Raw genomic sequence first — 55,825 nt, forward strand, 5'->3', positions numbered from 1 at the left:
GGCGCCGTCCGGCAGTTCTTCCAGGGTCGACGGGTCGACGATCCGGATCTCGAGGCCGTCGGCCGCGCGGCCACAGCCGACCAGCGGGGCGTCGCCCGGCCGGTCGTAGTACACCGGAGCCGCGCCCATCGCCGCGGAGCTGGCCAGCAGCGTCACCTCGGCCATCCCGTAGGCGGGCAGGAACGCGGTGGGACGCAGCCCGGCGGGCGCGAAACGCTCCAGCACCGCCTCGATCGTGCGGGCCCGCACCGGCTCGGCGCCGCTGAGGGCGGCCTCGAGGCTGCTCAGGTCGAGTTCGGCGAGTTGCTCGTCGCTGACCCGGCGCAGGATCAGGTCGTAGGCGAAGTTCGGGGCGGCGGTGTAGGTCGCCCGGTACCGGTCGATGACCTGCAGCCAGCGCACCGGGCGCTTGATGAACGTCGTGGGCGCCATGAACACCAGGTTCGCGCCCACGTAGGCGGCGCCGAGCAGCATGCCGATCAGGCCCATGTCGTGGAACTGCGGAATCCAGCTGACGCCGGTCGACCCCTCGGTCATCCCGCCCGCGACGATCGCGGCCTCGTTGTGCAGCAGATTGCGGTGCGTGACGACGACGCCCTTGGGCGTGCCGGTCGATCCCGAGGTGTACTGCAGGAAGGCGATGGTGCCGAGGTCGATCTCGGGCAACTGCCAGGCGTCGGCGTCGCCGAGCGGCTGGTCCGTGGCGACGACGGTCGCGCCGGTGGTGGACTCGACGAGCGGTGCGAAGTCGGTGGTGGTGAGCACCAGCTGCGCGCCGGAGTCGGCGATGACGCCGCGCACCCGCTGCGCGGCCCGGTCCTCGTGCGGCAGCGGCGCCGGAACGGCGACGACACCGGCGTACAGGCAGCCGAGGAAGGCCCGCAGGAAAGCCATGCCGTCGAGGTAGAGCAGCACCACCGGCTGGGCGGCCTCCGGCTGCTGCGACAACCACTGGGCAAACGCGCGGGCGTCACGGTCGAGCTCGCGGTAGGTGACGACCTCCTCGACCAGGTCGCGCCCGGATTCCCGCAGGTAGATGTAGGAACGGGTGTCCGCGTACCGGGAGAACTGCTGCCTGACGTGGTGCACGTAGCTCGACTGCATGTCGTGGTTCCTTCGGAGGGTTCGGGGGCGTAGCTACTACTCTGCGCTCCTCGGCCGCGCACCGGAAGAGACCTCAGGGGCCACCCGCCGAACCCTCAGGGTGGGCACTCCCGCCCCCTGGGGTGGCGCGGGGAATCGCATTGACAGCCGCGCACCGCTGTGGCCTGCTTGGCGGGTGGGGAACATCGCGCCGATCCGTCTCGCCGCCACCGCCGACCTGCATCTGCGACCGGCCGTCGCCGGGAAGTTCCGGCCCGGCTTCCTCGACCTGGACCGCCACGCCGACCTGCTGCTCCTCGGCGGTGACCTCACCGAGGGCGGAACCAGGGCCAACACCGAGTTGCTCTGCGCCGAACTGGCCGATCTCCCGATTCCGGTGCTCGCCGTCCTGGGCAACCACGACCACGACGAGAACCGCGGCGAGTTCATCACCCGCCGGCTCACCGAGACCGGTGTCGTTGTGCTGGACGGTGATTCGACGACGCTGACGATCCGCGGGCAGCGGGTCGGGGTCGCCGGGGTGATGGGCGGATCGGGCGGCTTCCCCGGCCATCCCGGTGATCCCGAGACGGGATCGGCCGAGCATCGGGCCAGGATGCGCCGCGGCCCGGTCGACGCCGCACGCCTGCGCGCGGCGCTCGAGCGCCTGGACTGCCCCACCCGGATCGCCCTCACCCACTTCGCCCCCGTCGTCGACACCCTCGTCGGCGAGCCCACGTCCATCTATCCCGGCCTGGGATGTCACGCCACGGGCGAGGCGATCGACGCGGGACGCGCCACGCTCGCGCTACACGGGCACGCCCACGCGGGCAGCGAGTGCGGGCAGACCGCGGGCGGGGTGCCCGTGCGCAATGTGTCCTACCCGGTGTTGCGCCGGACCTACGCCGTCTACGACCTGCCCGGCTAGTTCTCGGTGACGTCGAAGGCCCACACGACCGCGGGCCTGCCGGTGGCCTTCACCCGCCGCCGCTCACCGGTGCGGTCCAGCCCCGGGATCGCGGCCAGGGTGCGATTGAGGTTGGCGGGGTCGGGGCGCGTGCCGTGCAGCGAGGTGCTCAGCTCGACCGCGCGGGTGGCGGGGAACTCAGCGCCCGCCAGCGCCCTGGTCAGCGTCCGGTCCTTCCACAGCAGACCGGCGAGCAGACTCCGGCTGGTCTCGACGATCCGGTTGTGGTCGAAGGCCAGCGGGGGCACCGCGTCGAACTCCACCCACTCGGCCGTTCCCTCGTGCTCGGCGACGACCGCCCACATGGCGATCGACAGCGTCGGCCCGCGCGGATCGCGATGCGGTTCGTCGAAGGTGACCAGCTGACCGACCGCGCCGATCGCCTCGACCGGCACGCCCAGCTTGGTGTGCACCGCCCGCCGCGCGGCCTCGGCCAGCCGCTCGCCCCGGCCGAGCAGCACACCGGGCAGCGCGAGTTCGCCGGTGAACGGTTCGAACTCGCGGGCGGCGATCCCGACGCGCACCGCGCTGTCGGTCTCCCAGCACCGCAACGTGACGACATCGATCGATACGACGGATTGCTCCACGTCGTCCCATCCTGCCGGAATCCCGCGCCGAATGGGAACCCACGCCGACGTCGGCGGGCGGCGCGTGTCCGCCGTGCGGAGACCGCCGCCGAGCTCATGCCACGGCCGGCCCGGCGCCCTGGATTCGCTCACGCGGACCGGGCGGCCGTCGCGACGCGGTCCCCGGCGGTCGCGCCGAGCACAGGTCGGCGCACCCTGCGGTCCCGCCGGTCCGGCCCGTGCCCGGTCAGCACGACCGGCACACCGAGGCGGCGGGCGAGCCAGTCCGCCGGATCGCCGACGACGGGTTCGAGCACCGGGGTCGCCGCGGACAGCCGGTCGGTGAGTCGTTGCTGGTGCTCGAGATCACGCCATGGGCCGGGCCTCAGCTCGGTGACCCGACCCGCCGCGGTGTCGTATGCCGCTGCGGCACCGAGGGTTCCGGGCGCGTCGAGATGGTTGACCACCAGCCCGTCGATCCCACCGCAGACCTCGACGGCGTAGCGCAGCAGGATCGGATCGAGGTGCCCCTGCCGGAACGCGCCCTGATAGGGACCGGTGCCGTTGTGCGGCTCCGGGTGTCCCAGCGGCGCTTCGGTCGGCAGCGGGCCCGCGCCGTGCCTGGTCATATAGGTGCGGGTGACGCCGAGCACCCTGGCCGTGCCCCCGACCCCGGCGATCAGAGCGCGGGCATGGCGCGGCTCCACCGTCGACCACGTGGTGTGCGGATGCAGTCCGCGCCACTCGTCGAGCAGCACCCCCTGCGCCCCTTCGAAGACGAGCCTGCCCCGCGCCGCGGCGCGGGTGAGCTCGCCGTCGTCGCTGACGCGGACCGCGCCGGCGAAATCGCGGTACATCGCCACCAGCGCGTCGACCGATTCGTAGCCGTGCGCGCTGGGCCCGATCAGCGCGTCGTAGTGCGCGGCCAGCCGGTCCAGCTTGGCGCGCAGAATCGTGGGCGTTCGGCAGTCGGCGACCGTCGGCGCGTCGTGCTCCAGTGCGTACCAGGCGGTTTCGCCGATGCCCCGACCGCAGGAACCGTGCCGCGAGGAACCCCTCGCGTCCTCGCGGGCACGGTTCGCCGCGATGTGGATCGGCGTGGTGAGCAGGGCCCGGCCGTCGACGGCGAGCAGCCCCAGCGGATCGCGCACCCCCAGTGCCGCGAGCCGCTCGGATTCGGCGGCGAGCGCGATCGGCTCCACGAGCATGTGCCGCGAGAGCACGGTCGGCACATCGTGGAAGGTGCCCGCGCCGAACTGGGCGAAGGTGTGGTGGCGGCCGTCGGCGACGACATTGTGCGCGGCCTGCGCACCACCGTTGAACCGCACGACCGCCGCCACCCCGAGGTCCGCCTCGGGTGCGCACAGCCAGTCCACCGTCGCGCCCTTACCCGCGTCGCCGAAGCCCAGATCGACGACGACGAGGTGTTCGGTGTCGAACACGGCTGTACCCCTTCCCTTTTCGTGTGTCACTTGCCGGGCGGCAGGGCGCGGACGCCCCTGGGCGGCTGCGCGCCGAGAGCCCGGCTCACCGCGTCGGCCTCGTCGACCGACCCGACATCGCGCAGGTCGGCCAGGCCGGTGTCGACATCGACCCGGTCCTCACCCAGCCCGATGGTCAACGCGATCAGTTCGCAGACCGCGCCGGGGTCGTCGAGCTTCAGGAAGTTCTGGCCGAGCAGGCCGCGCCAGTGCTCGGCGATCTCCGGATCCCGGTAGTACGACGACTGATTCGGCAGGATGTAGTACACGTGCCAGCGTTCGGCCAGCTCGCGATAGATCGACTCCACCGACACATCGCGCCGCACGTGATCGCCGATGACCGCCCTGATGTGGCGAGCCGCCAGCCGCGGCTTGTTCAGCTCGTCGCCGATGATGAACAGGTAGCCCCGCTTCCCACGCTTGTCCCACGCGTCGGTCGCGACGTGCTGTGCCATGAAATAGGCGGCCAGCTCGTAGCTTTCGGACTTCTGCCCGCCCCCGCCGCCCTCGAGCAGAACGGCCCGCAGCTGCTCGTCCATCCGGTTGTCGGATTCGAACTGCCCGATCTGCAACGGCACCCGATCGGTGTCGGCGTCGCCGATCGCCCCGAACAGGATCTGCGGATCCTCCGCGTAGCCCTTGTTCTTCAGCAGTCCGTGCAGTTTGCCGAGCTTGTCCTGCATGATCCGCGGCACCCGCCCCATCGACCCGGTGACATCGAACAGCACGGCCACCGGCAGCGAGTTCCCGTGCTCGGCCGAATCCCGGCACTCCCGCTTCCCCACCCCGAACGGATCCAGCAACGGATGCGCGCACCACGTGTCATACGGCCGCTCCCGCATCTGCGCGGTATACCCGAAATCGTCCTCCCCCGCCCGCGCCCGAAACGTCTTCCCCGCCAGGTACGCACTGTCATCCCAATGCCCATACCCCATCAGAACCACTCCCTTTCGTCAGCGTGCTTTTAGTCTATTCAACCAAAACAACGATCGTCAAGAGCCCCAGCCGATTCGCCCTGCACCGACACCACCGCGCCCGGCGACGCGACAGTCCCGGCACCGACCGAATATCACGCCGACGCGGTGGTCGCGTTCCATCGTGGCGGCGAGCGGATCCCGGCCGTGGTCGTCGAGGTCCAATTGCGACCGGACCCCGACAAACGGTGGTCCTGGCCGGTCTACGTCGCCTCGCTGCGCGCCCGCCTCCGCTGCCCGACGCTCTTGCTGGTCGTGTGCCCTGATACCAGGACCGCGCGCTGGGCCGCGAAACCGATCGATCTCGGGTACGGCAATCCGTCGGTGGGATTGTCCCCACTGGTGCTCGACCCGGCGGGAGTCCCGGTGGTCACCGACCTCGACGCGGCGGTCGACCTACCCGAGCTGGCGGTGCTGTCCGCCCTGGCACACGCGCGACATCCCGACCACCGCGAGATCTGGAAAGCCCTGCTCGCAGCCCTCGGCGCCCTGGGTGGCGACCGGGCTGCGCTGTACTATGACTTCATCCTGTCGACGCTGCCCGCCGCAGCGCGATCCGAGTGGGAGGCACTGATGGCCGCCGGGCTCCAAGGCTACGAATATCGCAGCGAGTTCGCCCGCAGGTACTTCGCGGAAGGCGAGGCTCAGGGCGAGGCCCGTGGCGAGGCCAAATCCGTGCTGACAGTGCTCGACGCCCGCGGGATCGCCGTACCCGCCGAGGTCCGCGAGCGGATTATGAGCTGCGACGATCTCGACCAGCTCCAGCGATGGCTCCGCAAGGCACTCGAAGTCAACCGAGCAGCCGACCTCCTGGCCTGACGCCACCCGATCACCCGCTGCCCGACGAGTCGGGCAGCGGGGTGAGGTGGTGGCCGATGAGGGTGGCGCCGGGGCCGGGGCGGCCGCCGGGGCCGGGGTGCCAGGTGACGTTGGTGGCGGTGAGGGGGGTGGCGCAGTGGTGGCAGACGACGACGCCCTCGGTGATGTGGCCGCAGTCGCGGTGGACGACGTGCAGGGGTGGGCCGTCGGGGGCGGACAGCCAGCGGTCGCCCCAGGCAAGGAGCATCGTCAGGACGGGGTAGAGATCGCGGCCGCGTTCGGTGAGGACGTATTCGGTGCGGACCGGATTGTCTTGATAGACACGGGCTTCCACGATCTCGTTGTCGCGCAGCGTGCGCAGGCGATCGGCGAGGACGTTGGAGGCGATGCCGAGGTCGCGGCGCAGATCCTCGAAGCGGGTGATGCCGAGGAACAGGTCGCGCAGGATCAGCGGGGTCCACCGCTCCCCCACGATGCCCACCGTGCGGGCGATCGAGCACACGATGTCGGCGAACTCCGTCTTGGCCATACCGCCATCGTAGTCCATTGCTTTTTGCAAGCTACCTGGTTACGGTCGGGTTGTCCGGGAATTCCGTCCGTGAGGAAGGAGTGCGATCGTGACCGACGCACTCGCAGACAGCCAGGTGGGCGATCCGGTCGCCCGGTTCCGCCACGCCACCACCGCCAACGACATCCCCGCCCTGCTCGACACCCTGACCGAGGACGCCGAACTCGTCTCGCCGGTCTCGGGCCGGCTGGTGTTCCGCGGCCGCGCCGACCTCGCCCCGCTGCTGACGCTGATCTACCGCGCGATCGCCGAGCTGCGCTGGACCGACACCATCGGCTCGGGCGACACCCGGATCCTGTTGGGCGAGGCCAGGTTCGGCCCGCTGCGGATGACCGAGGCGATGGTGCTCGACCTCGCCCCGGACGGGCGCATCCACCGGATGCGCCCGCACCTGCGGCCCTGGCTCGCGATCACCGCGGTCGCGCTGTGGCTGGGGCCGACCATGCTCCGGTACCCGGCGGTCATCCGCCGGGCCGCCGCGCGGTAGCCCCCGCTACTCGACCAGTCCCTCGGGCGTGAGCTCGAGGGTGCGGGTCACCCCGATGTCGTCGAGGAACCGCGCGTCGTGGCTGACCACGATGAGCGCGCCCTCGAAACTCGCCAGCGCCTGGGTCAGGTGCCCCAGGCTGGGCAGGTCGAGGTTGTTGGTCGGCTCGTCGAGCATCAGCAGTTTCGGCGCCGGTTCGGCGAGCAGCAGGGTCGCCAGCGCGGCCCGCAACCGCTCCCCGCCCGACAGCGCCGCGGCCGCGATATCGGCGTCGGCACCGCGAAACAGGAAGCGCGCCAGCTGACCTCGGATCTGCTCGGCACTCGCGTGCGGCGCGGCATCGGCGACATTGTCGAACACGCTGCGCGTCTCGTCGAACACGTCGAGCCGCTGGGGCAGCAACCGCCACGGCACCTTCGGCTGTTCCTCGACGATCCGGCGCAGCAGCGTGGACTTGCCCGCACCGTTGCGCCCGGTGAGCGCGATCCGCTCCGGTCCGCTCACCCGCAGGTCCACCACCGGACCGTTGGCCAGCCGCGCCTGCTCGAGCGTGACGACGTCCTGCCCCGGATACAGCCGGGTCCCCGGCAGGTCGATCCGGATCTCCCGGTCCGCGCGCACCAATTCCTCGGCGTGGTCGAGGGTTTCGCGCGCGGAATCGAGCTTCTCGATGTGCGAGGTGCGCAGCTTGCCCGCCGACACCTCGGCGGCGTTCTTGCGCAACCCCGCCACGATCTTCGGCACCCGCTTGTTGTCCTGCATCTTCTGCGCGAACCGCTGCCTGCGGTCCAGCTTGGTCCGCGCCTCGACCAGCTCGCGGGCCTGCTTGCGGACATCGCTGCGCGCGTCGCGCACCGCCGCGCGGGCCGCCTCCTGTTCCTGCTCGACGATCCGTTCGTACTCGGTGAAATTGCCGCCGAAGGAACGGATCTCGCCCGCTCGCAACTCGGCGATGCCGTCCATCCGGTCCAGCAGTTCCCGGTCGTGGCTCACCACCACGACCGTGCCGGGGAACTGCCGGATGACCTCGTAGAGGCGCGTGCGCGCGACCGCGTCGAGGTTGTTGGTCGGCTCGTCGAGCAGCAGTACGTCGGGCTCGCGCAGGAGTTCGGCGACCAGTCCGAGCAGCACGGTCTCGCCGCCGGAGAGCGTGTCGAGGGTGCGGTCCAGGTCGGCGACGGAACCGGCGACATAGTCCAGGCCCAGCTTGCCGAGCAGCGCGATCGCCTCGTCCTCGATCTGCCAGTGCACGCCGACGGTGTCGAAGTCCTCGGGTGTGCCCTCGCCGCGCTCGATGCGGTGCAGCGCGGCACGCACTTCGGCGATGCCGAGCACGGTCTCCACTCGCTGTCGCGCTTGCATGCCGAGGTCCTGGCGCAGGTAGCCGATCCGGCCGGGCGCCGTGATCGAGCCACGGTTCGGGCGCAACGCGCCGGTGATCAGCCGCATCAGGGTGGATTTGCCCGCGCCGTTGCTGCCGACCAGGCCGATCTGGCCCGGTCCGACGACGGCGTCGAGCCCGTCGAACACGACGGTGCCGTCCGGCCAGTGGAAGGACAGATCGGAAAAAGAAAGAGAGGTCATACGGATCCCCTTGAGGTGCGACGGATACACGGTGCGCAGAGTGCGGACCGTCCGGGAGCGCTACCTCAAGAAATCAACGCATGACTCCGATCGCCGGGAACAAGACCACTCATTGATAGCACCGCACCGCACCTTCGCGCCACCCCTTTTCCGGCATGGTGAGCCCGCTCACCCGACGGCGTTCGATCGGGCGCAGGACCGTTCGGCCCCGTCCGCTACCGCTCGTCGTCACGGCTAGCCTGGACGCCAGGGCGATTCTCAGCCGACGAAGGCTGGACCTGTGATCGGAGGACCGTGATGACGGAGCCGAAACGACTACGCGCCGCCACACCGGGAGACGTGCGGGCCGCCGCCGACGCCCTCGGTGCCGCGTTCCAGCACGACCCGGTGATGAGCTGGATCCTGCCCGACGAGCACCGGCGCGCCGTCGGCCTGCCCCGGTTCTTCGGCACCATGGCCCGCCACATCTTCTTCCCCGCCGACGCCTCCGACCTCGCCGTCCGCCCCGACGGTTCCGTCGCGGGCGCCGCGCTGTGGACGCCGCCGGAGCGCCAGCCCGCCGCGAGCGCCGAACTGCGCGTCGTGCCCGGCCTGATCCGCGCCTTCGGGCGTCGCGTCGGGGCGGGCAGAACGGTCGGCGACCTGCTCAAACAGCATCACCCGTCGACCCCGCACTGGTACCTGGCGATGATCGGCACCCGCCCCGAGGATCGCGGCGCGGGCTACGGCCACACCCTGCTGCGCTCCCGGCTCGACCGGATCGACGCCGAGGGCGCGGCCGCCTACCTCGAATCCAGCAACCCCGACAACGTGCCGTACTACGAGCGCTTCGGCTTCACCGTCACCGACGAGATCCGGATCCCCGGCGGCCCGCCGCTGTGGCTGATGTGGCGCGCGGCTAGAGCTTGACGATCGAGGTCACCGGGTAGTCGCCCTGGTGCTCGCGGCCCTTCAGGAACTCGAGCTCCAGGACGACGGCGGCGGCGACCACCTCGGCGCCGACCTCGGTGAACAGCGCGGCCGCGGCAGCGAGCGTGCCGCCGGTGGCGAGCACGTCGTCGAGCAGCAGGATGCGCTTGCCCGCGAGCTCGACCCCGTCGGCCGGGATTTCCAGTGCGGCGGAACCGTATTCGAGCTGGTACTCGCGCGACACCACCGGCGGCGGCAGCTTGCCGCCCTTGCGGATGGCGAGCACACCGGTGCCGAGGGTGGCCGCGACACCCGCGCCGAGCAGGAAGCCACGCGCGTCCACCCCGGCGACGATGTCGGCGTCGGGGGCGACGGCGGCGAAGCAGTCGATGACCGCGCGGAAGCCCTCGGCGTCGGCGAACACCGGGGTCAGATCGGCGAAACGCACACCCGGCGTGGGGAAGTCGTCGTGCCAGCGGGTCAACCGCGACACCGCGTCGGCGGCCTTGCCGGTCCGCGCGCTGACCTGGTCGTCGGACTCGACCACCGCGTGCTTGCTCATCGACACCTCTCCCTCACGGTCACGCCCCGCGTGACTGTCACCACTGCTCATCGCTGCAACACCCAGCGATCCATGTTCCACCCGGTTCCGGCCTGGGTCGGCCCGGCGATCCCGTTCTGCATGCCGTTGCCGAAGGCGATCAGGCGCGGCGTCGCGAACAACGGGATGCTCGGCAGCTGCGCCCACAGCAGGTTCTCGGCCTCGGTCAGCAGATTCAGCGTCACGGTCGAGTTCGTCTCGCCCGCAAGCTGATCGGTGATCGCATCGTAGCGACCGTTGGCGAACCCACCGACATCGAGGCCGTTACCGGCCCGCAACGCCGCGAACGCGGCCACCCCAGTGGTCGATCCGGCCGGGCCGGGGACGGCCGCGGTGCCACCAAGCACCGCGTCGACCGCGCCCTCGGCCAGCCTGGCCGGGGTGAAATCCGGTGCGCCCGCGTCGACCACGGTGATCCCCGCCCCGCGGCAGGACTCGGCGATCATGGCGACGGTCTTCGCCCGACGCGCGTCCGGGGCCTGGTAACCGATCCGGACGGTCGGCTGGGGGGCACGGGCCGAGGCCAGCGTCGCCGTCGCGGCCGGGATGTCGGCGCCCTTGTAGCGGTCGGCCCCGCCGATCACGGCCGGGTAGTACAGCGAGTCCTGCTGCACGACATGAGCGTTGAGCGGACCGGCGCCCAGGCCGCTCTTCGGCGGGTCCCCGGCCTTGCCGAGGGTGTCGAACAGTGCCTGGCGCGGCACACACTGGGCGAACGCGCGACGGACCTCGACGGGACCGAACACCCCGGCGGTGGCGAGCACGAGCTGCTCGGCGCTCCGGCTGGCGACGGTCTGTTCGTCGAAACCGTCGAGCGTCAGGTCGGCGACCGAACCGGCACCCAGATCGACGACGCCGAACGCGTTCTCCTTCGCCTTCGCCGCGTAGTCGGTGCCCTTGGGCCACACCACGATCCGGCTGGTCGCCGGCGGGCTGCCCCACCACTTCTCGTTCGCGACCAGGACCAGACCGTCCTTCGCGGTGAAGGATTCGATCCGGTACGGCCCCGAGGACGGGAACTTGGTCAGGTCGAGCGAGCCCGCCTTCATGGTCCAGCCCGCGTTCCAGAAGTCGGCGATGCGGCCCAGCACGGCACCGTCTCCGGTCTGCAGGGCGCTCACCACGCTGGGCACGCCGACGGCCTGTGCCACCACGTGCGCCGGCATCAGCTCGGCGGCGGTGAACAGCGTCCGCCACGGCAGGTAGTGCCTGCCGGGGCGGAACACCACGGTGGCGTCCTTGGAACCCGGCTGGCAGTCGACCCGCTCGATGTCGGCGTAACCGGCGGTGCTCGCCGCGTCGAACAGCGGGACCGGGCCGCGCTCGCCCGGCCGGGTGAACCGGCCCGAGCGCGCCGACCAGGCGAGCACCAGATCGTCGCAGGAGGTCTTCACGCCGTCGGAGTACACCCCGTCCGGGTTGAGCCGGTACTGCACGGTCTGCGTCTCGCCCGGCACTTCCTTCGCGGTGCCCGCGTCGGTGTCGGCGACCTGCTGACCGTCCGGTCCGGTGTAGAAGAACCCGGTGAGCACCCGGCCGAACACCGCGGCCGCGCCGCTGGTCGCGCCGAGCGTGCTGCCGCCGTTGTAGCTGGCGACCGCCGCGTCGACGGCGTACCCGATGGAGGGCACCTGGTTCTTGCTCGAGCAGCCGGCCACCAGGCCGGTGCCCAGGGCCGCCGTGGCCAGGACGGTGATCAGTCGTATCGTGCCGCGTCGCATGATGAGACCCCCTGCTGTCGCCGTCAGTTCCTTCTCTTGTGCCGCTTCCCGCTGGGCCGGGCACCCGGCCGCGGCGCCCCGGCATCGCTCGGACGCGGACCACGCGGCGCACCGGCGGCGGCACCCACCGGTACCCGGGCGGCCGGACCTGCGGCACGCTTGGCCAGCACCTTCTTGGTGTGCGCGGCCACCGGACCCCAACGCTCCTTGATCGACACCAGCACCGGAACGGCGAGGAAGATCGACGAGTAGGCGCCGACGATCATGCCGACCAGCTGCACCAGCGCGAGGTCCTTGAGCGTGCCGACGCCGAGCAGCCAGACCGCGATCACCAGCATGCCGATGATCGGCAGGATGCCGATGACGGTGGTGCTGATCGACCGCATGAGCGTCTGGTTGGCGGCGAGGTTGGCTTGCTCGGCATAGGTGCGCTTGTTCAGGTGCAGCACGCCACGGGTGTTCTCCTCGACCTTGTCGAAGACGACCACGTTGTCGTAGAGCACGTAACCCAGAATCGTGAGCAGACCGATCACCGCGGCGGGGGTCACCTCGAAGCCGACCAGCGAATAGATGCCCGCGGTGACGATGAGGTTGAAGAACAGCGACACGATGGCCGCGACCGACATGTCCCGCTCGAAGCGGATCGCGATGTAGATCATCGTGAGCGCGACGAACACCCCGAGCGCGATCAGCGCCTTGTTGGTGATCTGCCCGCCCCAGGTCTCACTGATCTCGGCGATGCTGATCGCGTTGCGGCTGACCTGGCCGTCGGAGTCCTTCGGCTGGAACGCCTCGAACAGCGCGGTCTGGACCTGCTCGGTCTGCGCCGCGTCCAGGGTCTCCGAGCGCACCTGGATGGTGGCCGAGGCACCGGAGCCGACCTTCTGCACCGACACCGGGCCGTGGCCGAGGGTCTGCGCGTAGACGTCCTCCACCTGCTGGGTGGAGATGTCGGCGGCGGGGATCTGGATGCGCGAACCGCCGGCGAAGTCGATGCCGAGGGTGAAGCCGCGCACCGCGATGCTCAGCACCGAGATCAGCAGCAGGGCCGCCGCGATGCCGTAGAACAGCTTGCGGCGGCTGACGATGGGGAAACCGCCGGTGCCGGTGTAGAGCCGCTCGAAGAACCCGTGCTTCGGGGCCTGCGACGCCTCGGCCTGGTCCAGGTACACCGACTCGTCGGTGGGATGGGCGTTGGTCATCGTGACATCTCCTTCGGCCTTGGCTGGCCCGCGGCGCGCTCCCTGGCGATCTGCTGCACCGAGCCGAGACCGTTCACCGACGGCTTCGCCCAGAACGGCGAGCGCGAGACGATCATCATCAGCGGCGCGGTGACCAGGTAGAGCACGATCACGTCGAGGACGGTGGTGATACCGAGGGTGAAGGCGAAGCCCTTCACCTGGCCGGCGGCGAGCAGGTACAGCACGACCGAGGCGATCAGGCTGACCGTCTTACCGGACAGGTTGGTGCGCTGCGCCCTGGCCCAGCCGCGCGGCACCGCCGAGCGGAAACTGCGGCCCTCGCGCATCTCGTCCTTGATGCGCTCGAAGAACACGACGAACGAGTCGGCGGTGAGGCCGATACCGATGATCAGACCGGCGATGCCCGCCAGGTCGAGGGTGAACCCGATCCAGCGCCCGAGCAGCACGATGATGCCGTAGACGGCGGCACCGGCCGCGATCAGCGAGAACCCGGCGATCAGGCCGAGCATCCGGTAGACGAGCAGGCAGTACAGCAGCACCGCGATCAGGCCGATGGCGCCCGCGAGCAGACCCGCCTTCAGCGAGGACAGGCCCAGCGTCGCCGAGACGGTCTCCGCCTCCGAGGTCTGGAACGACAGCGGCAGCGAGCCGTACTTGAGCGTGTTGGCCAGCTCGGACGCGCTGTCGGCGGTGAAGCTGCCCGAGATCGAGGTGCGACCACCCATCTGCGGACCCTGCTGCACCTGCGGCGCGCTGACGACCTTCGAGTCGAGCACGAACGCGACCCGCTTGTAGACGTACTCACCGGTCAGCGCCTGCCAGGCATCCGCGCCCGCGGACTTGAACTCGAGGTTCACCTCGTGCCGGGCCTGCTGGGAGTTCAGGCCGGAGGTCGCGTCGGCGATCTCCTGGCCGTCGATGCGGCTCGGGCCGAGCAGGAACACCTCGGTGCCGTCCTGCGAGCAGGTGACCAGCGGCAGCGCCGGGTCGTCGTTGCCTGCCAGCGGGTCGGGCTTGGTGCAGTCCATGCTCGCCATGGCGACCTGCTGCACGGCCTGGTCGGTGCTCTGCCGCAGCGCCTTGGCGTCGGCGATCTCCTTGGCCTGCTGCTGCTGGACGGAGGTGCCGCCAGGTGCCGGGGTCGGCGTCGGCGGTGCCTGCGCCGGGAACACCCGCGACTGCGGGGCCGGCGTGGTCGGCTCGCCTGCCGCGGGAGCGGTGGTCTCACCGGTCGCGGGGGCCGACGTCTCGCCGGGCGCGGGCGCGCTCGTGGTCGGCGTCCCGCCCTGGGCGGGCGGCACCTGCGGCGCGGCGCCACCGGCCTGCGGCTGCGTCGCGGCCAGCACCGGCCGAATGTAGAGCTTGGCGGTGGTGGCCAGCGCGCGGGCCTGCTGGCTGTCCTCACCGGGCACCGTGATGACGAGGTTGTCGCCGTCGATGACCACTTCGGAGCCGGAGACACCGAGGCCGTTGACACGGTTCTCGATGATCTCCTGGGCCTTCTTCAGGCTGTCCTGGCTGGGCCTGCTGCCGTCGGGGGTGCGCGCGGTCAGGGTGACGCGGGTACCGCCCTGCAGGTCGATGCCGAGCTTGGGCGTGGGGGAATGGTCACCGGTGAAGAACACCAGCGCGTAGATCACGGCCAGCAGCGCGGCGTAGACGCCGAGCAACCGGTACGGATGCGCCGATCCTTGGGAAGGTGGCACAGCAGGTCATCTCCTAGGCGGAAGTCGAGGTCGGAACGGGTGGGCACGACGATGCCCGCGCCGGTGCCTGCCGCAATGCGGGGCACCGGCGACGAGGGAGTGCGATCAGTCCTTGGTCAGCCGGGTCTCGGTCTGCTCCGCGGACTCCTCGACGGCGGCGTCGGTCGCGGGGGTGGTCTCCTCGACCGCCTGCTCGTCGGCCCGCACCTCGCGGATCGCCTGACGCAGCCAGGTGGTGACGACGTCCTCGGCGATCTCCAGGTCGACGGTGGTGTCGTCGAGGTCGACGACGGTGCCGTACAGGCCCGACGTGGTGACGACCTGGTCACCGACCTTCAGACCCTCCTGCATCGACGAGACCTTCTCGGCCTCCCGCTTCTGTTTGCGGATACCGAAGAACATCGGCACGAGCAGGGCGAGGATCAGCAGCGGAAACAGGAAGTCCATCGTCGAAGTCAGTCCCTAGTCAGTGGTGGACGTGCATGTACGCCTGACAGTCTGCCAGTTCCCCGCCGCGACGACACACCGGACACCGTCTCTCCCTCCGCGCGCCGCTCAGGCGGTGCGGCCGTAGGTGTAGTCGTCGAGCGGGAAGGTGACCGCCTCACGGTGCGCGTTCGCGGTGCTGGTCGGGCGCAGCAGCGCCGCCTCACCGTGCTGGTTGAAGTAGTAGCTGCGGGCGGTGGCGCAGTCGCCGCCGTAGAACACCGAGGAGCCCAGCTTGTCGGTGACCCGGTCCAGGAACTCGGCGTTGGCCCGCTCGGTGACCTCGAAGGTCTGTTCGCCGCGCCGGAACAACTCGGTGAACAGCCTGCCCATGTGCTTCATCTGCGCCTCGATGGTCGTGAAGTACGACAGCCCGCTGTAGGAGTAGGGGCTGTTGAGGCTGAGGAAGTTGGGGAACTTGGGCACGGTGATGCCCTCGTAGGCCTGGAAGCGGTTGTCGCGCCAGAACTTTCCGAGGTTCACCCCGTCCCGGCCGACGATCTCGATGGCCGGGAAGTTCACGTCCCACAGGTTGAAGCCGGTGGCCAGCAGCAGCGTGTCGATCTCGGTCTTGTGCCCGTCGGCGGTGACGATGCCGTCGGGTTCGACGTGGTCGATCGAGTTCGTCTCCAGCCGCACGTGCGGTTTGTTGAACGTCGTGAAGTACCGGTTGGAGAAGGTCGGGCGCTTGCAGCCGAAGTCGTAGTGCGGGGTGAGCTTGGCCCTGGTCTCCTTGTCCCGGACCTGGGCGAACAGGTGCGCCTTGGCCAGCATGGCGGCCGCCTTGTTCAGCGGCTTGGCCTGCGCGTAGTGCAGCACGCCGACGACCATCAGCGCCTCGAGCATGCTCGTGTTGACCAGCCGGGCCGCCTTCTGGGTGAGCGGCACCTTGGCGAACAGCTCCTGGACGGCGCCGGGGATCGGGGCGTCCACCTTGGGCACCACCCAGATGGGTGTGCGCTGGAAGACGGTCAGCGCGGCGACCCGCTCGGCCACCTCGGGCACCAACTGGACAGCGGTCGCGCCGGTGCCGATGATCGCGGCCTTGCGCCCGGTCAGGTCGTAGTCGGCGTCCCAGTCGGTGGTGTGGATGATCTTGCCCGCGAAGGACTCGATCCCGGGGAACGGCGGGGTGTAGGGCTGGGACAGGAAGCCGGTCGCCGCGAGCAGGTAGCGCGCCGTCACGGTCTCCCCGCCGGCGATCGAGACCACCCACTGCTGGTTGTCCTCGTCCCAGCGGGCGCCGTCGACGACGGTGCCGAACCGCATCCGCCTGCGCAGGTCGTACTTGTCGGCCACGTGCTCGGCGTACTTCTTGAGCTCGGCGCCGGGGGCGAACAGCCGGGACCAGTGCGGGTTCGGCTCGAAGGAATAGGAGTAGGTCACCGAGGCGATGTCGACGGCCAGGCCCGGATACCGGTTCACATGCCAGGTACCGCCCAGGTCGTCCTCGCGCTCGAGGATCACGAAATCGTGCAGTCCGAGCCGGTCGAGCTCGATCGCGGCGCCGATGCCGCCGAATCCCGCCCCGACCACGACCGCGTCCAACTGAGGTGCCACGCCGAACCTCCACATACATCAGGTGTCTGTAACAGAATGACACATCATTCCGTCGGCGGCGACAGTAACATCAGCCCGGTGACGAAGCCATCCGCCCGCGTCGAACAGCGCAAAGCCGAATTGCGCAGGGAGATCATCGACACCGCGTTCGACTGCTTCTCCGAGAAGGGCTATCACGCCACCGGCATCGCCGACATCGCCGTGCGCCTCGGCATCGGGCACGGCACCTTCTACCGCTACTTCGCCAACAAGCGCGACATCATCGACCACGTCATCGACGACGTGACCAGCCGCGTGTTCACCGCGCTGGCGACCGAGCTCAGCCCCGAGACCGCCACCACCCTCGACGAGTACACCGCGCTGCTCGACCGGATCGGCGAATCGCTCAACCGGGTGCTGCTCGACGATCCCCGGGTGCCGCAACTGCTGCTGCTCCACGCGACCGGCATCGACGACGAGCTCACCGCCCGGGTGTTCGGGCTGCTCGACTCCACCGAGATCGTCATCACCGGGTATCTGGACCACGGCGTCCGCTGGGGTTATCTACGGGCCGATCTGGATACTCCCACCACGGCGAAAGCCGCACTGGGGATGGTGGTCGCCGGCATCGTGCACGGCATGCGAACCCCTGATCCGGCGCTGCTCGCGGTGTACAGTCACGCGGTACGGCGGCTGTTCATCGAAGGCGTCCGAGTTGCTGCGCGATGACGAAAACCCGTGGGATAGAAGGGCAATCCTGACACAATGACCGCTGTGACGCCCGACGATGTGAGCCGCACCCACTTCGCCATGCCGACCCTGGGTCATCGCGGCTACCACGCAGACGAGGTCGACGCGTTCCTCGAACTGGTCTCGGCCACCCTGGACGGGCAGGGCGTCCTCACCGCCGACGACATCCGTCACGTGCATTTCGGCGCCCCGAGGTTCGGTGGCCGCGGCTATCAGGCCGACCAGGTCGACGACTTCCTGGACCGGGTCAGGACCGAGCTCGAGTACCGGCAGAAGGGCGGCGCCCCGGTCCCCGCGGCCCGGCCCGGCGACGACGTGGCCGAGATGCTCACGCCCGACGACGTGCACCGCATGCGGTTCAGCCAGTCGACGGTCGGCAGGCGGGGGTATCACGAGGAAGAGGTCGACGCCTTCCTCGATCTGGTCGCCGCGACGCTGGCGCACAACGGTCCGGGCAGCCTGACCGCCGCCGACGTGCGCGGCGTGCGCTTCACCGACACCCGCCTCGGCACCCGCGGCTACTCCCGCGAGGAGGTCGACGCCTTCATCGACCTGGTGACCACCGCGCTCGAACACGCCGAACGCAGGCAGTGAGCGCGGTCTGATCAGCCCTGGATGCTGTGCAGTTCGGCCTCGCGCAGGTCGTCGGGGAAGACGTAGCGGCGGAACGCCCAGAACCGGAACGCCATCGCCAGCAGCACGCCCAGGATCTGCCCGGAGACGAAGTTGGCCACCGCCTGCACCACCGGATCCACGTGCGGCACCCGCAGATTCAGCACGTACAGCGAGATCGCCTGCGGGATCATCGTGACGCCGATACCCAGGGCGCTGACGGTGAAGAACAGCGCCGCCTCGTGGCTGCGCTGCCTGCCGCCCCTGGTGCGGAAGGACCACTCGCGGTTGAGGATATAGGAGGCGATGGTCGCGATCAGCGCACCGAGCAGGCGCGCGGTCAGCGGCTTGTCACCGAGCACCGTCAGCTTCACCGCGTATACGACGCCGGTGTCGATGAACCAGGTGATCGCACCGACGACCGCGAACTTCAGGAGCTCCCGATGCTTCAGGAGCAGGGAACGCAACGGCTCGGGGAATCGCTGCACCACCGCATGGACTGCCACCCGGCCGACAGTAGACGACGATCGGGCGCCTCGCCCACCTGGCTCAGTCGAGCAGGTCCATGCTCGGTTGCGGTTCGCGCCCACGCACTTCGATGGCGCCGATGACCAGATCGGGCGGGGGCACCAGCCCGAGATGCTCCCAGGCCGCCGCGGTCGCGACCCGGCCGCGCGGGGTCCGGGCGACGAGCCCGGCGCGCACCAGGAACGGCTCGCACACCTCTTCGACGGTGGCCGCTTCCTCGCCGACGGCGACCGCGAGCGTGGACACGCCCACCGGTCCCCCGCCGAAACCGCGCACCAGCGCGCCGAGCACGGCGCGGTCGAGCCGGTCCAGGCCGAGCGCGTCGACGTCGTAGACCTCGAGCGCGGCCATCGCGATCGGGTGGGTGATCACGCCGTCGGCCCTGACCTCGGCGAAGTCACGGACGCGGCGCAGCAGGCGGTTGGCGATGCGCGGGGTGCCGCGGGAGCGGCCCGCGACCTCCGCGGCGGCATCGTGGTCGATCTGCACGCCGAGGATGCGCGCCGAGCGCTGCAGGATCCGCAGCAGCTCGGCGGGCTCGTAGAAGTCCATGTGGCCGGTGAAGCCGAACCGGTCGCGCAGCGGGCCGGTCAGCGCGCCGGAGCGGGTGGTGGCGCCGACCAGCGTGAACGGGGCGATGTCGAGCGGGATCGAGGTCGCGCCGGGGCCCTTGCCGACCACGACGTCGACCCGGAAGTCCTCCATCGCCAGGTACAGCATCTCCTCGGCGGGGCGGGCCATCCGGTGGATCTCGTCGATGAACAGCACATCGCCCTCGACCAGGTTGGACAGCATGGCGGCGAGGTCGCCCGCGCGTTCCAGGGCCGGCCCGGAGGTGATGCGCAGCGCGGTGCCCAGTTCGGCGGCGATGATCATCGCCATGCTGGTCTTGCCGAGGCCGGGCGGGCCCGAGAGCAGCACGTGATCGGGGGTGGCGCCGCGCTGCCTGGCGCCGCGCAGCACCAGGGCGAGCTGTTCGCGGACGCGGGGCTGGCCGATGAAGTCGTCGAGCGAGGTGGGGCGCAGGCCGGTCTCGGCTTCGCCGTCGGAGTGCAGATACCGCGCGGTGACGGCGGATTCGTCGGGTTCGCCGGGCGCGAGCTCGAAATCGTCGTCCATGGCCTACCTGTTCTTGCCGAGCAGGCCGAGGGCGGCGCGCAGGGCGACGGAGGTGGTGGCGGTGGGCTGGTCGGCCAGGACGGCGTCGACGGCCGGTTCGGCCTGCTTCACCGGGAAGCCGAGCCCCACGAGCGCCTCGGTGACCTGCTCGCGGACGGGGGTGACCGGGACCTGCGCACCGGGCGGACCGGCGGGCACCGGCACCAGGTTCACCTTGTCGCGCAGTTCGACGACCATGCGTTCGGCGCCCCGCTTGCCGATGCCGGGCACCCGGGTGAGCGCGGCGACATTGCTCTCCGCCAGCGCCTTGCGCAGCGCCTCCGGTTCGAGAACGGCCAGCACCGCCATCGCCAACCGGGGGCCGACGCCGGATACCGTCTGCAGCAGCCCGAACAGGTCGCGCGCCTCGGTGTCGGCGAAGCCGAACAGGGTCATCGAGTCCTCGCGCACGATCATCGCCGTGTACAGGCGGGTCTCCTCGCCGCGGCTGAGCCCGGCCAGCGTCGCCGGGGTGGCGTTGAGCCGGTAGCCGACGCCCGCGGCTTCGATCACCACATGGTCGAGCGCGATCTCGAGTACCTCGCCGCGAACCGACGCGATCACCCGCGCACCACCTTCCGTTGTTCGGCCAGCCGTTCTTCGTAGCGGCGGCGGACCTCGTCCGCCTGCGCCTGCGCGGCCGCCATCCGGTCCATCAGCGGCGCCCGCCAACAATGACAGATCGCCAGGGCGAGCGCGTCGGCGGCGTCGGCGGGTTTCGGGGCGACCTGCAGCCCGAGAATCCGGGTCACCATGGCGGTGACCTGCGCCTTGCCCGCGGTGCCGTTGCCGGTGACCGCGGCCTTCACCTCACTGGGCGTATGGAAGGCGACCTTGATTCCGCGCCGGGCGGCGGCCAGCGCGATCACCCCGCCCGCCTGCGCGGTGCCCATCGCGGTGCGCACGTTGTGCTGGGCGAAGACTCGCTCGATCGCGACGGCCTCGGGCCGATGCGTGTCCATCCAGTGCTCGGCCGCGTCGGCCACCGCCATCAACCGATGCGCCAGCTCCGCCTCGGGTGGTGTCCGCACCACCCCGACATCGATCGCGACGACCTTGCGCCCCGGCCCACTGTCCACCATGCTGAGCCCGCACCGGGTGAGCCCGGGATCGACGCCCATCACCCGCACCGGCAGCCCCTTCGAAGACACGAACAATTGTTCGAAAGTCTAGAGCATTCCCCCGCTGCCACCGACCAACGACACGGACGCCGGCCACCGGTCAGGCCAGCCCGAGCAGGGCGTGATCCTTCGCGAACTCGGCCCAGACCCTGGCGGGATCGGCGACGAGCTTGCGCTCGCCCAGGTCGAGCAGACCGGCCACGTACGACACGGTCGCGGCGACCTCGCCGTCGTCCCTGGTCAGCGTGTGCTCGACCCGATAGGTCTTGCCACCGCTCCAGGTCCACCGGCAGTCGATCTCCACGGTGTCGTCGGCGCGCAGTTCCCGGTGGTAGCGGACGTTCAGCTCGAGATTCACCGGCCCGAGGCCCGCCGCCAGCAGGTCGGGCACCGAGACGCCCGCCGCCGCCACGCACGCGAACCGCGCGTGATCGGCGAACTGCTGGTAGGCCGAGCCGGTGACATGCAGTTGGGCGTCGAGGTCCGTGACGCGCACGGGGATCCGGACCCGAAACGGCACAGCAGATTCCGTCATGCCCGCCAGTGTGGCAGCGGGGTCCGACAGGTTCCGCGCTCAGTCGATGGTGGCGCTGCAGGTGACGAAGCCGAAGGTGCCGGTGGAGGTGTCCTCGTCGAGCACCTTGCCTTCGCGCAAGATCCGGCAGCTGACGGTGCCTTCCTCCAGGCCGGTCGTCGTCACGGTGATGCTGCCCATCTTGGCGAAGCCGGAGACGGTGACGTCCTTGCGCCAGGGCACGCTCGACCCGTTCGCGGTGTTCTGGTCGAAATCGCCGCTGTAGTAGGTGATGTCGACCTGCGAGGCGGTGCCGCCCACCTCGTAGACCAGGTCGGCGCTGCTGTTGACCTCTTTGTCGACCTGCCAGGCCGCGACGCCGATGATCGCCGCGCAGCCGCCGCCGAGCAGGACCAGCACCAGCACGACACCGCCGACGATCCACGGCCAGACCGGCTTCTTCTTCGGCGGCTGCGGATACCCGTAGTTCGGTGGGTACCCGCCCTGCGGATACCCACCCTGACCTTGCGGATACCCGCCCTGATACGGCGGCGGTGGCGGCTGATAGGTCATCGGTCCCCCTCGGGCACAAGCGGATAGAGCCAGGACACTACCCGACGGAACCGACCGGCTACGGCGTGCTCGGTAAGCCGATCGCCGGGTCGACGAACCGGTTGGTGACGATCGCGCCCGCGGTGATGCCGTCGGGGACCGCCAGCCCGCGGGCGCGCAGGATGGGCGTGACCACGCCGATCACCCGGTCGACGCGCCCGGTGTCGAAGTCGCCGAGGGTGGCATCGGGCCCGTTGCCGACGATCTGCTGCGCGAGTTGCACCCGCACCGAATCGGTATTGCCGCCCGCGGTCATCGGCGGGCCGTCCGGAATCGTTTGGGCGATCCGCAGCAGCGCCTGATTGACCGGCTCGGGATCACGGACGTAGTCGACCTGGGCCTGCTGCAACATCGGCACGAGCTTGCTCAGGCACGGCGCCAGCGCGTCCAGCTCGCCGCTGCGCACCGACCACGCGTGCGGGTAGATCTCGTAGCCGGATTCGTGCACCAGCAGCGATTTCACCGGCTTGAGCCAGCCCTTCACGTCGTGCTCCCAGCGATAGGGCTCGTTGGAGACGTACCCCTGCTGCATCGCCTTGCCCCGCTCGGCCACGAAGCGGCTCGGCGTGCCGTCGAAGGAGGCGTCGGCCTGGGCGGCGGAGACGTCGCCGTGCGCGATCAGGTAGTCCATGAACAGCTTGCCCTCGCTGTAGACCACCGGCGCGCCGGTGCCGGGCACGTCCTTCCACGAGGTGACCTGCGGATAGGTCGCCGGGTCGAACAGCACGATCTGCGGGTTCACGTCGAGGGAGGCGAACACCCCGGTCACCGGGAACTTGGCGGCGGCTCGCACCGCGTCGTCGGTCGGGACGAAGCCGAGGGTGATGCTCTGGTCCTGATACATCTGGGCGGGCACCGGCTGCCCGCCCAGGAACGGACCGCCCAGGCGCACTTCGACATTCACGCCGGTGTCACCGAGCGGGCCGGAGTAGGCGCCCTTCTGCACGTCGACGGTGCCGTTCGGCCCGACCAGCTGGTAGGCGGCCGCCCGCTCAGGGGTGGCGTACCAGTCGGTCTGGATGACGACGGTCGCCGGGCAGACCCCGGCGAGCGCGCCCTGACCGGTCGGCGCGGGCACCGAGGTCGTGCCGGTACAGGCGGTCAGCGCGGTGGTGCCGGCCAGCACGGCCGTGGCGAGGAGATGTTTCTGCACCGGAGGTTCCTTCGGGGTCGAGCGAATACGAGGGTGGGACAGTCGGGGTCAGGCGTCGCGGCGCAGACCCTGCGCGCGGTCGACGCGCCGGGCCAGGAAGTCGAAGAGCCAGAACAGGATCAGGCCGACGAGCGAGGACAGCAGCAGCGCGGTGAGCAGTTCCTCGGTGGCCAGCTGCTGGCGGTAGACGTCGATCATCCGGCCGATGCCGGGTTCGCCCTGCCGGAAGAAGAAGTCGGCGACGATGGACCCGATGATCGCCATGCCACCGGAGATCTTGAAGCCGGAGATCATCGCGGGCAGCGCGGTGGGCAACTGCAGCTTCCGCAGCCGCTGCCACCGGCTCGCCCCGTGCAGGGTGAACAGGTCGTGTTCGGCGGGCGCCACCGATTTCAGGCCGAACAGCGTATTGGTGACGACCGGGAACAGCGAGACCATCACGCACACGACCACCCGGCTGGAGAACTCGTAGCCGAACCAGAACCCGAACAGCGGGACCACCGCGAGGATCGGAATCGTCTGCAGCACCACCGCGTACGGATACAGCGAGTACTCGGCCCAGCGCGCCTGACTCATCACCACCGCGAAGCTCACCCCGAGCGCGATCGCGACGACCAGCCCGACCAGCGCCACCTGCACGGTCGACCACAGCGCGGCCAGGATGGCGGTCCGCGCGACCGGGTCGAGCAGGCCCTTGGCGACGACCTGTTCCGGCGCGGGCAGCAGGAACCGCGACTGCGGGTCGAGCAGGACGTGGCTCACCAGCGACCAGCAGGCCAGCACCGCCACGAACACCACGATCGGGGCGAGGATCCGGATCGGGGAGATCCGGAACGGCCAGCGGCGCCGGGCCCGCGGCGCCGCCGTATCGAGCCCGGCACCGGGCACCACCACGGCGGTCACGCGGCCGTCTCCTGCTCGGCACCGCGCAGCGCCGCCGACACCTCGGCCGAGATCGCGGCGAACTCCGGGGTGTAGCGCAGCTGCGGCAGGCGCGGGAAGTCGAAGGGCACCGCGATCTCGGCGGCCATCCGGCCCGGCCTGCCGGTCAGGACGACCACCCGGGTCGACATGAACACCGCCTCGCCGACCGAGTGCGTGACGAAGACACCGGCGAAGCCGTCGCGCCGGAACAGCGCGCCGACCTCCTCGTTGAGTCGCTGCCGGGTGATCTCGTCGAGCGCGCCGAACGGTTCGTCGAACAGGAACAGCTCCGGTCGCAGCGTGAGCGCCCTGGCGATGGAGGCCCGCATCCGCATGCCGCCGGACAGCTGCGCCGGCTTGTGCTTCTCGAAGCCAGCCAGGCCGACCCGCTCGATCGCGTCCCGCGCGTCCGCGCGCCGGGTCGCCCGGTCGACACCGGCCAGCTCGGCGGGCAATTCGACATTGGCGGCGACGCTGCGCCAGGCCAGCAGGGTCGATTCCTGGAAGACGTAGCCCAGCCTGCGGGTGCCGACCGCGACACGGCCCGCGGTCGGCTGTTCGAAGCCGGCGGCCAGCCGCAGCAGGGTCGATTTCCCGCAGCCGGACGGGCCGACCAGTGAGACGAACTCGCCGGGCCGGACCCGCAGGTCGATATCGGACAGGGCCCGGGTGCCGTCACCGAAGACGAGGGAAACGCCGTCGAAGGCCAGGGCCGGTTCGGGGTCGAGGCCGCTGTCGATTCTCGTATACGAGTCGGCGGCAGGCGACGCGGTGGAAGCCGTTGCGCTCATGGACTATTTCTAGTGACCGGTCGTTGCCGATCGCGGTCCGGCGGATTACACCCTTGTTTCGTATACGATCAATCCTCGCCGCTCAACGTGCCGTTCGCGGCGACCACCCGGCCCCGCTTGAGCACCAGGCGGCGCGGGGGCAGCGCGACGACCGCGGCGGCGGGCGTCGCCGCGTCCACGACGCACAGATCGGCGGGCGCGCCCGGCGTGAGCCCGTACTCGGCGAGGCCGAGAACCTGGGCGCCGCCGTGGGTTCCGGCCCGCAGCGCCAGCTCGATCTCCGCGTCGGCGACCAGGCGGTCCCGGTAGGCGACGGTGCCGATCCGGCGCAGCATGTCGCCGTCGCCGTAGGGCGTCCACAGATCGCGGATGCCGTCGTTGCCCAGCGCCAGCGTCGCCCCGGCCGCGGCCAGCACCCGCACCGGCACCACCGGCGCCTCGCCGACCGCGCAGGTCACCATCGCGACGCCGGCGGCGGCGAGTTCGTCGGCGATGCGGCGCTGCTCGTCGGGTTCCTGCTGACCCATGGCGTAGGCGTGGCTGATGGTGACCCGCCCCGCGAGCCCGAGCGCGCGGGTGCGTTCGATGATCAAGCCGAACTGCCAGGCGCCGAGGGAACCACCGTCGTGCAGGTGGATGTCGATCTTCGCGCCGTAGCGCTCGGCCAGGCCGAAGATCAGATCGAGGTGGCCCGCGGCGTCGTTGTCGTAGCCGGCTGGGTCGAGCCCGCCGATCACCTCGACCCCGTCGGCGAGTGCCGCCTCGAGCAGTTTCGCGGTGCCGGGGCGGCAGAGCAGGCCGCCCTGCGGGAAGGCGACCAGTTCCACGTCGACGCGGTCGCGGTGCCGTGCGGCGGCGGCCCGGACCACCTCGACACCGGTGAGCCCGATCTCGGGGTCGACGTCGACGTGACTGCGGACGTGGGTCGTGCCCGCGGCGACCATGGCGGCGAGCAGGTTTCCCGCGTAGTCGACGTTCGGGATACCGAGTTCGGCGCGGCGGCCCTCCCCGTTGGCGATGCGCCCGGCCAGGGTGCGGCCACCCGTGTTCGGGACCCACGGCCCGCTCCACAGGGTCTTGTCCAGGTGGCAGTGGGTGTCGACCAGGCCGGGCAGCACGAGCGCGCCGTCGAGGTCGATCACCTCGGCGGCGGGCGCGTCGAGTCCGGTGCCGATGGCGGCGATCCGGCCGTCGCGCAGATGCACGTCGGCCGGGATCGGCGGGGCGCCCGGGGTCCACGGCCTGCCGCCGCGCAGGAGCAGTTCGGTCATCTCGGGTCCTCCTCGGGGACGATCGCCCTGGTCAGGCGGTGAGCAACATGGCGGTGCCAGCACCGGCACCGAAGACGATCACGACACCACGGAACACGGTGGGCCGCAGGCGGTCGGCGAACCGCGCACCGAGCACGCCACCGGCGAGACACGCGGGCGCCAGGAGGGCCACGGCGAGCCAGTGCACGGGACCGAAGAGCGCGACCGCGATCATCGCGGTGGTGGACACCGCGACGGTGAGCACGCTCTTGAGCCCGTTGAGCAGCTGCGCCGAGGCGTCGAGACCGAGCGCGAGCGCGGTCAGCAGGACGATCCCCATCCCGCCGTTGAAGTAGGCGCCGTACGCGCCGCCCAGGAACACCCCGGCGAACAGCAGCAGCCGCGAATCCGATTGCCGCACGGCCAGTCTGCGGGAGAGCCACGGCTGCGCCGCGAACAGCGCGGTGGCCCCGAGCACCAGGTACGGCACCAGCGCCGCGAACACCGCGGGCGGTGCGGCGAGCAGCACGAGGACACCGCCGAGCGCGCCCGCGGTCCCGGTGATCACCAGGCGCGGCAGCAGTTCCCGGTACTCCCCCGCCCGCTTGCGCAGCGCCGCGGCGCCGCCCAGGTAGCCCGGCCACACCGCGACGGCATTGGTGACCGTCGCGGTGACCGGCGGCAGCCCGAACGCCAGCAGGGCGGGAAACGACAGCAGACTGCCACCGCCCGCGATGGCGTTGCAGAAACCTGCCCCGACACCGGCGGCCAGCAGCAGGGCCATGTGCACGGGATCCATGACTACCTTTCCGAAGAGCGTGGCGCGATCGTATACGACCGAGTATCGCGGGGCTCGGTGACCACCGGTGAGCCTCGCCACCGGCCGGTCGAGCGGCACCATGCCGTAGATTCGAGGGATATCGGCCGCGGATCGTAGACGAACAGCGCGGCACTCCCCCGTGATCGACCCTGGAGGCGATGTGAGCAGCACCGTGCGCCGGATGACGCCGCAGCAGGTCTGCCGGGCCATCCGCGACGACATCATCCGCGGCGACTTCGTCTCCGGCCAGCGCCTGACCGAGGACACCCTGGCCGAGCGCTACGGCGTCTCCCGGGTGCCGGTGCGCGAAGCACTGCGCACCCTCGAAGCCGAGGGTTTCGCCACGTCACGGCCGTACGCGGGCACCTTCGTCGCCGAGCTGACCGAGGCCGAGGCGGCCGATCTGCTCGAGATCCGCGCCCTGCTGGAGCCGCTGTGCGCGAGCCGCGCGGCCACCCGGCGCAGCCCCGAACAGCTGGGCAGGCTCAAAGAACTCACCTCGCTGGGCCAGGAGGCGGTGCGCGACGGCAGGCTCGACGAGCTGGCCCGGCTCAACAGCCGCTTCCACGAGGTACTGGCCGAGGCGTCGGGCAGCGCCCTGCTGACCCAGCTGATCACCCAGCTCAGCTGGAAGATCGCCTGGGTGTACGCGGTCGAGCTGCCGCGCCGGGCCGAGGACTCCTGGCACGAGCACGAACAGATCTGCGCCGCGCTGGAGGCCGGTGACGCCGAGCGGGCCCGCGCGGTGGTCGCCGAGCACATCGCGCACGCCGACTCCGCCTATCGACTGCGCAACCGCCCGGCGGACACGTAACACACCCGCAGCATCGCCTGCCTCCACCGGAAACACGAGGGTCGTATACAAAGACGGTCCCCCGTGTGTCCAGGAGGTTTTCGTGGCCGATCTAGTGCTGCGCCGTGCCCGCGTCGCCGATGACGCCGAGCTCGTCGACATCGCCGTCACCGACGGGATCATCACCGCCGTCGAACCCGACCTGCGGGGCCCGGCGGTGACCGAGATCGACTGCGCCGCACGGGTGGTCATCCCCGGCTTGATCGAACCGCACGTGCATCTGGACAAGGCACTACTGGACACGCAGGCCACCGCACCCGACAACACCCTGGCCGGCGCCATCGCGATCACCGGGGAGCTCAAGCGTGGTTTCACCGCCGCCGACGTGGCGGCGCGGGCCCGCAAGGTGCTCGACCTCGCGATCGCGCACGGCACCACCGCGATCCGCGCCCATCCCGATGTCGACCCGATCGTGGGACTGCTCGGGGTCGAGGTACTGTTGGACCTGCGCGAGGAGTACCGCGGCCTGATCGATCTGCAGATCGTCGCGTTCCCGCAGGAGGGCATCCTGCGCGCGCCCGGCACGCTCGAGCTGCTGCGCGCGGCGCTGGGGCGCGGCGCGGACGTGATCGGCGGGTGCTCCTACAACGAAGCCGACGTCGCGGACTGCGAACGCCACGTCGACCTGGTCTTCGAGCTGGCCGCCGAATTCGGTGTCCCCGTCGACATCCACGCCGATTTCGCCGACGACGCGACCGATCCGCGCTTCGCCATGGCCGACTACATCGCCACCGCCACCGAGCGCGCCGGGCTCGGCGGCCGGGTCGCGATCGGGCACGTCACCTCGCTCGCCGGCCGTCCACCCGGTGAGCGGCGGGCCACGATGGCGCGCCTGGCCGAGGCCGGGGTCGCGGTGGTCCCGCTGCCCGCGACCGACATGCATCTGGGTGGCCGCGGAGACGAGACCGCCGTGCGGCGCGGAGTCGCCCCGGTCCGGGAACTCTGGGCGGCCGGGGTCACGACCGCCTACTCCTCCAACAACATTCGCAATGCCTTCACTCCCTACGGCAACGCCGACCTGCTCGATATCGGCCTGTTCCTGGCCCAGACCGGCCATCTGTCGAGCGCCGACGACTTGCGCCGGGTCCTGGCGATGGCCACCGCCGACGCGGCGGCGGTGCTCGGCATCGGCGACCGGCACGGCATCCGGGTCGGCGCGCAGGCCGACCTCGTCGTCCTCGGGACCCACCGGCTCACCCACGCCCTGCTCGACCGCCCCGACCGCTGCTATGTCGTGAAAGCGGGTCGCGTCGTCGCCCGCACCACGCGCACCACCGAAATCCTGCGCCCGGTACCGGTGCGGTGACCGGTACCGGATCTCGCGCCGCCGTCTCCGCACGCGGGTCCGCAGCGCGCGGCCCCGATCGTGGCGGGACCGCGCGCGGGCCGGCGATCAGACCGGGGTGTGGTTTCCCTGGTGCACCAGCGCGTCGATGCGCCGCTTGTAGGCGTTGAATTCCGGGGTGGTGGAGTCGCGTTCGGCGGGCAGGTCGATCTCGACGATCTCGCGCACGTGCCCGGCATTGCCGTGCGCCGAGCCACCCGCCATCACCACCACGCGATCGGCCAGATACACCGCCTCGTCGATGCCGTGGGTGACGAAGACGACGGTCACCGCGGTCTCGCGGTGGATGCGCTTGAGCTCGGCCTGCATCTCGATGCGGGTGAGCGCGTCCAGCGCGCCGAAAGGTTCGTCCATCAGCAGCACGGCGGGACTGTTGGCCAGCACCCGGGCGATGGCGACCCGCTGCTGCATACCGCCGGAGAGCTGGTGCGGGAACGAGGTCCGCACCCGGGTGAGGCCGACGGTGTCGAGCCAGCGGTCGGTGATCTCGCGGATGTCGGGGCGGGTCATCCTGGCCTGCCTCGGTCCGTAGGCGATGTTCTCGGCGACGGTCAGCCACGGGAACAGCCCGTAGTCCTGGAAGACCACCCCGCGTTCCGGGCCGGGTCCGCTGATCGGTTCGTCCCCGACGGTGACGGTGCCGGTGGTGGTCTCCTCGAACCCGGCGAGAATGCGCAGCAGCGTCGATTTGCCGCAGCCGCTCGCGCCGACCACACAGACGAATTCCCCTGCGGCGATCTCGAGTTCGACACCGTCGACCGCGAAGCCGGGTGCGCCGGGATAGCGCTTGCCGAGTCCGTCGACGACGATCCGCGCCGGGCGATGCGGGCGACGGCGGGTGGAGTAGATCTTCATACCGGTCCTGTCTGCGTGGTCACGGGAGCAGGGGCCTGCGCCCCGCGAGGAGCCGGACCAGCAGCATCAGCAGCCGGTCGGCGAGGAATCCGGCCAGCCCGATCACGATCATCACCGCGATGATCAGATCGGTCCGCGATTGCTCCCTGGCCTGGGTGATCAAGGCGCCCAGCCCGATCCGGATGCCGACCGTCTCACCGACGACCAGGATCACCCAGGACAGCCCGAGCGCGATCCGCAGTCCGGCGACGATGCTCGGCACCGCGGCGGGCAGCACCACCTTGTACAGCGTGTGCGCGGGCTGGGTGCCCAGCATCGCGGCGGCCTCGAGCAACCGTTCCGGGACCGCCCTGACCCCCGCGATGGTATTGAGCAGGATCGAGAACACCGCCGCCAGGAACACCAGGAAGATGGTCGAGCGGTCGCCGAACCCGATGATCAGCAGCGACAGCGGCGCCCAGGCGGTGACCGGGATCGGGCGCACCAGGTTGATGGTCGGTTCGAGCATCCGGTACACCAGCCGGGAGCGGCCCATCACGATCCCGAGCGGGATGGCGACGGCAGCGGCCAGCGCGAAGCCCTGCACGACCCGCAGGGTGCTGGCGTAGAGGTGCAGCCAGAGGGTGCCGCTGTAGGTGTCGTCGATGACGCCGCCGACCGCGAGATCGGCCAGCCGCCGCGCCACCTCGTAGGGCGTGGGCAGGAACCGCATCTGGATGCCGAACGGCAGGGTCCAGCCACCCGCGACCCCGCGATCCCACAGCAGTCCGAGCAGCAGCGGGACCGGCAGCGCCCACAGCACGGCGACCACCCTGCCCGGCACCCGCGCCGCGCGCCGCGTGACGGGCGCGGCGGCGGGCGGCGAGGTCGGCCGATCGGTGGGTGCCGTGTCGAGCGCGGTCATCGTCCGACGCCCGCCGCGGTCAGGAACCCGGTGTCGAAGACCTTCGTCAGGTCCGGCGTGCGGGCCAGCTGGTCGAACGCCCGCATCTGCTCGGCGAGCGCGCCGACCCGGCCGCGGTAGGCGTCGTCGAGTTCCCAGCGCAGCCAGACGTTCCCGGTCGCGGTCTCGACGATCGCGCGGTCCAGGCCGAAGGTGCTGACGAGCCCGTCGACCCATGCCTGGTGATCGCCCTTCATGAACTCGATGGCCTGGACGAAGCTGCGCACGGTCTGCTGGACCCGGTCGCGGTCCTGCTCGATCAGCGCGCCCCGGGTGCCGAAGACGATGTTCACCCCGCCGATCGGGGTGTCGTAGGGCGAGACGATCGCGTGCGCGCCGGTCTGCTTGACGATCGACGGCGCGGTCTCGGCGCTGAGGAAGGCGTCGATCTGCCCGGACTTGTAGGCGTTGGCCATGTCCGAGTAGGCCAGGTTCACCAGCTGGACGTCGGTCGCCGGATCGAGGCCGTGCGCGCGCAGCGTCAGCTTCAGCACGATCTCCTGCGAGGAGCCGGGCGGGAAGCCGATCTTCTTGCCGCGCAGGTCGTTCGGTGTCGCGATCTCGGGCTTGCCGACGAACGCCGACCCGCCGTCGGCGGCCGAGGCCACGATCCGCACGTCCTGGCCCGCCGCGCTGCCCGCCAGCATCGACGGCGCGCCGAGGACACCGAAGTCGATGGCGCCCGAGGCGAGCGCGTTCTTGATGTCGGGTGAGTTCTCGAACAGCACGATGTCGTAGGTGGTGCCAGCGGGCGCGAACCGCTGCATGAAGTAGGGCGCGTAGAGGTGGGGCTGGCCGCGCAGGGTGCCGATCTTGATCGTGGCCGGGTCGCCGCCGCCGTCGGGTGTGGCGATGCACGCGGTCAGGCCGAGGACCAGCATCAGTGCGGTGAACAACGCCGAGAGGACGTGTCGCGATGGATGTTTCATGATGATTCCTATCGGGTGTCCGGCGCCGCCGCCCGCGATGCCGGGACCACGCCGTCGAGGTGGCGGGTCGTACAAAGGGTGGTCAGGCGGAACCGGTGAGGGCCGAGGCGCACCGGGCAGCCAGCCCGATCAGCGCGTGGTCGGTGTGGGCCGCGCCTAGCAGGCACAACCCGATGGGCAGCCCGTCGTGACGCGGTAGCGGCAGGGTGACCGCGGGCAGGCCCGCGATCGCGGCGAGACAGGTCAGGCGCAGGGTGGCGGTGCGCGCGGCATCGCGAGTGCGGACGTCGGCGTCGCGATACGGGGGCGGGCCGGCCGTGGTCGGCAGCAGCAGCACCCCGTCGCCCACGACATCGGTGATCCGCGCCGACGCCTGGGCCACGAGATTCCGTGCGGCAGCGGCGCCCTCATCGGTGACCGTTGCCGCCCAGGCGAACCGGTCGGCCACTTCGGGCTCGAGGGTGCCGGGATGGGCGACGATCCAGTCGCCGTGCGCGACCCACGCCTCGTGCGCCTGCACGGTCCGGAAGGCACCGAACCAGCGGTCCAGCTCGGCGCCGAGAGCGACCCGTGCGGCACCGAGTTCGCGTGCGGCCCACAGGCACTGCTCGGCCGACGACGGCGCGGCGGCGCACAACGCCGGATCGACGACAAGTCGCCCGGGCTCGGTTCGCTGCGCGGCACCCGGCACCCGCGGCGCTGCCGCCGTCCGAGTCCGGGCACGCGCGGCCGTGGGCGCGCCGGGGCCGCATGCTCCACCGACTGGCGGATCATCCGCAGCCGCGCGGCCTGGATCGGCCGGAGCCTGCCGCGCGGCATACACCGCCGCGGCGACGGCGGCGAGGGTCGCGGCGTCGCGGGCGAGCCAGCCGATCGTGTCGAACGACGGTGCCAGCGGCAGCAGGCCGGTGGTGTCGAGACTGCCGTGGGTGGTCCGGATTCCCCAGAGTCCCTGGTACGCGCCGGGCACCCGAATGGAGCCCGCGGTGTCGGTGCCGAGCCCGATACTCGCCTCGCCCCGGGCGACGGCGACGGCCGGTCCGCTGGAGGATCCGCCCGGAACCCGCTGTGGCGCGGCGGGATTCACCGGCATCCCGGTGCGACCGTTGCCGCCGGTGATGCTGTAGGCGAATTCGTCGGTCGTGGCGATGCCGGTGAGGTCGGCGCCCGCCGCGAGGAGCGCGGCAACGACAGTCGCGTGCCGGGATTCGGGGGCGCGCTCGGCGAGATAGGCGGCGACCCCGGCGCCGACGGGATACCCGGCTACCGCGAACAGATCCTTCACCGCCACGGTGTGCCCGGTCAGTGGGCCGGTGGCCGTCGCGGGGACCAGCGGCGCGCCGACCTCGCGCCACACCGTGGTGTCCACCGCGTCGCGCACTCGCGCGGTCACCGGGCCCGCTCCAGGACGTAGCGGGCCAGCTCGGTGCTCGCGGTGTGCGCGAAGTCGGCGATGCGGATCTTGCCGTGCACGCCCCTGGTCAGGTCGACCGCCTGCGAGACGGTGAAATCGGCCGCGGCGCTGAGGTAGAGGTAGGCGCGGCGCGGATCGGTCTCGAACAGCGCCACCAGCAGGTCGACCGCGTTGCCGACGCACCGCGACAGCGCCGTGTCGAGATCGGGGTCGAGCCCGGTCGGGATCACCAGGCCGTGGCCTGCGGCAAACGGGCCGATACCGAGATCGGCGACCTGGTCGGCCGGGATCAGGTCCATGCGGACGGTCGCCCGCAGCGGCGCCTCCAGCGCGGTGAGCGCCACTTCCCCATCGCCCTGCGCGAAATGCGGGTCACCGACGTAGAACAGCGCGTCGGGCACCTGCACCGGCAGGAACAGGGTGGCGCCGGGTGTGAGCAGCTTGACGTCGATATTGCCGCCGTGCGGACCGGGCGGCACCGAATGCGCCCGGTCCTCGGTGTCGGTGGCGACACCCATGATGCCGAGGAACGGCGCCAGCGGGAATCGCGCCTGGTGCGCGCTGCCCGGCGCGATCGGCATGGCGCCGAACCACGCGTCGGTCTCCCCGGTCACCGTGCAGAACTGGCCGTAGGACCCGTCGTACGCCGTGCCCGCCAGCATGCCGCGACCGTGCCGGGTGGAGATCACGCCGTAGGGCGCGCGCAGGGCCAGGTGCTCGACCCGGACGGCGAGCAGGTCGCCGGGGCACGCCCCGTCGACCGCGATCGGCCCGGTGACGATGTGCGGGCCCGCCCCGGCCGCGCGGGTCCGCCGCGCGACCACCTCGATCGCGTCGTCGAGGACCTGGTCCCTGGCCACGCCGTGGCCGCCGAAGTAGGCGGCCGGGTCGGAGCCCTGGTCGTCGAGCAAGCCCTCGTGGCTGATCGTGTCGATCACGACGGTCGCGCCCGGCGCCACGGTCGTCACCGGGGTGTCTCCCCGCTTCGGGAGCCTGCCCCACAGCACCCGCGCCGGATCCGCGGGCACGTAGGTGGCCCCGGGGGCGAGTCCGGCGCCCTGTTGCAGGACCGGGAATGCTGCCGCGATCTGGTCGCCTGCCACTGCGGTCACGTGGTTCCTCCGCTGTCAACGAGCCGATGCCGAACATTGGTCCGACCATCTGATTCGATAACGGTATTCCACTATGAAACCCCTTGCTACCGGGCGAAACTTGCGTAACAGAGGCTTTACGCCGCCGCAATATGCGCCGAAATCCAGGGGCGCGAGTAGGATTGGCCGGACCAATTCAGCCTCGTGAGGGAGTCCGTTCGTGAGCGTCGCGCCCATTCCCCCGCTCCGTCGCCGCATCGGCAGTGTCGGCGCCGAGGTGGCCGCGCACCTGGAACGGCTGATCATCGACGGCGCGCTGCGCGCTGGCGATCGGCTGCCGCCGGAACGGGAACTGGCGGCCACGCTCCAGGTCTCCCGATCCTCGTTGCGCGAGGCGATGTTCGAACTGGAGTCCAAGAAGCTCGTCGACCGCAGGCAGGGGCGCGGCAGCACCGTCACCGACCCGTCCCGCGGCGCGGCCGAACTCCACGACAATCTCGCCGACCTCGACACCGAACTCGGCTACGCGACCGAGCTCCGCGATCTGGTGGAACCCCGCATCGCCCAGCTCGCCGCCCAGCGGGCCCTGGAATCGAATCTGCTGTCCCTGCACGCGGTCCTCGACCGCTCCGACGAGTCGCTGAGCCCGGAGGAATCGATGGCCCTCGACATCGAATTCCACGCGCTGCTGGCCCATTCGGCGCAGAACCCGCTGCTGGTGACGCTGTGCACGATGACCACCGAGTGGACCAGACACACCCGGGTGCTCTCGCACCGCACGCCCCTGGGCCGCCGGATCTCGGTGCACGGGCACACCGAGATCCTGCGCGCGGTCGACGCCCACGACGGCCCGGCGGCGGCCGCCGCGATGGAACAGCACCTGCGCGAGGTCAGGGAGATCAGTTCGCCCCGGTAGCGCTCAGCTCAGCGCGGCGGTGAACACCGCGAGCGCGCGATCGTCGAACAGGACGAACCGCACCTCGTCGACGGCCGGGTCGGCCGCGCGCACGGTCTCGACGGCGATCCGGGCGCCGTCGTCCATCGGCCAGCCGAAGATGCCCGTGGAGATGGCCGGGAACGCGACCGTGCGGGCACCCAGTTCGGCGGCGACGCGCAGGGATTCGCGATAGCAGGAGGCCAGCAGGTCCGAGCGGTCCTCGGTGGCCGACCACACCGGGCCGACGGTGTGGATCACCCAGCGCGCGGGCAGCCGTCCCGCGGTCGTCGCGACCGCCTGACCGGTCGCCAGGCCTTTCCCGTAGTGCGAGGCGCGCAGGTCACGGCACGCGGACAGGATCTCGGGCCCACCCTTGCGGTGGATCGCGCCGTCGACGCCGCCACCGCCGAGCAGCGAGGAGTTGGCGGCATTGACCACCGCGTCGACCGCCTGTTCGGTGATGTCGCCGCGGACGGCCTCGATCCGGGTCATCGGACCATTGTGCTCGCCGCGCCGAGCGCGACACCAGCGGATATCGCGGCGTACCGTCGACACCGTCGCAGATCGTCGCTCCACCCGAGCCGAGGAGAACCGCGCATGCCCACACCCACCGGTGAGCTCCAGCCGACACCCGACGGCCGTGATCTGGTGATCACCCGGTCGCTGGGCCTGCCGATCGAGGAGGTGTGGGCGCGACTGACCGATCCGCACCTGACCGCCGGCTGGTACGGCACCTGGGAGGGCGAAGCGGGCACCGGCAACACCATCCGGGTGCAGATGCGGTTCGAGGAGGGCGAGCCGTGGACGGGCATGAACATCGACGACTGCACCCCGCCGATCCACCTCGGCCTGTCCTCGACCGATCAGATCGGGGTGTGGCGGCTCGAGGTGACGCTGCTCGACACCGGCGCGGCCACCGACGTGCGCCTGGTCCACCACCTCACCTCGGAGTACCAGCTGGCCGAGATCCCGCAGATCGGTCCCGGCTGGGAGTACTACGCGGACATGTTCGTCGCCGCGTGCACGCAGACCGAGCGCCCGAAGTTCGCGGACTACTACCCGTCGATGGCGGCGTACTACTCCGAGCGCGCGTCCTAGCCCGAAACACGCACCGCCCCGGCCGAAGTCCCGGCCGGGGCGGTGCGTGTGTGCGTGTGTCGCTACTCGTCGTCGAGCTCGGCGGCGACCTCGTCGGAGATGTCGACGTTGGTGTAGACGTTCTGCACGTCGTCGCTGTCCTCGAGCGCGTCGACCAGCTTGAGCACCTTGCGGGCGCCCTCGGCGTCGACCGCGACCGACACCGACGCCTGGAAGCCGGACTCGGCCGAGTCGTAGTCGATGCCCGCGGCCTGCAGGGCGCTGCGCACGGCGATCAGATCGCCGGGCTCGCTGATGATCTCGAAGGACTCACCCAGGTCGTTGACCTCTTCGGCGCCCGCGTCGAGGACGTGCTCGAGGATGTCGTCCTCGGACAGGCCGTTCTTCTCGAGGGTCACCACACCCTTGCGGCCGAACAGGTACGCCACCGAACCCGGGTCGGCCATGTTGCCGCCGTTGCGGGTCATCGCGACGCGGACCTCGCCCGCGGCGCGGTTGCGGTTGTCGGTGAGGCACTCGATCAGGACGGCGACGCCGTTGGGGCCGTAGCCCTCGTACATGATCGTCTGCCAGTCGGCGCCGCCGGCTTCCTCGCCGCCGCCGCGCTTGCGGGCGCGCTCGATGTTGTCGTTGGGGACCGACGACTTCTTCGCCTTCTGGATGGCGTCGTACAGCGTCGGGTTACCCGCAGGGTCACTACCACCAGTGCGGGCCGCCACCTCGATGTTCTTGATCAGCTTGGCGAAGAGTTTGCCGCGCTTGGCGTCGATTCCCGCCTTCTTGTGCTTGGTGGTGGCCCATTTGGAGTGGCCGCTCATGCCCTACTTCCTTCAGGTCGGTTGCGCGTCTGCCCGGGCGGACAAGCTCGATCCAGCCTACTCGGACCGTGCGCGCGCAGTGGCCGCGGGCGTTACCGTGCCGAACGAACCAGGTCGACGAACAGTTCGTGCACCCGCAGATCGCCGGTCACCTCGGGGTGGAACGAGGTCGCCACGACATTGCCCTGCCGGGCGGCGACGATGCGACCCTGCGCCGGACCGTGCGGTACCCGGGCCAGTACCTCGACGCCCGCGCCGACCCGCTCGACCCACGGGGCGCGGATGAACACGGCCCGCACCGGCGTGTCGAGCCCGGCGAAATCGAGGTCGGTTTCGAAGGAGTCGACCTGACGGCCGAAGGCGTTGCGGCGCACCGTCATATCTATGCCGGACAGGTGCTGGGCGTCGGCCCTGGTGTCGAGCACCTCCGAGGCCAGCAGGATCATGCCCGCGCAGGAGCCGAAGGCGGGCAGCCCGTCGCGCAGCCGGGCGCGCAGCGGCTCGAGCAGGTCGAAGGCCTGCAGCAGCTTGGAGATGGCGGTCGACTCGCCGCCGGGCAGCACCAGTCCGTCGACGGCGGCCAGCTCGGCTTCGCGCCGCACCAGCACCGCGTCGGCGCCACAGTGGTCCAGCGCGGCAACGTGTTCGCGCACGTCACCCTGGAGCGCGAGGACGCCGATGGTCGGCCGGGCGGCAGGCGAGGATGCGTTCACAGGCGCTGAGCTTACGAGGCGGGCCGGTGTGCGCCCGCTCACGGTCTTTGTCAACATTCCGTCAACGCCGGGGTGCATTCGCCCGGATCGGGTCGACACTCGGTTTGTGATTGCACTTCTGCCACGCAGGAGCTCCGGACCAGCGCCGATCGTCGCGCACCGTCGCGGGCTCACGGTCTCGACCGGATTGGCCGGTCTGTCCCTGGACGCGATGGCGTCGGTCTCCTACGGTCCCGAGGCGATCGTCCTGGTGCTGGCCACCGCGGGCGGTCTCGGCCTCGGGATGACCCTGCCGGTGACGCTGGCCATCGCCGCCCTGCTGGCGGTCCTCATCGCCTCCTATCGCCAGGTCATCGCCGCGTTCCCGAACGGCGGTGGCGCCTACGCGGTCGCCGAGCGTCATCTCGGGCACCGCTCCAGCCTGCTGGCGGCGGCCTCGCTGATCGTGGACTACGTGCTGAACGTGGCGGTGTCGATCGCCGCCGGTGTCGCGGCCTTGACCTCGGCGTTCCCCACGTTGCACGACTACACGATCTGGATCTGCCTGGCGGTGCTGGTCGGCATCACCGCGCTGAACCTGCTCGGCATCACCGAGAGCGCCCGCGCGTTCATGGTGCCGACGGCGGTGTTCGTGGCGGGCATATTCGTGGTGATCATCGGCGGGTTGCTGCGCTCGGAACCCGCCGCCGTCACCAGCGGGACGGCGGCGGTGAGCGATATCCACACCGTCGGAGTGCTGCTGTTGCTCAAGGCGTTCTCGAGCGGGTGCGCGGCGCTGACCGGTGTGGAGGCCATCGCGAACGCGGTGCCGAGCTTCCGGGAACCCCGGGTGCGGCGCGCGCAGCGGGCCGAGGTCGCGCTGGGCCTGCTGCTCGGCACGATGCTGATCGGACTGGCGGTCCTGATCGAGAAGTTCTCGCTGCAGCCGATCGAGGGCACCACCGTGCTCTCGCAGCTGACCGAGGCGGCGCTGGGGCACGGGGTCGGCTACTACGTCGTGCAGTTCGCGACGGTGGTGCTGCTGGCGCTGGCGGCCAACACCTCCTACGGCGGCCTGCCGACGCTGACCCGGCTGCTCGCCGACGACAACTGTCTGCCGCACCGCTTCGCCGTCGCGACCCCGCGCCAGGTGTATCGCTACGGCGTGCTGACCCTCGGTGTGAGTGCCGCGGTGCTGCTGGTGGCGGCCGCGGGCAAGATGAACGTCCTGGTCCCGCTGTTCGCTATCGGCGTGTTCGTCGGTTTCACCATCGCGCAGACCGGCATGGTCCGGCACTGGTGGCAGGCCAGGAGCGAAGGCTGGCGGTGGCGGATCGCGCTCAACGGCTTCGGCGCCGTGCTGACCTTCGTCGCCGCGATCGTCACCACCGCGATGAAGTTCGCCGAAGGCGCCTGGCTGATCGTGCTGGTCCTGCCCGCACTCATGGTCGGGATGGAGCGAATCCGCAACGCCTACACCAGGATCAGACATTCCCGCGGCATCGTCGGCGTCCCGCCCGCGCCACCGCGCCGCACCGGCACCGCCATCATCGTGCCGATCGCGGAGGTCTGCGAGCTGAGCCGGGAGGCGCTGTCGGCGGCCATGTCGATCGGAGACGACGTCACCGCGGTGCACGTCTGCCTGCCCGGCGAGTCGGCGACAGCGTTCGCCAAGGCGTGGGAGGCGTGGCATCCCGAAGTCCACCTGGTCATGCTCGAGGACAGCGACGCGACCGTCGGCGGACCCGTCGCCGCCTACGTCAGTGCGCATTTCGCGGGCCGACGCAAGGTGGTCGTCATCGCGGAGATCGATCCGCCCTCGGGCTGGGCGCGTGTCCTGCCGAGCCATCGCAGCGACGAGCTCGAACGCGTCCTGCGCAAGATGCCCGACACCGTGGTGTGCCACCTGCGCGTCCAGGTGAGCTGAGACCCCGGCCTACTTGTGGCGCGGGGTCCGGATCAGGCCCTCCTGGACGACCGCGGCGACGAGGTTGCCCTCGCGGTCCCAGATCCGGCCGCCGGTGAGCGCGCGACCGAACCCCGCCGAGGGCGAGGACTGGTCGTAGAGCAGCCATTCGTCGGCCCGGAACGGGCGCAGGAACCACATCGCGTGGTCGAGCGAGGCGTCCTGGGTCGGCTCACCGGGGTGGGCCACCTTGGACGAACCGAGCAGCGTCATATCGCTCATGTAGGCGAGGGTGCAGACGTGGAACAGCGGGTCGTCGGGCAGCTTGTGGCGGTACCGGAACCACACCTGCTGCTGGGAGACGAAGCCCTCCCGCTGGGTGACCTGATCCGACGGGACGGTGCGGATGTCCCAGTGCTCCCACTCGCGCATCGCCCACAGCCGCTCGGGGCTCATGGTGACGCTGGCGTCGGGCAGCAGGTCCGGCCCTTCGACCGCGGGCATCACGTCCTGATGCTCGGGCCCCTCGTCGCCGCGGTGGAACGAGGCCGACATCGTGAAGATCGCCTGGCCGTCCTGCACGCCGGTGACCCGGCGAGTGCAGAAGGACCGGCCGTCGCGGATGCGCTCCACCAGGTAGACGGTGGGTTCCTCCGGATTGCCCGGTCGCAGGAAGTAGCCGTGCAGCGAGTGCACCTGGAAGGCGGGGTCGACGGTGCGCACCGCCGAGACCAGTGCCCGGCCCGCGACCTGGCCGCCGAAGGTGCGCGTCAGCTGGGATTCGGTGGCCGCACCACGGAAGATGTCCCGTTCCAGCTGCTCGATCTCGAGCGCCTCTTCGATAGTCGCCATGCGCTCGAGATTATCCCGTCGCCGACTGTCTGGTCTGTCCGGCTCGGCAGTGTGCCCCGGAATTTGCTGTGATAGTGCGGTGCCGACGTTCACGCCAATCTCCCCCGCTGCGGTGGCGGGGCTCGTCGCCGACCGGCTGGCAGCCTTGCCGGGACGACGGGTGCTCGCCGTCGACGGTGCCGACGCGGCCGCGCCGGTCGAGCTGGCCCGCCGGATCGCCGACACGCTCACCGGGCGGGGACGGTCGGCCGAGGTGGTCGCGCTGCACGATTTCGTCCGCCCGGCCTCGCTGCGGATGGAGTACGGCCGCGACGACGAATGGTCTTATCGCACAGCCTGGTTCGACTACGACGCGGTGCGCCGCGAGATCCTCGACGCGGTCCGGACCGCCGGGCGCTGGTTGCCCGCGCTCTGGGACGAGGCGCGGGACCGTTCGGCCAGGGCGTCGATCCGCCCGGCGCCCGCCGATCTGGTCCTGGTGCTCGCCGGGCCGATGCTGCTGGGTCGCGGCCTGGATTTCGACCTCACCGTGCGTCTCGAGCTGAGCGACCAGGCCGCGCTGCGCCGCACCCCGCCCACGGAGCGGTGGACGCTGCCCGCCCTGCGCGAGCACGCCGCCGAACACCCCGAGACCGCCACCTGGACACTGCGCTGGGACCATCCGGACCGGGCGGCCCTGCGCATCGGCCCATGACCCGGACAGCCGAGAGCCCCGGCCGCTATACCGGCCGGGGCTCTCGGGTCACGGGATCAGGCGCAGGCGACCGACTGCTGACCCAGGTTGGTCAGCATGGTGCACGCCCAGGCCTTCTGGACCTTCCACTTGCCGTCCTCGGCCACAAACGGCACATCGACCACATTGGTCTGACCGTTCACCGTGAAATTCGCCTTCGCGTTCACACTGTCACCGAACGAAGTCACCTCGGTGACCTGCACCTGCACATTGGCGTCCTTGGCCGCCTGGGCCAAACGGTTCGGCAGCTCCGGATCGGCGGAGACACCCTGCACGAAGTCGATCTTCTGCTCGTTCGGGACGGCGGGATCCAGCGCGGTGGTGAGCTGCTCGCTCAGCTGCGGAACCGTCGGCACGGGCGGCAGGTTCGCGGCGTTCGTGGCCGGGGCCTTGGCGCTGGTGGTGGTCTTCGCGGCGGGCTTGTCACCCTTGTCGTCGCTGCACGCGCTCAGCCCGAGAGCCGCGACCACGGCCAGACCTGCGATAGCGATACGTCCGGTCTTACCAAACTTCATCCACTCGTCCTTACGTTCGGGTCAGGCGTCTTCGCCCTCCGGGCGACGGCACGGACCCGCGCCACACGACGCAGGCCTCGATGCCACGGCCCGGACGCTACCCAGTGATGGTGTGGAAACTCTGAGAACCCGGCAACGGTGGTCTGTGAGAGGTGGCCGGGCGCACGACATCACACCAGACGGTGGCCACCGTCGACGTGCAGGACCGTGCCGGTGACGAACGGGTTGCGCTGGACCGCGAGGAAGGCCTCGGCGAGGTCGGCGGGCGTGCCGAGTCGGCCGGCGGGGAGGCGGGCGGCCATGGCGCGGTGGCGTTCGGCTTTGTCGGCGGGGGCGAAGGCATTCCAGATCGGCGTGTCCACCCAGCCGGGCGACACGGCGTTGACGCGCAGCGGAGCGAGTTCCACCGCGAGCGCGGCGACCAAGCCCGCGAGCGCGGCGTTGACCATGGCGACCAGCGATCCGCCGGGGGCGGGCCGGTAGGCGGCGATACCGGAGGTGACCGTGATCGAGCCGCCGTCGGCGACCCTGGCGTGTTTGGCGACGAGGGCGGGGCCGATCATCTTGGCTGCCACCACTTTCGCCGCGACGTCGGTGTCGAAGTCGGTGATCGGCTGGTAGGCGCCGGTCATGTCGGCGGCGGTGACGACGACGTGGTCGACGGTGCCGGTCGCACCGAACAGGCGGGCGATGTCGGCCTCCCCGGTGATGTCGGCGACGACCGTGCGCAGGGTGCCTGGGTGCTGGTCGAGTTCCCGCGCCGCCGTCGCGAGCCGATCCGCCGACCGGCCCGCGATGGTCACCTCGGCGCCGTCGGCGAGCAGCCGGTGCGCCAGGGCCAGACCCATGCCCGAGCCGCCGCCGATGATCACTGTGCTGTTCTCACTCATGGACCAAGCTCAGCACCGAGGCAGGGCGAAACTCCATGTCCGGCAGCCGAACCGGCGTTCGCCGATCCCTAACAGCCCAGCTCACGGGCCACGAGCGCACCGGTATCGCACGATGCGCCCGTGCCCGCGACGGTCAGCGCAGCGCGGCGACCGCGGCGACCAGCCGGGCACCGGTCGACGCGTCGGCGGCCGCGATCAGCCCGTGCGGCGCGGTGTGCAGCGGCCCACCCGCCAGGTTGGTGACGGTGCAGCCCGCGGCCTCACACACCGCGATGGCGGCGGCGAAATGCACGCTGTCGCGCAGATCTCCGCCGGTGACGTACGCGGCCCGGCGACCGGCCGCCACCCAGGCCAGGGCCAGTGAGGTCGACAGCACGCGCGCGTGGAACTCCCCGGCGAAACCGGGGGCGTCGAACAGGCGCGCGGGGCTCGACCAGGGGAAGTCGTGATCCAGATCGACATCGACGAGCCGGCTGTCGGCCCGGGGTAGGAGCGGTTGATCCGCGCCGTCGCTGCGTAGGTAGGCGCCGTGGCCCGCCGTCCAGAACACCTCGTCGGCGAACGGATCGGCGACGGCGGCGACCCCGATGGCGGCGCCGGTCCGCAGCGCGACGTTCACCGCGACGAACTCCGTGCCGACCGCGAAATTCCTTGTCCCGCACAGGGGGTCGACGAGCCAGGTGCGGTCGCTGCGGGCCGCGCCGGTCACCCCCGATTCCTCGGCGAGAAAGCGATCACCCGGACAGGCGGTCGCGAGAACATCGAGAATGGCCTGTTCGGCGGCGAGGTCTGCCTGGGTGGCGAAATCGTCACCCTCCTTGGCGAACCGGGTGAGCGGCGCGTGGAACGCGGACCGGATCACTCCCGAAGCGACTTGTGTTGCGTGAACTGCGATTTCAACATCCGAGTGGTGCACCGTCTCCAGGCTACGCACCCCGAAGATCACCTGCGGGCGAACGAGAACCGGCCGTCACATCGGCGCACGCCACCGGCCCGCCGCGGTCGTCTCGGCCACCGCGGCGTGGATCGGATGCCTGCTCGCGGCCCGCCAGACCGCCACATAGTCGACGGGGATCGGGCCGTCGCGCAGCGGGCGCCACGCGAGACCGGGATGGTCGCGGACCCGATCGGAGCTCAGGCCGACCAGATCGGTGCGATGCGGGAGGACGGCGAGCAGCTGCGCGTGTCCCATCGCGCTGTCGCTCAACCGGATTCGGGCACCGCGTGCGGCCAGTCCGGCGAGCAGCGCGCGATGCAGGCCGGGCGCGGAGTCGCGGGCGAAGAGCACCAGCTCGTGGTCGTCGAGCAGTTCGGGGATGATCTCGGCGTGCCCGGCGAGGGGATGCCGCGCGGACATCACGACGCCGAGTCCCTCACTGGCGATCGGCCGCGCGGTGAACTGTTCGGGAATCTCGAGCGGCCCGCGGACCAGCGCGAGGTCCACCTCGTCGGCCGCGAGCATGCGCAGCTGATCGGCGGTGGTGCCACCGGTGAGGACCAGGCGCGCGCCGATCGCACCGGCGAGCGCTTCGAACCGCGCGGGCAGCCAGGCAGGCGCACCGTTGAGCAGGCCGAACCGCACCACCTGGGCACCGCCGGTACTCGCGCGCCGGGTCTCGCGCACCGCCGTCTCCGCGGCCGACAGGACGGCGCGGCCGGTGCGCACCAGGGTCTCCCCCGCCGCGGTGAGCTCCACCCGTGGCTCACGCACCAGCAGCGGACCGCCGAGTTCGCGTTCGAGCACCCGGATCTGCTGACTCAGCGTGGGCGTCGTGATGAACAGACGCTCGGCCGCGCGCCGGAAGTGCAGCTCTTCGGCGAGCACCACGAAATACCGCAACTGCCGAAGCTCCATCTCCGCGACCCTACCGACGTCAGCGGGCCAGGTAGACGGCCAGACCCAGGCCGAGAACGCCGACGGTCACCCGCAGCAGCGTCGGCGGGATCACCTTCACCACCGGCGGACCGCACCAGCCGCCCGCGAGCGCACCCAGCGCCAGCGCGAGCGCCGCGCCCCAGTGCACCGGGCCGAAGGCGGCGAAACCGACGGCGGCGACCAGATTGGCGATGCCGAGCAGGAAACTCTTCAGAACCGAAGCGCTCCAGAGCGATTCGGAGGTGCACAGCAGCATCATCGACAGATAGATGACCCCGGCGCCCGCGCCGAAATAGCCGCCGTAGGTGGAGATCAACAGAATCCCGAGCGGCACGATCCAGGGCGCGCTCAGCTCACCGACGTGACGGCGCACCAGCGGCTGCACCAGCAGGGCGATCGAGGCGATCGCGACCAGGAACGGCACCACCACCTCGAACGCGCCGTCGGGTGCCACCAGCAAGGCCAGCGCGCCCAGCAGCCCGCCGATCGCCGAGAGCACCGCCCAGCGCACCAGGGTCGGTCCACGATCGACGAGTTCGCGCCCGGAATTGGCCGTCGCCCCGACCCCGACGGCCACCATCGCGACCGTGTTGGTGACATTGGCGGCGACGGGCGGCAGCCCGGCGGCCAGCAGGGCCGGGTAGGAGACGATCGAGGCCATCCCGGTGACGAACCCCACCAGACCGGTGAAGAATCCCGCGACGACCAGCAAGAAGAAGTCGAGCGCGGTCACGGACCGACTGTACGGTATGTCCACACGGCAGCACTTCGGGCCTCAGGCCGACGACGGCGGGCGCCGTGCTCGCGCACGACGCCCGCCGGTACCGAAGATTTCGAGGCCGGATCGGCCTCAGTTCACCAGCCGCGCTCGGCGAGGCGGTGCGGCTGCGGGATCTCCTCGACGTTGATGCCGACCATAGCCTCGCCCAGGCCGCGGGAGACCTTGGCCAGCACGTCCGGGTCGTCGTAGAAGGTGGTGGCCTTCACGATGGCGGCGGCGCGCTGCTCGGGGTTGCCCGACTTGAAGATGCCGGAGCCGACGAACACGCCCTCGGCGCCGAGCTGCATCATCATCGCGGCGTCGGCCGGGGTGGCGATGCCACCGGCGGTGAACATGACGACCGGCAGCTTGCCGGTCTGGGCGACCTCGCGGACCAGCTCGTACGGGGCCTGCAGTTCCTTGGCGGCGACGAACAGCTCGTCCTCGGACAGCGAGGTCAGGCGGCGGATCTCGGCGCGGATGGTGCGCATGTGGGTGGTCGCGTTGGACACGTCGCCGGTGCCCGCCTCGCCCTTGGAGCGGATCATGGCCGCGCCCTCGGTGATGCGGCGCAGGGCCTCACCCAGGTTGGTGGCGCCACAGACGAAGGGGACGGTGAAGTTCCACTTGTCGATGTGGTTGGCGTAGTCGGCGGGGGTGAGCACCTCGGACTCGTCGATGTAGTCGACGCCGAGGCTCTGCAGGATCTGCGCCTCCACGAAGTGGCCGATGCGGGCCTTGGCCATCACCGGGATGGACACGGCGGAGATGATGCCGTCGATCATGTCCGGGTCGCTCATCCGGGAGACGCCACCCTGGGCGCGGATGTCGGCCGGGACCCGCTCGAGCGCCATGACGGCCACCGCGCCGGCGTCTTCGGCGATCTTGGCCTGGTCCGGGGTGACCACGTCCATGATCACGCCGCCCTTGAGCATCTCGGCCATGCCGCGCTTCACGCGGGCGGTGCCGACGGTGGTGGTGGTCTCAGGCGTAGTCACGGCTGTCTCCTGTGTCATGTGCGCCAATCAGGTCGCTCGGTATGGACACCGTCGATTCTAGAACCGTCCTAATTCGGCCTTCATAGCCAGTTGAGGTCCACTGGCCTTGCCGCGACCAGCGGCGATGCCGTCGCCACCCGTCGCTGGCCTGCTCCGGTGGCCCGCCGCTCAGCACGCGTCGGCCGTTTCCACGGTCGGCGCCGGGCGGCGCCCGAACCGGTCGGCGAGCACGATCAGCGCCGCGCCCGCGGCCGCCGCGGCGCCGCACCACAGCGCCGCGACCGGGTCGCCCACCCGATCGACCACCACCCCGGCGGCCACCGGGCCCAGGATCGCGCCGATGTTCAGCGCGGTGGTCGCCAGCGCGCCCGCGAGGCGTGGCGCGGTGCTCGCCGCGGTCCGCACGATGGTCGCGATCAACGCCGACCCGACGCCGAACGCGGCAGCGCCGGTGACGAACGTCATGACCGCGACGCCCGCCGTCGTCCGCGCGGTCAGGGCCGCGAGCGCCCAGACCGCGACGAGTCCGGCGGTGCCGACGGTGATGATCGACGGGCCGAACCGGTCGCTGAACCGGCCGGTGAGGGTCACCCCGGCGAACGAGCCGAGACCGAACACCGCCAGGGCCGCGGGCACCCAGCCGCTGTCCGTCCCGGCGACCGCGGCGGTGATGGTGCCGAGGTAGGTGAACCCCGCGAAGGTCGCGGCGTTGACCAGGATCCCGGCGGCCACCGCGACCCGCACCGGACGCACGCTGCGGACCGCCCACTCGGCTCGGACCGAGGTGCCGGCGGTGGCGTCGGCGGCCCGCGGCAGCAGCAGCGCCACCGGGACGAGCACCACCGCGCTCACCAGCGCGACCGCCCAGAAGGCCGAACGCCACCCCCACAGCTGACCGAGCACGGTGCCCGCCGGAACCCCGGCGACGCAGGCCACCGTCACGCCCGACACGACCACGGAGGTCGCCCGCCCGATCAGCGCGGGCCCGACCAGCGTCGGCAGCGCGGCCAGCACGATCGCCAGGAATCCGGCGTTGGCGACCGCGGCGACGACCCGTGTCGCGACCAGCACCGGGATGTCGCCGGCCAGCGCGCCGACGACGTGCGCGAGGCAGAACACCGCGAGAAACGTTGTCGCCGAACGTCGCAGCGGCCACCGGCCCGCGGTGAGGGCCATCGTCGGCGCGCCGAGCACCATGCCGACCGCGTACACCGCGGTCAGCAAGCCGACGGTCCCGAGCGAGACGCCGAGGTCGGTGGCGGTCCGCGCCAGCAGCCCCGACATCATGAATTCCGATGTGCCCTGCGCGAATACCGCGACAGCGAGCACGAAAACCCCGATGGGCATGGTTGATCAACTCTCCGGAGATCGGGACACCGCACGCGCGGTGTCCGAGCGGACGCGGCACGGGCGGAGCACGGCCCGCCGCGAGGAATCGAGGATCATCCGGCATCGCGAAACGACACCTCACCCCGGTCATCGGACCGAGGGAGCTCGTTCACGCGACGCCATCCGGCCCGAGGGCCGGACGGCTACCTTCTGGACGCCTCCGGAGAATTCACCCGCCCACCGTATGCGCAGGGACATCGTCCGCGCCAGTTGTTTTGCGGGCCGCGCTGGTCTGCACGAGCACACGCTCCGGCCATCGCGAGCGGATCCGCACCGGTCGCCTCGCTCCGGGACGCCCGATCGGGTCAGCGGATCGAGCGTACGACGTGTTCGGTGTCGTCCGAGGCCACCGCGGCGGCCTCGGTGAGGAGTTCGTCGAGGTGGTAGGGGTAGACCGCCTCGCCCTGATCGTCGAGGGCGCGGATGTCGGCGGGGGTGCACCAGCGGTGGTCGGTGATGGTGCGGCGCTCGAGCGCGTTCAGGGCCGCGGGCCGCCATTCGAAGCTCGGGGCACGCAGCGTGAAGAACAGTTCCTCGGAGCGGATCAGCTCACCGTTGAACGGGAACACCGCGACCCGGCGCCACAGCGGACCGCGCAGCGCGGCCGGATCGACCCGCTGGCCGGTCTCCTCGTACAGCTCGCGCACCGCGGCGTCGCGCAGGCTCTCCCCCGGTTCGACCCCGCCGCCGACGGTGAACCAGAACGCCACCTCGGGCAGCATCGGATCGTGGCCGCGCAGCAGCAGCACCCGGTCCTGCTCGTCGAGCAGGACCACCCGGGCGGAGGTGCGGGTGGTGTTCACGTCCAGGCCGGTCGCCGCGGCGGGCGTGGCCCGCTCGGTGATCTCGAAGTAGTGCGGCAGCGGCGCGGTACCGCCCAGGTGCAGCACGCGCACCGGCCGCCGGGTGCGCAGCGCGAGGGTGTCGCGGACGGCGTCGTTGTGGAAACGGCGCGCGATCAGCACGCGCGCCTCGGCGTCGGCGAGCTCGGCGACCAGCTGCGGCCGCAGCTGGTCGATGTCGACCAGGCTCAGCGCGCCGGAGAGCTGGTTCTCGACGGTCTCGCGGTCACCGCGATCGGCCCGCTCCGCGCGATCGGCCAGGGCGGCGAGCTGGGCGGCCCGCTCACCGCGCCGCGAGTCGGTGCTCACCGGCCCGGCGATCGCCATCGCCACCGCGCGCGCCACCACCGCGCGCCGGGCCAGCGCCGCGTCGAGCGCCTGCCAGGACTGATCCGAGCGCACGTGCAGCCGGTCGAGCCGGTTGGCCGTGGAGTACGCCCAGACACCGAGCGCGAGGACGAGGACGGCGATCAGCCCGAGAACGAGGACCGAGGTCGCGGAGAAGGTGATCATCCGGCGGCCCGCACGCGGAGATCGCCGACGGTGACGGTCTCGTAGACCCGCAGGATCTGCTCGGCCACCACCGGCCAGTCGTAGGCGGCGACCACCTGGGTCGCCGTGCGCACCAGTCGCTGCCTGGTCTCGTCGTCGGTGAGGACGGTGTCGATCGCGGTGGCCAGGGCGGCCGAGTCACCGACGGGGGTGAGCAGGCCCGCGGTCCCGTCGCGCAGCACCCGGCGGAAGGCGTCGAGCTCACTGGCCACCACCGGGGTGCCCGCGGCCATCGCCTCGATCAGGATGATGCCGAAGCTCTCCCCGCCCAGATTCGGCGCGACGTAGACATCGGCACTGCGCATCGCCGCGGCCTTCTCCGCGTCGGAGACCTGGCCGAGGAAGCGCAGGTGCCCGGCGTGCTCGCCCGCCTCGCGGCGCAGCCGGTCCTCGTCGCCGCGCCCGACGATGAGGATCTGCACGTCGGGATGCCGGTCGATCAGGGTGGGCAGCGCGCCGAGCAGCACGTCCATGCCCTTGCGCGGCTCGTCGAAGCGGCCGAGGAACAGCACCGTCGCACCCGCGCGCGGATAGCCGTCGAGCAGCGGGCCGCGGGCGAACGCCGAGACGTCGACACCGTTGGGGATCTCCACCGCGTCCGAGCCGAGCGCCTCGACCTGCCAGCGCCTGGCCAGCTCGGAGACGGCGATGCGGCCGTTGATCTTCTCGTGGTACGGCCGCAGCACGCCCTGAAAAGTGCTCAGTACCAGCGATTTCGTGGTCGAGGTGTGGAAGGTCGCGACGATCGGGCCCTCGGCGATCTTGAGCGCGAGCATCGACAGACTCGGTGCGTTGGGCTCGTGGATGTGCAGCACGTCGAAGTCGTTGCTGTCGATCCAGCGCCGGATCCGGGTGTAGGCCATCGGCCCGAACGACAGCCGCGCCACCGACCCGTTGTACGGAATCGCCACCGCGCGGCCCGCCGACACCACGAAATCGGGCAGCGGGGTGTCGTCGGAGGCGGGCGCGAGCACGCTCACCTTGTGCCCACGTTCGAGGAAGACCCGGGCCAGCTCGACCACATGGGCCTGCACCCCGCCGGGAACGTCGAACGAGTACGGGCACACCATGCCGATCTTCACCGCGCTCCCCCTGTCTGCGCGGCGGCGATGCGTGCCCGTCGCTCGGGCGACAGATCGGCTTCCCACAGCGGTTGCAGCATGTGCCAGTCGGCCGGATGCTCGGCGATATTGGCCGCGAACCGGTCGGCCAGCGCCTGGGTGGCGGCCGCGACGCCCACGGAGACATCCAGTGGCGCTTCGGTTTTCAGTCCCCAGTTCTCGGTGCCGTCGGCCTCGACGGTGAACCACCCGTGCACCGGCATCAGCGCGGCGCCGGTCTCGATGGCCAGCTTGGCGGCGCCGGCGGGCATCCAGGTGCGCTCGCCGAAGAAGTCGACCGGCACACCCTTGCCGGTGAGGTCGCGCTCGCCCATCAGGCAGACGATCCGGTTCTGCCGCAGCCGGTCCGCGAGCTGCCCGAACGGCGGCTGCTCACCACCGGTCAGCGGGAACACCTCGAAGCCCAGGCTCTCCCGATAGGCGACGAAGCGCTCGAACAGCGACTCCGGCTTCAACCGTTCGGCTACCGTGGTGAAGGTGTCGTAGTGCTGCACCAGCCACACCCCGGCCATATCCCAGTTGCCCGAGTGCGGCAGCACGAAGATGACGCCGCGGCCCCGCTCCAGGGCCGCGTCGAGGTGTTCCAGGCCGTCGACGTAATAGTCGATGGTGCTGTGGTCCATGCTGGGCAGCCGGAACGCCTCGCGCCAATACCTGGCGTAGGAGCGCATGCTCGCGCGCATCAGGTCAGCGGGCACCTCGTCGGGACGTACGCCGAGCACGCGGGCGAGGTTGCGCCGCAACTGCTCCGGTCCGCCGTTCTTCACCGCCCGATCGGCGCCGAGGTCGAACACCTTGCGCACCAGGGGTTCCGGCGCCGACCGCACCACGCGCCACCCGGCGGCATAGCCCAGGTCACTCACCCGCTCGGCGAGGGTCACGACGCCGCACCTCCGGTCGCGCCGGGCTGCGGGGTGGGCGGGATGACGGTCCGCGCGCCCGGCGAGTTACGCACCGCGAGCACCCGCTGGAACACGGTGATCACGCTGGCCACCACCAGGATCCACATGGCCACGTAGACGGCCCAGGTGAGCCATTCGATGCCCCAGTGCCCGCCGATGCCGGTGAGCCCGGCGCCGACCAGCACGATGACCAGCCGGTCCGGCCGCTCGATCAGCCCGCCGTCGGCGGACAGGCCACTGGCCTCGGCGCGCGCCTTCGCGTACGAGATCACCTGCGAGGTGACCAGCACGATCAGCGTCGCCGCGAACAGTTCCTTGCTCTGCTCGTGGTACACCGCCCACCAGGCCAGACCGCCGAAGATCGCGCCGTCGGCGACCCGGTCGCAGGTGGCGTCGAGCACCGCGCCGTACTTCGTGCCGCCGCCGCGGGCCCGGGCCATCGCCCCGTCCAGCATGTCGAACATGACGAACAGCCAGATGACCATCGTGCCCCAGAACAGGTGCCCGGTGGGGAACAGGGTCACCGCGGCCGCGATCGTCGCGGTGGTACCGATCAGTGTCATCGCGTCCGGGGTGAGCCCGGTACCGACGAGCGCTTTGCCCAGCGGCGCAGTCGCTTTCGCAAACGTCTGGCGGCCGAAGAAGCTGAGCACGGTTGTTATTCCTCCCACGCCTCCGCCAGCAGCTGCCGCGTCTCGCGCAACAGCTGAGGCATCACCTTCACCCCGCCGACCACGGTGATGAAGTTCGCATCCCCACCCCAGCGCGGCACGATGTGCTGGTGCAGGTGGTCGGCCAGCGAACCACCGGCCACGCCGCCGAGATTGAGCCCGACATTGAATCCGGCGGGCCGCGAGACCCGCTTCATCACCCGGATGGCCCGCTGCGTGAAGGCCATCAGCTCCGCGCTCTCGGCGGGCGTCAGATCCTCCAGGTCGGCGACCCGGCGGTACGGCACCACCATCATGTGCCCTGGGTTGTACGGGTACAAGTTGAGCACCGCGTAGACCTGTTCGCCACGCGCGATGATCAACCCGTCCTCGTCCGACATCTTCGGGATGTCGGTGAACGGGTGCCCGGTGGCGTCCTTGGGCTTGATCTCGCCGGTGATGTAGGACATCCGATACGGCGTCCACAGCCGCTGCAACCGGTCGGGCTGACCGGCGCCCGCGTCGACGATCGACCCGGCCTCCGAGGCGATGCTCTCACTCATGAGGACGCCTTCGCCGCGCCGACGACCTCGAACCCGTCCGCGGTGGGCGAGGTGTTCTCCCGGCGGGCGATCCAGCTCAGGATGGTGGCCACCGCGTCGTCGACCGGCACGCCGTTGACCTGGCTGCCGTCGCGGAACCGGAAGCTGACCGCCCCCGCCTCCACGTCGCGCGCGCCCGCCAGCAGCATGAACGGCACCTTCTGCGCGGTCTGGTTGAAGATCTTCTTCTGCATCCGGTCGTCGCTGCGGTCGACCTGGGCGCGCACGCCCCCGTCCCGCAGCCGCTCGATCACCGCGTCCAGGTGCGGGGCGAAGTTCTCCGCGACCGGGATGCCGACGACCTGCACCGGCGCGAGCCAGGCCGGGAAGGCACCGGCGTAGTGCTCGGTGAGCACGCCGAAGAAGCGCTCGATCGAACCGAACAGCGCGCGGTGGATCATCACCGGACGCTGCTTGGTGCCGTCGGAGGAGGTGTATTCCAGGTCGAACCGCTCGGGCAGGTTGAAGTCGAGCTGGATGGTCGACATCTGCCAGGTGCGGCCCAGCGCGTCCTTGGCCTGCACGGAGATCTTCGGGCCGTAGAACGCGGCGCCGCCCGGATCGGGTACGAGATCCAGGCCCGAGGCCTCGGCGACCTTGGCCAGGGTCTCGGTGGCCTCTTCCCACAGCTCGTCGGAGCCGACGAACTTCTTCGGGTCCTTGGTGGACAGCTCGAGGTAGAAGTCGTCGAGGCCGTAGTCCTTGAGCAGCGACAGCACGAACTGCAGCGTGGTGGTCAGCTCCGCGTGCATCTGCTCCTTGGTGCAGTAGATGTGCGCGTCGTCCTGGGTCATGCCACGCACGCGGGTCAGGCCGTGCACCACGCCGGACTTCTCGTAGCGGTACACCGAGCCGAACTCGAACATCCGCAGCGGCAGCTCACGGTAGGAGCGGCCGCGCGAACGGAAGATCAGGTTGTGCATCGGGCAGTTCATCGGCTTGACGTAGTAGTCCTGGCCGGGCTTGCGGACGGAACCGTCCTCGTTGAGTTCGGCGTCGAGGTGCATGGCCGGGAACATGCCGTCCTTGTACCAGTCGAGGTGACCGGAGACCTCGAACAGATGTCCCTTGGTGATGTGCGGGGTGTTGACGAACTCGTAGCCCGCGTCGATGTGGCGCTGCCGCGAGTACTCCTCCATCTCCTTGCGGATGATGCCGCCCTTGGGGTGGAACACCGGCAGGCCCGAACCGAGCTCGTCGGGGAAGCTGAACAGGTCCAGCTCGAGGCCCAGCTTGCGGTGGTCGCGCCGCTCGGCCTCGGCCAGCAGGTGCAGGTACTCGTCCATCGCCTCGGACGATTCCCAGGCGGTGCCGTAGATACGCTGCAGGTCCTCGCGGTCCTGGTCACCGCGCCAGTAGGCGGCCGAACTGCGGGTCAGCTTGAAGGCCGGGATGAACTTGGTGGTGGGGATGTGCGGGCCGCGGCACAGGTCGCCCCAGATCTTCTCGCCGGTGCGCGGGTCCAGGTTGTCGTAGATGGTCAGCTCGTTGCCGCCGACCTCCATGATCTCCGGATCGTCGATGCCGGACTTGTCGCTGATCAGCTCGAGCTTGAACGGCTCCTTGGCCAGTTCCACCTTGGCCTCGTCGATCTCGACGACGCGACGCGAAAAGCGCTGCGAGCCTTTGATGATCTTCTTCATCCGGGACTCCAGCTTGGCCAGATCCTCGGGGGTGAAGGGCCGGTCGACCCGGAAGTCGTAGTAGAAGCCGTCCTTGATCGGCGGGCCGATGCCCAGCTTGGCGTCGGGGAACTCCTGCTGCACCGCCTGGGCCAGCACGTGTGCGGCCGAGTGCCGGATCACGCTGCGGCCGTCCTCGGTGTCGGCGGCGACCGCCTCGACCTCGACGTCGGTGTCCGGGGTCCAGGACAGGTCCTTGAGCGCGCCCTCGGCGTCGCGGACCACCACGATCGTGTCCGGTCCCTTGGTCGGCAACCCCGCTTCCCGCACCGCCGCGCCCGCGGTAGTCCCGGCCGGCACCCGGACGAGGGCGACAGGGCTGATCGGTGCAGAGGTGGTCACGGGAATGCTCTCCTTGACGTCACGTCCGGCGGGGCTGTCCCGCACGGCGCAGGCTCGATCCTGCGAACGCGACCATGCTAGCTGTTCCGCCTCCCCGCGATTCTGGCCAGAGTCGTGTTCGTGTCGCGGATCGCGGGCGGCCGGCGGTTCGCATCGAGTCGCCGCCGCGCGCGGCACTCGGTCGCGAGAGCGAAATCCGGTCCCGCCGCCGTTCAGGTTCTGCGCGAGATGACCATGAGGTATTCGCAGGGAGCGTCCGTCCGGTTGGCGAAACCGTGGTCCGCGTCGGCCTGGAAGAAGATGGAGTCGCCCGCGTTCAGCGTCTCGATGATGCCGCCGATCGCGACGGTGAGGGTGCCGTCGAGCACCACGAGTTGCTTCTCGCTCCCCGGCGGGTACGCGGGCAGCAGGCCGGTGGAGACCTGTGCGGGCAGATAGTGGGCGACCATTTCGCCGCCGCCCACGCCCGGGGCCGCCGACACCATGTGCCGCTCGAAGCCGGTGTCGGGGTCGCGGAAAACGGGGCGATCGCGCTTGCGCAGCACAACGGCCACACCGGATGTCGTCGCTGCTCCCCCACCGATCAGGTCCGACAGCGACGCGTCGAGCGCGTGGGCGATCCGGGACGCGACGCCGATCGTCGGACTCTTCTCGCCGCGTTCGACCTTGGACAGCATTGCCCGGCTGACCGAGGACTGCGTGGACAGTTGCTCCAGCGTCAGACCCGCGTCCTCACGACGTCGCCGGACATTGGCGCCGAACGCACCGGCCAGGTCGTCACCGTGGGGTGGTTCGGCCACGTCTCCGTCTTGCTCGACCACCGCGCTCCTCGGTTGCTGGGTATCCGCCGCCCACAGTGTAGACATTCTTCTATAGGAGAACTAGTCTCCCAAAGTAGAGGCGCATCGGCGCCCACGACGGAGGCTTCCATGCGTTTGATCTCGACCGGCCGGCACCATGCCACGTTCGAATTCGGTGACCTACACGTGATCTCGTTGCGCGACGGGTACATCGACATGCCACCGACCCGGCTCCGCGACGAGGATGGGCGCCCGCTCCCTGTGCTGCCGACCGCCGTGCCGCTGGCCGGCGACAACCTGCGGCTGTCGGTCAACGCCTTCTTCGTCACCGACGGCACCCGGTCGGTGCTCATCGACACCGGCGCCTCCGACGTCTGGCACGACCCCACCATGGGCTTGATCTACGACGCACTCGACGAGGCGGGAATCGACCGCGCGCAGGTCACCGACGCCGCCATCACCCACAACCACGAAGACCACGTGAGCGGCCTGATCACGCCGGACGGCGCGGA

Annotated in this window: 59 protein-coding genes (2 of these 59 cut by a window edge); 13 read left to right on the plus strand and 46 right to left on the minus strand. The window is 70.7% G+C overall.

The window, feature by feature from the left end; translation table 11 throughout:
- Positions 1 to 1,104: the 5' portion of a fatty acyl-AMP ligase gene (locus AB0L91_RS00815; RefSeq protein ID WP_365006777.1), read on the minus strand. Its footprint begins 573 nt before the window's first position; 1,104 of the gene's 1,677 nt are visible here — the first part of the coding sequence; its start codon is at positions 1,102 to 1,104; its stop codon lies off the left edge, out of view.
- A gap of 175 nt (positions 1,105 to 1,279) precedes the next feature.
- Here AB0L91_RS00815 and AB0L91_RS00820 point away from each other — a divergent pair, with 175 nt between their 5' ends.
- On the plus strand, positions 1,280 to 2,011 hold the full coding sequence (locus AB0L91_RS00820) for a metallophosphoesterase (RefSeq protein ID WP_357344978.1): 732 nt from the start codon (positions 1,280 to 1,282) through the stop codon (positions 2,009 to 2,011).
- Here AB0L91_RS00820 and AB0L91_RS00825 read toward each other — a convergent pair.
- The 3 genes from AB0L91_RS00825 to AB0L91_RS00835 all read right to left on the minus strand — a co-directional run bounded on the left by AB0L91_RS00825 (position 2,008) and on the right by AB0L91_RS00835 (position 5,032).
- Positions 2,008 to 2,637 (minus strand): NUDIX hydrolase, encoded by a 630-nt coding sequence (locus AB0L91_RS00825; RefSeq protein ID WP_365006778.1) that lies wholly within the window; start codon positions 2,635 to 2,637, stop codon positions 2,008 to 2,010. The two genes, AB0L91_RS00820 and AB0L91_RS00825, sit on opposite strands and share 4 nt — an antisense overlap.
- Before the next feature lie 128 nt (positions 2,638 to 2,765).
- Positions 2,766 to 4,058, minus strand: coding sequence for an adenylosuccinate synthetase (locus AB0L91_RS00830; protein ID WP_365006779.1), 1,293 nt, complete (start codon positions 4,056 to 4,058; stop codon positions 2,766 to 2,768).
- Positions 4,059 to 4,084: 26 nt separating this feature from the next.
- Positions 4,085 to 5,032 carry a hypothetical protein gene (locus AB0L91_RS00835; RefSeq protein ID WP_365006780.1) on the minus strand — a complete coding sequence of 316 codons (948 nt, stop codon included), beginning with the start codon at positions 5,030 to 5,032 and terminating at the stop codon, positions 4,085 to 4,087.
- 147 nt (positions 5,033 to 5,179) lie between these two features.
- Here AB0L91_RS00835 and AB0L91_RS00840 point away from each other — a divergent pair, with 147 nt between their 5' ends.
- Entirely contained in the window at positions 5,180 to 5,890 is a 711-nt protein-coding gene (locus AB0L91_RS00840) for a hypothetical protein (RefSeq protein ID WP_365006781.1), read from the plus strand.
- Positions 5,891 to 5,900: 10 nt separating this feature from the next.
- Here the strand turns inward: AB0L91_RS00840 and AB0L91_RS00845 are convergent, their stop codons facing one another.
- The gene (locus tag AB0L91_RS00845) at positions 5,901 to 6,419 is read right to left on the minus strand and encodes a helix-turn-helix domain-containing protein (protein ID WP_365006782.1); all 519 of its coding nucleotides are present in this window, start codon (positions 6,417 to 6,419) and stop codon (positions 5,901 to 5,903) included.
- A gap of 88 nt (positions 6,420 to 6,507) precedes the next feature.
- On the opposite strand from AB0L91_RS00845, the gene AB0L91_RS00850 reads away from it, so the two are divergent.
- Entirely contained in the window at positions 6,508 to 6,945 is a 438-nt protein-coding gene (locus AB0L91_RS00850; RefSeq protein WP_365006783.1) for a nuclear transport factor 2 family protein, read from the plus strand.
- A gap of 6 nt (positions 6,946 to 6,951) precedes the next feature.
- On the opposite strand, the gene AB0L91_RS00855 is transcribed toward AB0L91_RS00850, so the two are convergent.
- The gene (locus tag AB0L91_RS00855; protein ID WP_357344969.1) at positions 6,952 to 8,529 is read right to left on the minus strand and encodes an ABC-F family ATP-binding cassette domain-containing protein; all 1,578 of its coding nucleotides are present in this window, start codon (positions 8,527 to 8,529) and stop codon (positions 6,952 to 6,954) included.
- 297 nt (positions 8,530 to 8,826) lie between these two features.
- Between AB0L91_RS00855 and AB0L91_RS00860 the strand changes: the two genes are divergently transcribed.
- The gene (locus AB0L91_RS00860; protein ID WP_365006784.1) at positions 8,827 to 9,438 is read left to right on the plus strand and encodes a GNAT family N-acetyltransferase; all 612 of its coding nucleotides are present in this window, start codon (positions 8,827 to 8,829) and stop codon (positions 9,436 to 9,438) included.
- Here AB0L91_RS00860 and AB0L91_RS00865 read toward each other — a convergent pair.
- The 6 genes from AB0L91_RS00865 to AB0L91_RS00890 form a co-directional block, all read right to left on the minus strand.
- Complete coding sequence (locus tag AB0L91_RS00865; RefSeq protein ID WP_355277260.1) at positions 9,428 to 10,000, minus strand: adenine phosphoribosyltransferase; 573 nt, start codon at positions 9,998 to 10,000, stop codon at positions 9,428 to 9,430. The genes AB0L91_RS00860 and AB0L91_RS00865 overlap by 11 nt on opposite strands.
- Positions 10,001 to 10,047: 47 nt before the next feature.
- Positions 10,048 to 11,760, minus strand: coding sequence for an ABC transporter substrate-binding protein (locus AB0L91_RS00870; protein WP_365006785.1), 1,713 nt, complete (start codon positions 11,758 to 11,760; stop codon positions 10,048 to 10,050).
- A gap of 23 nt (positions 11,761 to 11,783) precedes the next feature.
- Positions 11,784 to 12,962 carry a protein translocase subunit SecF gene (gene secF / locus AB0L91_RS00875; RefSeq protein WP_355277264.1) on the minus strand — a complete coding sequence of 393 codons (1,179 nt, stop codon included), beginning with the start codon at positions 12,960 to 12,962 and terminating at the stop codon, positions 11,784 to 11,786.
- Positions 12,959 to 14,668, minus strand: a complete 1,710-nt coding sequence (gene secD, locus AB0L91_RS00880) for a protein translocase subunit SecD (protein WP_365006786.1) — start codon at positions 14,666 to 14,668, stop codon at positions 12,959 to 12,961. The genes secF and secD overlap by 4 nt, the downstream gene beginning before the upstream one ends.
- Positions 14,669 to 14,773: 105 nt before the next feature.
- Positions 14,774 to 15,115: a preprotein translocase subunit YajC gene (gene yajC, locus AB0L91_RS00885; RefSeq protein ID WP_355277268.1), complete on the minus strand. Its 342-nt coding sequence runs from the start codon at positions 15,113 to 15,115 to the stop codon at positions 14,774 to 14,776.
- 108 nt (positions 15,116 to 15,223) lie between these two features.
- Complete coding sequence (locus AB0L91_RS00890; RefSeq protein WP_357344959.1) at positions 15,224 to 16,714, minus strand: NAD(P)/FAD-dependent oxidoreductase; 1,491 nt, start codon at positions 16,712 to 16,714, stop codon at positions 15,224 to 15,226.
- A gap of 78 nt (positions 16,715 to 16,792) precedes the next feature.
- Between AB0L91_RS00890 and AB0L91_RS00895 the strand changes: the two genes are divergently transcribed.
- Together AB0L91_RS00895 and AB0L91_RS00900 are read left to right on the plus strand one after the other, a co-directional pair.
- A complete protein-coding gene (locus tag AB0L91_RS00895) occupies positions 16,793 to 17,422 on the plus strand; it encodes a TetR/AcrR family transcriptional regulator (RefSeq protein ID WP_355277273.1) in 630 nt (209 codons plus the stop codon).
- 36 nt (positions 17,423 to 17,458) lie between these two features.
- Entirely contained in the window at positions 17,459 to 18,037 is a 579-nt protein-coding gene (locus tag AB0L91_RS00900) for a DivIVA domain-containing protein (RefSeq protein WP_357344955.1), read from the plus strand.
- An 11-nt stretch (positions 18,038 to 18,048) separates the two neighbouring features.
- Here the strand turns inward: AB0L91_RS00900 and AB0L91_RS00905 are convergent, their stop codons facing one another.
- The 11 genes from AB0L91_RS00905 to AB0L91_RS00955 all read right to left on the minus strand — a co-directional run bounded on the left by AB0L91_RS00905 (position 18,049) and on the right by AB0L91_RS00955 (position 26,905).
- Positions 18,049 to 18,561 (minus strand): GtrA family protein, encoded by a 513-nt coding sequence (locus AB0L91_RS00905; protein ID WP_308248646.1) that lies wholly within the window; start codon positions 18,559 to 18,561, stop codon positions 18,049 to 18,051.
- Positions 18,562 to 18,604: 43 nt separating this feature from the next.
- A complete protein-coding gene (gene ruvB / locus AB0L91_RS00910; protein ID WP_355277279.1) occupies positions 18,605 to 19,702 on the minus strand; it encodes a Holliday junction branch migration DNA helicase RuvB in 1,098 nt (365 codons plus the stop codon).
- A 3-nt stretch (positions 19,703 to 19,705) separates the two neighbouring features.
- Positions 19,706 to 20,305 carry a Holliday junction branch migration protein RuvA gene (gene ruvA / locus AB0L91_RS00915; RefSeq protein WP_218721115.1) on the minus strand — a complete coding sequence of 200 codons (600 nt, stop codon included), beginning with the start codon at positions 20,303 to 20,305 and terminating at the stop codon, positions 19,706 to 19,708.
- Positions 20,302 to 20,871, minus strand: a complete 570-nt coding sequence (gene ruvC / locus AB0L91_RS00920) for a crossover junction endodeoxyribonuclease RuvC (protein WP_365011128.1) — start codon at positions 20,869 to 20,871, stop codon at positions 20,302 to 20,304. The genes ruvA and ruvC overlap by 4 nt, the downstream gene beginning before the upstream one ends.
- Before the next feature lie 91 nt (positions 20,872 to 20,962).
- Complete coding sequence (locus tag AB0L91_RS00925; protein WP_365006787.1) at positions 20,963 to 21,397, minus strand: acyl-CoA thioesterase; 435 nt, start codon at positions 21,395 to 21,397, stop codon at positions 20,963 to 20,965.
- A gap of 39 nt (positions 21,398 to 21,436) precedes the next feature.
- Complete coding sequence (locus tag AB0L91_RS00930) at positions 21,437 to 21,949, minus strand: MmpS family transport accessory protein (RefSeq protein WP_365006788.1); 513 nt, start codon at positions 21,947 to 21,949, stop codon at positions 21,437 to 21,439.
- 58 nt (positions 21,950 to 22,007) lie between these two features.
- The gene (locus AB0L91_RS00935) at positions 22,008 to 23,141 is read right to left on the minus strand and encodes an ABC transporter substrate-binding protein (RefSeq protein WP_365006789.1); all 1,134 of its coding nucleotides are present in this window, start codon (positions 23,139 to 23,141) and stop codon (positions 22,008 to 22,010) included.
- Positions 23,142 to 23,189: 48 nt separating this feature from the next.
- Positions 23,190 to 24,044, minus strand: coding sequence for an ABC transporter permease (locus AB0L91_RS00940; protein WP_365006790.1), 855 nt, complete (start codon positions 24,042 to 24,044; stop codon positions 23,190 to 23,192).
- The gene (locus AB0L91_RS00945) at positions 24,041 to 24,856 is read right to left on the minus strand and encodes an ABC transporter ATP-binding protein (protein WP_365006791.1); all 816 of its coding nucleotides are present in this window, start codon (positions 24,854 to 24,856) and stop codon (positions 24,041 to 24,043) included. The genes AB0L91_RS00940 and AB0L91_RS00945 overlap by 4 nt, the downstream gene beginning before the upstream one ends.
- Positions 24,857 to 24,924: 68 nt before the next feature.
- On the minus strand, positions 24,925 to 26,127 hold the full coding sequence (locus AB0L91_RS00950) for an amidohydrolase (RefSeq protein WP_365006792.1): 1,203 nt from the start codon (positions 26,125 to 26,127) through the stop codon (positions 24,925 to 24,927).
- Positions 26,128 to 26,158: 31 nt separating this feature from the next.
- Entirely contained in the window at positions 26,159 to 26,905 is a 747-nt protein-coding gene (locus tag AB0L91_RS00955) for a sulfite exporter TauE/SafE family protein (RefSeq protein ID WP_365006793.1), read from the minus strand.
- Between the two features lie 181 nt (positions 26,906 to 27,086).
- Here AB0L91_RS00955 and AB0L91_RS00960 point away from each other — a divergent pair, with 181 nt between their 5' ends.
- The gene (locus AB0L91_RS00960) at positions 27,087 to 27,740 is read left to right on the plus strand and encodes a GntR family transcriptional regulator (protein ID WP_365006794.1); all 654 of its coding nucleotides are present in this window, start codon (positions 27,087 to 27,089) and stop codon (positions 27,738 to 27,740) included.
- An 82-nt stretch (positions 27,741 to 27,822) separates the two neighbouring features.
- Positions 27,823 to 29,085, plus strand: coding sequence for an amidohydrolase family protein (locus tag AB0L91_RS00965; RefSeq protein ID WP_365006795.1), 1,263 nt, complete (start codon positions 27,823 to 27,825; stop codon positions 29,083 to 29,085).
- Between the two features lie 87 nt (positions 29,086 to 29,172).
- Here AB0L91_RS00965 and AB0L91_RS00970 read toward each other — a convergent pair whose 3' ends face one another.
- The 5 genes from AB0L91_RS00970 to AB0L91_RS00990 all read right to left on the minus strand — a co-directional run bounded on the left by AB0L91_RS00970 (position 29,173) and on the right by AB0L91_RS00990 (position 34,377).
- Positions 29,173 to 29,979, minus strand: a complete 807-nt coding sequence (locus tag AB0L91_RS00970; protein ID WP_365006796.1) for an ABC transporter ATP-binding protein — start codon at positions 29,977 to 29,979, stop codon at positions 29,173 to 29,175.
- A 19-nt stretch (positions 29,980 to 29,998) separates the two neighbouring features.
- Entirely contained in the window at positions 29,999 to 30,883 is an 885-nt protein-coding gene (locus tag AB0L91_RS00975) for an ABC transporter permease (RefSeq protein WP_365006797.1), read from the minus strand.
- A complete protein-coding gene (locus tag AB0L91_RS00980; protein WP_365006798.1) occupies positions 30,880 to 31,851 on the minus strand; it encodes an ABC transporter substrate-binding protein in 972 nt (323 codons plus the stop codon). Before AB0L91_RS00980 ends, AB0L91_RS00975 begins: the two co-directional genes overlap by 4 nt.
- Before the next feature lie 82 nt (positions 31,852 to 31,933).
- Positions 31,934 to 33,244, minus strand: coding sequence for an amidase family protein (locus AB0L91_RS00985; RefSeq protein WP_365006799.1), 1,311 nt, complete (start codon positions 33,242 to 33,244; stop codon positions 31,934 to 31,936).
- Complete coding sequence (locus AB0L91_RS00990; RefSeq protein ID WP_365006800.1) at positions 33,241 to 34,377, minus strand: acetamidase/formamidase family protein; 1,137 nt, start codon at positions 34,375 to 34,377, stop codon at positions 33,241 to 33,243. Before AB0L91_RS00990 ends, AB0L91_RS00985 begins: the two co-directional genes overlap by 4 nt.
- A 199-nt stretch (positions 34,378 to 34,576) precedes the next feature.
- On the opposite strand from AB0L91_RS00990, the gene AB0L91_RS00995 reads away from it, so the two are divergent.
- Positions 34,577 to 35,272 (plus strand): GntR family transcriptional regulator, encoded by a 696-nt coding sequence (locus AB0L91_RS00995; protein ID WP_365006801.1) that lies wholly within the window; start codon positions 34,577 to 34,579, stop codon positions 35,270 to 35,272.
- Between the two features lie 3 nt (positions 35,273 to 35,275).
- On the opposite strand, the gene AB0L91_RS01000 is transcribed toward AB0L91_RS00995, so the two are convergent.
- Entirely contained in the window at positions 35,276 to 35,785 is a 510-nt protein-coding gene (locus AB0L91_RS01000) for an O-acetyl-ADP-ribose deacetylase (protein ID WP_365006802.1), read from the minus strand.
- A 105-nt stretch (positions 35,786 to 35,890) separates the two neighbouring features.
- Between AB0L91_RS01000 and AB0L91_RS01005 the strand changes: the two genes are divergently transcribed.
- Complete coding sequence (locus AB0L91_RS01005) at positions 35,891 to 36,391, plus strand: SRPBCC domain-containing protein (protein WP_365006803.1); 501 nt, start codon at positions 35,891 to 35,893, stop codon at positions 36,389 to 36,391.
- 62 nt (positions 36,392 to 36,453) lie between these two features.
- Here AB0L91_RS01005 and AB0L91_RS01010 read toward each other — a convergent pair whose 3' ends face one another.
- Together AB0L91_RS01010 and pdxT are read right to left on the minus strand one after the other, a co-directional pair.
- Positions 36,454 to 37,209 carry a YebC/PmpR family DNA-binding transcriptional regulator gene (locus AB0L91_RS01010; RefSeq protein WP_355277325.1) on the minus strand — a complete coding sequence of 252 codons (756 nt, stop codon included), beginning with the start codon at positions 37,207 to 37,209 and terminating at the stop codon, positions 36,454 to 36,456.
- A 92-nt stretch (positions 37,210 to 37,301) separates the two neighbouring features.
- Positions 37,302 to 37,922, minus strand: a complete 621-nt coding sequence (pdxT, locus tag AB0L91_RS01015; RefSeq protein WP_357344919.1) for a pyridoxal 5'-phosphate synthase glutaminase subunit PdxT — start codon at positions 37,920 to 37,922, stop codon at positions 37,302 to 37,304.
- 106 nt (positions 37,923 to 38,028) lie between these two features.
- Between pdxT and AB0L91_RS01020 the strand changes: the two genes are divergently transcribed.
- The gene (locus AB0L91_RS01020) at positions 38,029 to 39,828 is read left to right on the plus strand and encodes an APC family permease (RefSeq protein WP_365006804.1); all 1,800 of its coding nucleotides are present in this window, start codon (positions 38,029 to 38,031) and stop codon (positions 39,826 to 39,828) included.
- Between the two features lie 9 nt (positions 39,829 to 39,837).
- Here the strand turns inward: AB0L91_RS01020 and AB0L91_RS01025 are convergent, their stop codons facing one another.
- Complete coding sequence (locus tag AB0L91_RS01025) at positions 39,838 to 40,659, minus strand: acyl-CoA thioesterase II (RefSeq protein WP_357344915.1); 822 nt, start codon at positions 40,657 to 40,659, stop codon at positions 39,838 to 39,840.
- A 79-nt stretch (positions 40,660 to 40,738) separates the two neighbouring features.
- On the opposite strand from AB0L91_RS01025, the gene AB0L91_RS01030 reads away from it, so the two are divergent.
- Positions 40,739 to 41,353, plus strand: a complete 615-nt coding sequence (locus AB0L91_RS01030; RefSeq protein ID WP_357344913.1) for a hypothetical protein — start codon at positions 40,739 to 40,741, stop codon at positions 41,351 to 41,353.
- A 56-nt stretch (positions 41,354 to 41,409) separates the two neighbouring features.
- Here AB0L91_RS01030 and AB0L91_RS01035 read toward each other — a convergent pair whose 3' ends face one another.
- The 14 genes from AB0L91_RS01035 to AB0L91_RS01100 all read right to left on the minus strand — a co-directional run bounded on the left by AB0L91_RS01035 (position 41,410) and on the right by AB0L91_RS01100 (position 55,334).
- Complete coding sequence (locus AB0L91_RS01035; RefSeq protein WP_365006805.1) at positions 41,410 to 41,907, minus strand: hypothetical protein; 498 nt, start codon at positions 41,905 to 41,907, stop codon at positions 41,410 to 41,412.
- A gap of 170 nt (positions 41,908 to 42,077) precedes the next feature.
- Positions 42,078 to 42,797, minus strand: coding sequence for an SDR family oxidoreductase (locus AB0L91_RS01040; protein ID WP_365006806.1), 720 nt, complete (start codon positions 42,795 to 42,797; stop codon positions 42,078 to 42,080).
- 133 nt (positions 42,798 to 42,930) lie between these two features.
- Positions 42,931 to 43,743, minus strand: coding sequence for an inositol monophosphatase family protein (locus tag AB0L91_RS01045; protein WP_365006807.1), 813 nt, complete (start codon positions 43,741 to 43,743; stop codon positions 42,931 to 42,933).
- Positions 43,744 to 43,767: 24 nt separating this feature from the next.
- A complete protein-coding gene (locus AB0L91_RS01050; RefSeq protein ID WP_365006808.1) occupies positions 43,768 to 44,652 on the minus strand; it encodes a LysR family transcriptional regulator in 885 nt (294 codons plus the stop codon).
- A 19-nt stretch (positions 44,653 to 44,671) separates the two neighbouring features.
- The gene (locus tag AB0L91_RS01055; RefSeq protein ID WP_357344904.1) at positions 44,672 to 45,406 is read right to left on the minus strand and encodes a sulfite exporter TauE/SafE family protein; all 735 of its coding nucleotides are present in this window, start codon (positions 45,404 to 45,406) and stop codon (positions 44,672 to 44,674) included.
- 122 nt (positions 45,407 to 45,528) lie between these two features.
- Entirely contained in the window at positions 45,529 to 46,449 is a 921-nt protein-coding gene (gene pdxS, locus AB0L91_RS01060; RefSeq protein WP_355277352.1) for a pyridoxal 5'-phosphate synthase lyase subunit PdxS, read from the minus strand.
- A 150-nt stretch (positions 46,450 to 46,599) separates the two neighbouring features.
- A complete protein-coding gene (locus tag AB0L91_RS01065; RefSeq protein WP_365006809.1) occupies positions 46,600 to 47,778 on the minus strand; it encodes a Cmx/CmrA family chloramphenicol efflux MFS transporter in 1,179 nt (392 codons plus the stop codon).
- A gap of 347 nt (positions 47,779 to 48,125) precedes the next feature.
- On the minus strand, positions 48,126 to 49,172 hold the full coding sequence (locus tag AB0L91_RS01070; protein WP_365011130.1) for an NUDIX domain-containing protein: 1,047 nt from the start codon (positions 49,170 to 49,172) through the stop codon (positions 48,126 to 48,128).
- Positions 49,172 to 50,296: a glycosyltransferase family 4 protein gene (locus tag AB0L91_RS01075; protein WP_355277354.1), complete on the minus strand. Its 1,125-nt coding sequence runs from the start codon at positions 50,294 to 50,296 to the stop codon at positions 49,172 to 49,174. The genes AB0L91_RS01070 and AB0L91_RS01075 overlap by 1 nt, the downstream gene beginning before the upstream one ends.
- Complete coding sequence (locus AB0L91_RS01080; RefSeq protein ID WP_357344899.1) at positions 50,293 to 51,216, minus strand: phosphatidylinositol mannoside acyltransferase; 924 nt, start codon at positions 51,214 to 51,216, stop codon at positions 50,293 to 50,295. The genes AB0L91_RS01075 and AB0L91_RS01080 overlap by 4 nt, the downstream gene beginning before the upstream one ends.
- On the minus strand, positions 51,213 to 51,890 hold the full coding sequence (gene pgsA / locus AB0L91_RS01085) for a phosphatidylinositol phosphate synthase (protein WP_365006810.1): 678 nt from the start codon (positions 51,888 to 51,890) through the stop codon (positions 51,213 to 51,215). Before pgsA ends, AB0L91_RS01080 begins: the two co-directional genes overlap by 4 nt.
- A 5-nt stretch (positions 51,891 to 51,895) precedes the next feature.
- Positions 51,896 to 52,450, minus strand: a complete 555-nt coding sequence (locus AB0L91_RS01090; protein ID WP_357344895.1) for an HIT domain-containing protein — start codon at positions 52,448 to 52,450, stop codon at positions 51,896 to 51,898.
- Positions 52,447 to 54,513: a threonine--tRNA ligase gene (thrS, locus tag AB0L91_RS01095; protein ID WP_365006811.1), complete on the minus strand. Its 2,067-nt coding sequence runs from the start codon at positions 54,511 to 54,513 to the stop codon at positions 52,447 to 52,449. The genes AB0L91_RS01090 and thrS overlap by 4 nt, the downstream gene beginning before the upstream one ends.
- A 212-nt stretch (positions 54,514 to 54,725) precedes the next feature.
- Complete coding sequence (locus tag AB0L91_RS01100) at positions 54,726 to 55,334, minus strand: XRE family transcriptional regulator (protein ID WP_365006812.1); 609 nt, start codon at positions 55,332 to 55,334, stop codon at positions 54,726 to 54,728.
- Between the two features lie 108 nt (positions 55,335 to 55,442).
- Here AB0L91_RS01100 and AB0L91_RS01105 point away from each other — a divergent pair, with 108 nt between their 5' ends.
- A protein-coding gene (locus AB0L91_RS01105) for an MBL fold metallo-hydrolase (RefSeq protein WP_365006813.1) crosses the window boundary here: on the plus strand, positions 55,443 to 55,825 show its 5' end (the start). The gene runs 436 nt beyond the window's last position; the window shows 383 of its 819 coding nt (coding positions 1-383); the start codon lies at positions 55,443 to 55,445; its stop codon lies beyond the right edge, outside the window.

Source organism: Nocardia sp. NPDC051833 (genome assembly GCF_040681225.1).
GTDB lineage: Bacteria > Actinomycetota > Actinomycetes > Mycobacteriales > Mycobacteriaceae > Nocardia.

What these genes read in the sequence shown, in the direction of transcription:
- secF (WP_355277264.1), bottom strand. Translation starts at nt 12,962, where the DNA reads ATGACCAACGCCCATCCCACCGACGAGTCGGTGTACCTGGACCAGGCC.
- AB0L91_RS00975 (WP_365006797.1), bottom strand. Translation starts at nt 30,883, where the DNA reads ATGACCGCGCTCGACACGGCACCCACCGATCGGCCGACCTCGCCGCCC.
- AB0L91_RS00930 (WP_365006788.1), bottom strand. Translation starts at nt 21,949, where the DNA reads ATGACCTATCAGCCGCCACCGCCGCCGTATCAGGGCGGGTATCCGCAA.
- AB0L91_RS01090 (WP_357344895.1), bottom strand. Translation starts at nt 52,450, where the DNA reads ATGAGTGAGAGCATCGCCTCGGAGGCCGGGTCGATCGTCGACGCGGGC.
- AB0L91_RS00860 (WP_365006784.1), top strand. Translation starts at nt 8,827, where the DNA reads ATGACGGAGCCGAAACGACTACGCGCCGCCACACCGGGAGACGTGCGG.
- AB0L91_RS01010 (WP_355277325.1), bottom strand. Translation starts at nt 37,209, where the DNA reads ATGAGCGGCCACTCCAAATGGGCCACCACCAAGCACAAGAAGGCGGGA.
- AB0L91_RS00865 (WP_355277260.1), bottom strand. Translation starts at nt 10,000, where the DNA reads ATGAGCAAGCACGCGGTGGTCGAGTCCGACGACCAGGTCAGCGCGCGG.
- AB0L91_RS01025 (WP_357344915.1), bottom strand. Translation starts at nt 40,659, where the DNA reads ATGGCGACTATCGAAGAGGCGCTCGAGATCGAGCAGCTGGAACGGGAC.
- AB0L91_RS01040 (WP_365006806.1), bottom strand. Translation starts at nt 42,797, where the DNA reads ATGAGTGAGAACAGCACAGTGATCATCGGCGGCGGCTCGGGCATGGGT.
- AB0L91_RS00835 (WP_365006780.1), bottom strand. Translation starts at nt 5,032, where the DNA reads ATGGGGTATGGGCATTGGGATGACAGTGCGTACCTGGCGGGGAAGACG.
- ruvB (WP_355277279.1), bottom strand. Translation starts at nt 19,702, where the DNA reads ATGGACGACGATTTCGAGCTCGCGCCCGGCGAACCCGACGAATCCGCC.
- AB0L91_RS00945 (WP_365006791.1), bottom strand. Translation starts at nt 24,856, where the DNA reads ATGAGCGCAACGGCTTCCACCGCGTCGCCTGCCGCCGACTCGTATACG.
- AB0L91_RS01050 (WP_365006808.1), bottom strand. Translation starts at nt 44,652, where the DNA reads ATGGAGCTTCGGCAGTTGCGGTATTTCGTGGTGCTCGCCGAAGAGCTG.
- AB0L91_RS01065 (WP_365006809.1), bottom strand. Translation starts at nt 47,778, where the DNA reads ATGCCCATCGGGGTTTTCGTGCTCGCTGTCGCGGTATTCGCGCAGGGC.
- AB0L91_RS00950 (WP_365006792.1), bottom strand. Translation starts at nt 26,127, where the DNA reads ATGACCGAACTGCTCCTGCGCGGCGGCAGGCCGTGGACCCCGGGCGCC.
- AB0L91_RS00845 (WP_365006782.1), bottom strand. Translation starts at nt 6,419, where the DNA reads ATGGCCAAGACGGAGTTCGCCGACATCGTGTGCTCGATCGCCCGCACG.
- AB0L91_RS00855 (WP_357344969.1), bottom strand. Translation starts at nt 8,529, where the DNA reads ATGACCTCTCTTTCTTTTTCCGATCTGTCCTTCCACTGGCCGGACGGC.
- AB0L91_RS01000 (WP_365006802.1), bottom strand. Translation starts at nt 35,785, where the DNA reads ATGACCCGGATCGAGGCCGTCCGCGGCGACATCACCGAACAGGCGGTC.
- AB0L91_RS00925 (WP_365006787.1), bottom strand. Translation starts at nt 21,397, where the DNA reads ATGACGGAATCTGCTGTGCCGTTTCGGGTCCGGATCCCCGTGCGCGTC.
- AB0L91_RS00970 (WP_365006796.1), bottom strand. Translation starts at nt 29,979, where the DNA reads ATGAAGATCTACTCCACCCGCCGTCGCCCGCATCGCCCGGCGCGGATC.
- AB0L91_RS00900 (WP_357344955.1), top strand. Translation starts at nt 17,459, where the DNA reads ATGACCGCTGTGACGCCCGACGATGTGAGCCGCACCCACTTCGCCATG.
- AB0L91_RS01035 (WP_365006805.1), bottom strand. Translation starts at nt 41,907, where the DNA reads ATGAAGTTTGGTAAGACCGGACGTATCGCTATCGCAGGTCTGGCCGTG.
- AB0L91_RS00980 (WP_365006798.1), bottom strand. Translation starts at nt 31,851, where the DNA reads ATGAAACATCCATCGCGACACGTCCTCTCGGCGTTGTTCACCGCACTG.
- AB0L91_RS00955 (WP_365006793.1), bottom strand. Translation starts at nt 26,905, where the DNA reads ATGGATCCCGTGCACATGGCCCTGCTGCTGGCCGCCGGTGTCGGGGCA.
- AB0L91_RS00870 (WP_365006785.1), bottom strand. Translation starts at nt 11,760, where the DNA reads ATGCGACGCGGCACGATACGACTGATCACCGTCCTGGCCACGGCGGCC.
- pdxS (WP_355277352.1), bottom strand. Translation starts at nt 46,449, where the DNA reads ATGACACAGGAGACAGCCGTGACTACGCCTGAGACCACCACCACCGTC.
- AB0L91_RS01005 (WP_365006803.1), top strand. Translation starts at nt 35,891, where the DNA reads ATGCCCACACCCACCGGTGAGCTCCAGCCGACACCCGACGGCCGTGAT.
- yajC (WP_355277268.1), bottom strand. Translation starts at nt 15,115, where the DNA reads ATGGACTTCCTGTTTCCGCTGCTGATCCTCGCCCTGCTCGTGCCGATG.